The organism is Thermomicrobiales bacterium, from assembly GCA_041390825.1.
Lineage (GTDB): Bacteria > Chloroflexota > Chloroflexia > Thermomicrobiales > UBA6265 > JAMLHN01.
The window spans coordinates 1-57671 of the sequence record JAWKPF010000008.1; the positions used below are offsets into that span (position 1 = coordinate 1).

Here is a 57671-nt window from a genome sequence, read left to right on the forward strand (position 1 = left end):
ACTGGCCTGCGATCCGGTCCAGCCGATTGCCGGTTGGGCGGTGTAGTAGCTGTAGAAGAAAGCGGCGGACGACGATCTGGAAGAGATATCGACCGCCGGAACCGCTGCCGCCTGGACGATGTCGTCGCCCGCTGCGGCGATCACCATCCCATCAGCGAGATAGGGCGCTTCCCCGAGTACAGCGCCGTCTTGCGCAACGGCCTGTTCGACGGGCAACACAAAAAGACTTGCGGCCGCCATCCAGACCGCAAGTCCAAACGCAGTCAACCGACGCATTGGACAGTCCTCCCCGATTGGTCATCAGGAAGTACGCCTGCACCACGCAATTCCTTTTTGACCCATATTCACCATACTTCAATCGGGAAAGCGTTGGCAAACACCGATCGCACAGGACGCAAGAATTGCGATAAACAGTCGTCCCTCTGGTGGTTTTCGTGCGTGCAAAGCTGATTTTGATAGTCGAATACCTCACTGGGGTAAAGGGACCGCTCCGCTCTGCGCTCGACTGGTTTCGCGCGCATGGGTTGGGGGAGCGAGTCATCAAGAGCGCCCTGGCGGCGGTGATCGCGTGGCTGCTGGCGGGGTTGTTGCCAGACAACCCCGCGCCGATTCTGGCTCCGCTGACCGCTATCTTCTCGATCAACCTCACCATTGCCGGGAGCATGCGAGACGCGGTCCAGCGTGTGCTCGGAGTGGTCTTTGGCATCCTGCTGGCGGTCTTGATCAGCGAGTACATCGGCGCCAACTCATGGGCGATTTTTCTCGTCATCCTGATCTCGTTCTATGTAGGGCGGCGTCTTGGGCTCGATCCGAGCGGCATCCAGCAGATTGCCGTTTCTGCCTTGCTCATCGTTCTGGGCGCGGCCAGCAAGGCGATCGACGATGCGGCGGTCCTGCATCTTGCCAATACGTTGATCGGCACCGGGGTTGGGTTGCTGCTCAATGCGTCGGTGGCGCCCCCGAATCACTTGCCCGATGCCCGCCGCCGCCTGCTGGAGGTGGGAGAGGCAATCCAGGATGACCTGCGGATGCTGGCCGAAGCGGCGCGCACCGGTATCAGCAATGACGAAGCGCTCACGACGTTGCATCTGGCGCGTGAAACGAACGCCGAGCTCCTGGAACTGGATACCGCGCTCAATCAGGCACGGGAGAGTCTGCAATTCAACCTGCTTGGGCGGCGACAGCGTGATGTGCTGGGACTCTATCACCAGGCCGATCTTGCACTCGAGCATGCATCGATCCAGACCCGCATGATTGCCCGCGCGCTGGCGGATGCCACCGCGCAAGACGCGCCGCTCGGGTGGCTATTGGGAGATGCTTTGGGCGCTCCGTTAGCCGACTTGCTCGACATGGGGGTGGAAACGCTGGACGCGTATCTGACGCGCATCCGCGAAGGTGACCTGACGGGCGGATTTCCGATCGACACCGATCGGTTGACTGGCTATCAGGCCGCCATCGCTCGTCGTGCGGCGGATTTCGACGGCGAGCTGCGGCCTGGTGGCTGGATCTACCTTGGCGAGGTCGTGGCGTTGGCAACACAGCTCATCACCGATCTTTCCACGCCGACCGATCAATTGGAGCGAGTGCCGAACGTCGAGTCCTTCGAGCTCGCCTGAGTGAGTCGTTGTCGCAAGCCCACATTGCTGACATCTCGCTCCCGGTTCGATGGCTAACCGAGCAAGAGGTCGATGCGGATCGCGGCGGGACGGCCATCGGACTGGATGAATTCGTTGGTGGCGCGCAGTGCGGAGATCCAGCCGTTGGTTCCGTCTGGCAGCTCGACTTTGCACCAAACCTGATACGCGGTGGCGCTGGTTTCGAGGGTGGCCTCCGGTCCGGTATCGATTTCCAGCAGCGGCAAGCGCAACCCCGGTTCGAGCGTAACCGTTCTGTTCGCTTCGCCGGACCTCGAAGCACGCACGGGAAACTCGCTTCCCGATAGCGCCACCATCACCTCGGCGCCGGTGGGGATATCCGGTCCGTAGGCGCGCCCATAGATGACATGCAGTGGATTGAGCCAGCCAATCTCGGTCGGCAGGAGCTCGCTGTCGAAGGGCCAGTATCCGGGGCCGGGCGGACACTGATAGCCGCAGGGGTAGTCGTACCAGGGCGCATCGCCGTTGACGATCGATTCCGTCAGGAACGTGCGCATTTCGAAGTGCAAGTGACTGGGCGAGCGGCCGTCGGTCTTGTTCAGAACGCGGGCGATGAGCTGGCCGCGGGAGACCGTGTCACCCTCACCAACGAGCAATGCGTAGTCGAGATGGCCGTACATGGAGAGGACCCCGCCGTCATGCTGAATGATGACCACGCGGCCGGGATAGTCCGACCCGGCAAAGACCACAATTCCGTCCGCTACGGCGTAGACCGGCGCGCCCGCGGAATTGCCATCGAAATCGAGATACCAGTTCTCGCCGGTGTGCCACCAGCCGGGATAGAGGGAGGTGTTTTCGACATCGAACGCATGGCGAATGATGGTTCCGTCGCAGGGGATGGCCCCCTCCCAACCCAGCGGCAGGGCAAAGGCGGGGCTGTTTTGGGCGGCAGCCGTTCGCTGCTTCGCGCCAAACCCCGCCATTGCCGCAGAGGCGAGCAGTTTTCTTCGATCGATGCGCATCGTGTTCGTGTCGTCCTTTCCGGAGGGCATGCCTCGTCCTGGGGATATACGTCATCGGTCCGCTCGCGGGTTGGGTGCTTCGGTCTCCGAAGCGTGACTGGGCGTTCTTGGTGCTGCGTGCCGTGGTCAGCCCGCTCCCGTTGCTTTGGTACACTCGCGAGCGTCCCCGAGCGCCCTGTCCCGGGTTTCTTTCGACCGTGTTCCGGCCGTTCTGCAAGGGTCCAAGCCGCGTGTCAACTGCCACTGTCACCGCACCGAAATCAAACGTCTCTCGCGCCACGCTGGAAACGAGCCGCGTGCTGCAAGCAGAGCTGAAAGCGCGCATCAACGGCGAGGTCCGGTTCGACCGAACATCGCGGATGCTCTATTCCACCGACGCGTCCAACTATCAGATCGAACCGGTGGGCGTCGTGATTCCGCGGTCGATGGACGATGCGATTGGCGCGATCGAGCTGGCAGCCAGCCATGGGGTGCCGATTCTGCCGCGTGGTGGTGGATCGTCACTGGCCGGGCAGACGGTGGGCGCGGCGCTGGTGATCGACTTTTCCAAGTATCTCTCCCGCATCCACGATCTCAATGTGGAAGAGGGGACCGTGCTGGCCGAGCCGGGTCTCAATCTCGAAAGCCTGAACAACCAGCTGAAGGCCAACAAGCTGATGTTCGGGCCGGATCCTTCGTCGAGCAACCGCGCGACGATTGGCGGGGTGATTGGCAACAACTCGACTGGCGCGCATTCGATTCTCTACGGCATGACCGGGGACAACGTCCTCGCCGTGCGCGCCGCGTTGGCGACCGGCGGCGTGGCCGAACTGAGCCAGGTCTCGGCCGAGACACTGGCGGCGCAGGCAGCGGCAGACGATCCGCGCGGGCGCCTGCTGCGCGACATCCTGGCGTTCCGGGAGGCGAACCGCGATCTGATCGCGCGGGATTTCCCGCCTCACTGGCGGCGTTCGACAGGCTATTCGCTGAACGAGTTGCTCAAACCGGACGGGGAGTTCAACCCGGCCCGCTTGCTGGTTTCGTCCGAAGGCACCCTGGCGACGGTGCTGCAAGCACGCATGAAGCTGGCGCCAACCCCGAAGCAAACCGCGCTGGTGCTGTTGCAGTTTGCCGAACTGGTGCCGGCGATGGAAGCCACCAGTCACATCCTCGAATGCGAGCCCTCGGCGGTCGAGCTGATGGACCGCATGCTCATCGATCTCACCCGTGCCCAGCCGGGATATGCCAGCCGCATCTCGTTCATCGAGGGTAACCCGGCCGGGATCCTGGCGGTCGAGTTCTACGGAGAATCCGAAGCGGAGCTCGTCTCCAGGTGTGCCGCGCTGGAAGCTCATCTGAAGAAACACAAGGTCGCGATGAGCGCCGAGCCATTGCGCGTGCTGGACGCCAAGCGGCAAGCCGACATCTGGAAGGTGCGCAAGGACGGGTTGGGGCTGCTCTACTCGATTCGGGGCGATTACAAACCGATTCCGGTGATCGAGGATGTCTCCGTGCCGGTGGAGCACCTGCCCGAGTTCGTCGGCGCGGTCGAGCGGATGTGCGCCGAGCACGGCACGACCGCCGCCTATTACGCGCATGCGTCTGCCGGTTGTCTGCACATTCGCCCGCTCATCAATCTGAAGAGCGAAGACGGCATCCGGATGATGAAGGAGATGGCCGACGAGGCTGCCCAGATGGCGCACCGGTTTGGCGGGGTAATGTCCGGCGAGCATGGCGATGGGTTGCAGCGCTCAGAGCTGAACGAAGTCATCTTTGGTCCGGAGCTCTATCAGGCGATGCGCCAGTTCAAGGCGATCTTCGACCCAGACGGCATCATGAACCCCGGCAAGAAGGTCGATGCGCCGCCGATGACGGAGAACCTGCGACTGGGCGTCGACTATCACCCGGTCGAGCTGAAAACCCATATCGATTTCTCGCGCGAGGGCGGCTTCATGGCCGCGGTCGAGATGTGCAATGGCGCCGCGGTTTGCCGCAAGACCAAAGCCGGCACGATGTGTCCCTCCTACATGGCGACCAAAGACGAGATGGACACCACGCGGGCACGCGCAAATGCACTGCGCAACGCGCTGGCTGGCAACATCTTCGAACCAGCGGATTTGACCAGGAAAGAGACGTACGAGGTCATGGATCTCTGTCTCTCCTGTAAGGCTTGCAAGACCGAATGCCCGTCCAGTGTGGACATGGCCAAGCTCAAGATCGAGTTTCTGGCTCAGTACTACGAGGCGAACGGCGTGCCGACCAGGGCCAAGATCTTCGGCAATATCCACACACTCTCACGTTTGGGCTCGATGTTCGCGCCGGTCGCCAATTTGGCGTTGACCACTCCGCTGAGCGCGCCGGTGATGCGCGCGGTGGGAGTGCATCCCGAGCGCAAGATGTCGACCTTCAAGCACAACACGTTCGTGAAGCGCTGGAAGAAGCATGTGCGGGGGTTGCCGCCAAACCGTCCGACCAGAGGGGCGGTGGTCTATTTCCACGACACCTTCGCGACCTACAACTATCCGCATATTGGGATGGCGGCGGTCGAGCTTCTTGAAGCAGCCGGGTTCCAGGTCATCATCGAAGAACGGCGCGCGTGTTGCGGCCGTCCGATGCTCTCCAAGGGATTGGTCAACGATGCGCGCAAGAACGCGCGCAGAAACGTGGAATTGCTGGCGCCGCATGCACGCATGGGGATTCCCATCGTTGGCACCGAGCCGAGCTGCATTCTGACATTGCGTGACGAGTACATCGATCTCCTGCCGGGGAACGAAGACGCGCAATTGGTCGCAAAGCATGCCTTCATGATCGATGAGTATCTCGCCAAGCTGGATGCAGATGGCGAGCTGGGCATCAACTGGAAGGCGAGCGACCGTGATGACGTCTTCTTCCATGGGCATTGCCATCAGAAAGCGTTGATCGGGATGGGGCCGTCGATGTCGATCCTGAAGTCGGCAGGTTGCTCGGCGCAGGAGAGTGGCGCCGGATGTTGCGGCATGGCGGGTTCGTTTGGCTACGAGGCCGAGCATTACGACGTCTCGAAGCGGATCGGCGAAGAGCGGCTCTTCCCCGCGATCGACAAGCTGAACACCTCGACCACCGTGGCGGTGGCCGGAGTCTCCTGCCGGCAACAGATCGACCATTTCACTGGCCGGGATACCCGTCATATTGCAGAAGTGCTCGCCGACCGGATCGACAGATCCCGTCCGTGGAGTCCGCCGCCGACGCACACGCCGTTGCCCGAGGTCGAGCCGACTCCGGAAGCGCAGGCACATGCGGATCAAGTGGGAATCGAGGCGCCGTAGGGCAGAGACGGAGTTGGGCGTCTGGGAGCGGTCCTCGACAACTTACCAGGATGCGAACACATGATCTATACTGGTTTCTGCTCGCACCGAGCCGTTCTTTCGCTACAGTCGTTCGACGAGATGCCGCTATGACTACGCTTCCCAATCGTCCCAATACCGCCGTGCTCGTTATCGATGTCCAGAACGGGGTCGTGGCCAACGGGCACAACCGCGAGGCCGTCGTTGCCAACATCAACGAGGTGGTGGCGAAAGCACGTGCGGCGCAGGTGCCAGTGGTCTGGATTCAGCACGATGACGAGGGCCTGCCAAAGGGGAGCGACGATTGGGAGATCGTTCCAGAGCTCGTCCCCGGCGACGGTGAGCCGAGGATCGAAAAGCAGTACGGTGATTCGTTCGAGGCGACGATCCTCGATTCCCTGCTGGCAGGGCTTGGGGTCGGTAGCCTCGTGATTACGGGCGCCCAGACCGATGCTTGCGTGCGCTCGACGCTCCACGGAGCAGTGGCCCGGGGATACGATGCGCTGCTGGTTGGCGATGCGCACACCACCGACGACTTTAGCGCGTACGGGATGCCGCCAGCGGACAAGGTCATTGCGCACACGAATATGTATTGGCAATACCAAACGGCACCGGGCCGCACCATGGGTGTTCTGGCGGCGGCGGAGATTTCCTTCGACAACGTCTGAGCGTTTGCTGTGTCCTGCACCGCCCGCGTGCAATGGACAACGGCTCGGGCGAATTCGCCCGAGCCGTTGTCGTGATGCCCCGTAGGCAGGGAAAGCCCGGTAGCCGCTACTCCTCGGTGCCAGGTTCGTTCTCGTGCGACGGTTCCTGCCGGAGCCGTCGCGCGGTCAGATATGCAGCCAGCGCACCTGCGCCGGCAAGGAGGAACCCGCCTCCTTCGCTCGTGCTCCCGCTTCCGGTACCCGGCAGGGTGGAGACTGGCGGCGTGTAGGTCGTGCAGCATTTGGACGAGCAGCTGCCGTCATGACAGCAGCAGAGGCCGGAGTCGCAATCGCTGTCCTGCGCGCAACCAGGGACGCAGCAATTGGCGGAACAGGTACCGTCATTGCAGCAGCAGGCGTCCCAGGCGCAATCGTCGTTGCTTTGGCAATAGCAATCGCAGCTGCCTTCGACGCAGCCGCAGCCTTCGGGACAGCGGCGATTCGGGTCGAGCCCGATGGCTGCGTCGTCGATACAGCATTCGATGTCGCGGCACTGGCCAGCGCAGCAGATCGATCCCGTGGGGCATTCATGATCGCTGCAGCATGCAGCGCATACCGATCCATTCCCGGTATCGCAGCAGACAAGGCCATCGCAGCAGTCGAGTTGGGCGGGCCAATCGTCGCTGGCCGCGGACACTTCCAACAGACCGCACACCTCGCCAAATCCAACACAGCATTCACCGTCGGAAACGCAGATGTTGTCGCAGCAGACCAGGCTACCGCGTTCACACGGCACGCAGTCGCCCTGATGGCAGAGTTCGCACGATCCGCAATCTGAATCGTCGCAGCACTCCGAGCAGAACAGTTCATTGCCTTCGCAGCACGCCACTTGCCCTTCCGGGCAAAGAATCGAGTCTGGCACGCAGGCGCCATCGAGGCAGGTTGCGCAATCGCCACAGTCAAGTGGCTGGCATGCGCCACCGTCGATACAACGCTCGCATGGTTCACAATCGTCGGTGCTGCAGCATTCCTGGCAGATTCCGGCGCAGCAGAGGAGACCGGCCGCACACTGGGTGGCGCAGGCGCCGCAGTTCGCGGCATCGCTTCCGAGGTCGACGCACATGTCATTGCAGAGAACTTGCCGCTCTGGGCATTGAGCGGTTGCCTGGTCGAGCCTGGTGGCGGCAGCCCCGCCCAGGATGGCTCCCCCGGCGAAGATCTTGAGGACTTTGCGGCGAGTGTGCCCCTCGGCCAACAGACGCGTCCACGCGTCGAATCGCTTATCGTCCATGTGAATACCCTCCTGTTCGAACTGGTCCTCTCCGTCAAGGTCCGTTCGATCGAAGGCCAACTGGACCTTCACGGGGGGCACCCTTGGATACTACGCCTGCGCTCGGGAACAGGAGAATTTGGGTAGGGGTGCGACACCGACACAAGGCACGACCTGTCGATGCGCGGCATGATGCCCGGGGATCACAGGGGTGAGCGTTGTCGGCGCGCCGTCTATTGATAGATAACGATGTCTGGCGGTGGCGCGAGGGCCAGAACCTCTTCCGGCGTCATGAGCGGGACGTCCTGCTGGTACCAGAGCTTGAACCCGTAGAAGTCGAACGGCACTTCGCCGGCGACCACGTTGTAGGTCTCCGTCTTGGCGACCGGATCGCCCCAGCCGTCGACTTCGAGCACGAACTGCACGCCATCCGGGACGACGATCTGGTCCTTGTTCGTGATCGAGTAGAGATTGAACTGATGGACGATCAGGATCTTGGGCGGCAGGCCGTTTTCGGCTGAGATGTTGGCGAGCTCCTGCAGGGCCCAGTTGACATCGGCAGCGTCGATCTGACCAAGCACCTCGCCGGGGACTTCGCCCTCGTTGACACTGAACTCCGGATCGAGCGCCAGATGGACATGGGGATAGAGCAGGTATTCACGCACGGCGTGCAGCTCTTGCTCGGTGGTGTTGTAGCCGTACTGCATGTCGAGAATCAGCAGCAAGTCGTTGGCCGCGGTGAAGTCGACATATTCCTGAATCCAGTCCGGGCTGGTGTATTCGAGGTAGTTGCCATCCGCGCCGGCGTCGCGTTGCGCGACCGAGGCGATCACCTCGTAGGCCAGCTTGACGGGACGGGTGGGATCGGCTGCTTCATAGGCCGCGGCCTGGTCTTGCAGGATCGGGAGCAGATCTTCCTTGGCGTATTCGCCAAGGATTCCCATGAGCTCGTTGGTGGGAAAGCCGTAGTAGGAGAGGATGCGATTCGCCGGGAGCAGGTAGCCGTCGTCCGCGCTGGTTCCATCGCTCTGCGCCACGACGCGAGAAAAACTCGGGGCGAGCGCGGCAGCGGAAAGGGCCGCCGATCCTATCAGGAACGATCGTCGCGAAGGAGTCGATGGCCGCACGATTGCAGGATCCTTTCCATGGGAGCGCTGATCGAAAGGCGAACGCTCCAGCTCCGCTGGTGAGAACGGAGTTGGAGCGTTCAGTATCAGTAACGCACGAAACGCCGAAAATGGTCTCATTTACGAACGAATGCTGGGTCGGAGGCTATCTCCGTTCCGGGTCAGATGCGTTGGACACTCGACCCTGGACCCTGGACAGCAACTAGATCAGCAAGTTGCATGCCAGGAATCCGTCGTTGTACCCGCCCATGATGGCGGAGACGCGTTGTTCTCCGTTGCCGTGCGCTTGTTCGTCGTACTCGCCGATGTATTGCGGATCGCCAAGCATCTGGATGGCAAAGGTGGCCGCTTGCTCGATGTCACCTGGCTCGATCACGCCACGGCCCTCGGCATCGCGCGCCCAGGCGCCGGCCATGCAGTCGGCCATGAGCTCGAGCTCGATGCTGTAGACATCGTTCCAGGTGGTCGGCTGAGACGTGCGGTTGAGGCCGATGCCGGACTGGACATGATGGGCCCATTCATGGGCGATGACGAACGCCGCGGCGAAGTAGTAGCCCTGGTCCTTCAGATCGTCGAGTAGCTTCTCGTCCAGGTACATCTTGGTATCGAGTGGGCAATAGAACCCCCAGAAGCCGGTCGACGCCGGGCCGCACGCGCTCTGCACTGTGTCACCCTCGGCCACGATTACGACACCAGGGGACTGGTAATCGTATTCGGTGTAGCTGATGACATCGCGCCAGAAGGCATCGAGATCGTTGACCGTGTTGACCAGAAAGTCGCCATCCTGCAGCGGCGTGGTCAGCACCGATCCGGATGTGCCGTTGCCGGTGGTGGCGGTGTTGGTGTTGCCATACGTGTCGATCGCGGCCTGGACCATCTCGGCCGAATTGCCGAAGAACCAGCCCCAATTGCCATCGGCGTCAGGCGCCAGATAGATCGCGTCCTGGACGTAGGCTTGTTGGCCGGTCTGATCGACGATCGGCTGCACGAAGGTGACCTTCGCGGCCGGGCTGTACGTCTTGCCGGTGACGGGCCAGGTGTATTCGACGATTTCGATGCTGATGACCTGGGGCACACCGGCCTGGGCCTGGGTATAGGCGGCATCGAAGAGCCCAACCACGGCCGAGCGTGGTGCAACCTCCTTGGAATCAGGATGCATAAGGTCGTACATCGCATTGAAATCGCGCGACCCAGCGAGATTCAGGATGTTGCGCGCTGCTTCGCCTGCGAGCGCCTGGTACTGCAGGGTGGACGAGTCCACCGCCGTGGTTTGCGCACGTGCGGGTGCAGCGATTCCCAGCAGCATGATCCCAATGATCAGGATCGACATCAATCGATTGCGCATTTGGTGTCCTTTTCCGGCCCGATCTGTCCCTGGGGCTTGGGATACTCGTCAATACGGATTCGTTATAGTAATGGTTACCGTAGCACAACACGCCTGCCCAAGTGGGACACGTTGGTAGTTGTTGCCGAAGGAGGACGATTTTCATGGTTCAAGGACTGTTCGGCGGCGGCGCCGCCGGTGAAGAGGAAAAGGCGAAGGCGCAGGATTTCATCAAGCGGTACCAGACGGGCAAGCCTGACGAGGGGTACACCGAGGAAGAAGCAATCCAGCAATTGCAAGCGGTGGCCAAGGTGGCCACTCCAGAGCAGATGCAGGAGGCATTCAAGCAGTCGGTGGCCAACCTGCCCGACGACCAGCGAGCGCAGTTCAACCAGATGCTGCAAGATCGAAAAGCCGGCACCGGCATGATCGACATCGAGCGGTCGGGTGAGCGCAAGGAAGTCAGCTCGCGTGATTCCGGCGGCGGCGGGGGCGACTCTGTCGGCCTCGATGATCTGCTCGGCGGTCTGCTGGGCGGAATGGCTGGTGGCGCGGCAGGCGGTTCCAGCGGCGGCGGGGGCCTTGGCGACATCCTCGGCGGTTTGCTGGGCGGCGCGAGCGGCAATGCTGGCGCGACCAGTGGCGGTGGATCCGGCAGCGGAGGGCTTGGCGACGTCCTCGGACAGGTTCTTGGGGGAGGCACGGCCGCCGCGGCGCCGCAGCCGCAGCCGAAGGACGATTCGGGGGGCGGCCTTGGTGACATGCTCGGCGGCTTGCTCAGCAGCCCGATTGGCAAAGCGGTGCTCGCCGGCACCGCGGCCTATGCCATGAAGGAAGTGCTCGGCCAGAAGTAGGCCGAATTCATCGCTCAATCGATGCGACCAGATGGGCGGGAGCCAAACGGCCCCGCCCATCGTTGCATTCTGTGAGTTTTTCCCGCGTTTGCTGTCCCGGAACGAACCCGAAAGTGCTAGGATTTGGTGTTGACAACTGCGGACCCATGCCATCAGCGCAGCGTCCGCAATCGGGGCATTGCGGCCCCGCATGTAAGCCGGAGCGCGCTTTGCGCACGGTGTTCGCTGACAGGGCGCCAGTTCACCAGCCGCGCTGAACCGGTCGCTTCCTGAAGCTTTGAGGAGCGAGACAACAGATGACTGGATCGACCGCGACCCTTACCGAGGCCCCTCTCCCCAAGCCCGAAGGTCTCGAAGGTGTCGTCGCGGCTTCGACGGCATTGAGCCATGTCTTTGGTGAGGAAGGGCGGCTCGTCTACCGCGGATACGATATCCACGAGTTGGCGAACAATGCCACCTTCGAAGAAGTTGCCTACCTTCTGTGGGTAGGGCATCTTCCGACCCAGAGCGAGTTGGTCAAGTTTCAGGCCAAGCTGGATGCCAGCCGCATGTTGCCCGATGCCGCAATCGAGGTGCTGCGGCAGATGCCGGCCGATGCGCAACCGATGGACGTGTTGCGCACCGGAATCTCGTCGGTTGGGCCTCTGTTGCCGACCGTTTTCGCAGACACCCCCGATCTCGACCAGGCCATGAGCCTCTCGGCCCTGTTCCCCTCTGTGCTGGCGACCTTCTTCCGGCTGCGCCAGGGGCTGGAGCCGGTCAAGCCAGTGGCAGGCATGAACTCCGCCCAGAGCTACCTCTACCAACTCTTCGGCACCGAGCCAGATGAGCGCCATTGGAAGCCATTGCAGACCTATCTCATCCTGCTGGCCGATCACGGCATGAATGCCTCGACCTTCACCGCCCGGGTCATTGCTTCGACACAGTCGGACATCGTTTCGGCGCTGACCGGTGCGATCGGCGCGCTCAAGGGTCCGTTGCACGGCGGCGCCCCCTCCAAAGTACTGGACATGCTGAATGAGATCGGCACGGCGCAGAATGTGGAGCCGTGGCTGACAGCGGCGTTCGATCGTGGGGACCGGCTGATGGGCTTCGGACACCGGGTCTACAAGGCTGAGGATCCGCGCGCCGACATCTTGCGCGAGATGGCCCGCACCGCCAGCGATCCGGACTTCTTCGATCTTTCGCTGGAGACCGAGACCGTGGCTCTGCGCATGTTGAATGAGCGCAAGCCGGGCCGCCGACTCTACACCAACGTCGAGTTCTACTCGGCGGCGGTGCTGGCCGCGGTTGGACTGCCGGGCGACATGTTCACCCCCACCTTCGCGGTGGCGCGGTCGGTCGGTTGGAGCGCGCATGTGCTCGAGCAGGTGTCGAACAATCGCCTGATCCGACCACAGTCCGAGTTCGTCGGCGAGCTTGGCAAGAAGTACGTCCCGGTGAACGAACGGTAACCTCAGCGACGTTGACAACCGCATGAATCACGGCGGCCGGGGCACCTGCCCCGGCCGTTTTCGTTTCGCTGGAGGTGTCGTCGTTGCCAGGACGTTGCTCGCACGCAGCTGGGCGCTTGATCAGAGCTGGTCAGGCGCTCTCGTTCGCGCGGAGCTTTGCGATCACGATCCAGTCGTTCTCGTAGAGCACGTCGTGTTCGGCTCGGAGCAGCCCGCAAAGCTCACCCAGGTTGGTGCCGCTCCAGGTCCGTGGTCCTTGCACCGCCATGTAGTCGATGCCGTTGGCGCTGGTTTCATCGATGAAGGTACGGAAGTCTGTCTCTGTCCGATCTGGGGAGCGAATCGCGTCCGGAGGTCGATAGACCGGCCGGGCGGGACGGAGATCCTCCCGGTCGTACAACGGACCGCCGACCAACGCCAGCGGAGCGTTCTTGGGCAACAGCTTGCCGATGCGGGCTTCGGCGTTCGCAATCTCGTTCAGCCGCTGATAGAAGGTGTTCTTGCGTCGCCAGCGCGCAATCGATACCTGCTCTCCCTGTTCCGTCAGGTATGCGTGCAGATGAGTGGCGCGCAGCTCCCAGTCTTTGCGGCGTCTCCCGGCGCCAAAGTTGGACGAGACATTGCTGCCATGAACGCGGTAACGGGTTAGCGGCTCATCGACCGAGCGGAAGGATCCAAAGAAGGGGGAGAACGCGAAAAGGTACGCATCGACGATGTTCCGGAAATCAGATTCAGGAACGGGCATGACCTGTTCGAGGAATGATTTGCGCCAGAAGTTTCCCGATTGCGCTGGCGTGTAGTGGCTGGCCGGTCCGACTTTGAGCGCATTGGCTCGGAAGTTGCCATCGGGGAGGTGACTGAACCTGATCTCTCCGGTTGGCGCGCCATTCCGGTCGATGATGGTAAACGGCCAGCAGACTTTGATGACATCGGGATCGGAGAACGCGCCGATCGTCTTTTCGATGGCTGTTGGTTCGAGAATGTCGTCTGAATCGAGCAGGATGACGGTTTCACCGGTCAGGAGCGGAAACCCCAGGTTCGTCCCGGACGCCTGACCGCCGTTTTCTTTGAAGACCGGTGTGATCGCATCGCCGTAGGTTTGCATGATCAGCGCCGATTCATCGGTCGAGCCATCGTCCACCACGACGACTTGCACGTTCGGCCAGGTTTGTCCAAGAGCGCTGTCGATCGCTTCGGCCAGGTAACGGCCATAGTTGTAGTTGACGATCAGAATCGAGGCGGTGGTGGGGGCGTGCATGTTTCGACAACCTTGGGCATGACCTCGGTGGCGAGCAACTCGATCGTGTCGTCGTCGGTGCCGAGAATATTGGCGATGAAGTATTGATATCCAAGCGCGGCCTGGGCCTGGTAGAAGGCGACGGCGCGGTCCGGTGTGACGGCCAGCATGGCATCACCCCAGGAAGCGACGGTTTCCGCTGGCCAGGCGGAGAGCTTCTGCTCGATTTCCCGTTCGGAGCGTCCAAGCACCAGCGGCATGGTGAACTGGCTGCGCAGAACCGCCTCAGCGGGACGGCCGAACTGCTCGCAATAGGTCGCCAGCACCGCGAACTTGCGGCGAATGTCCTCGTCCGAGACTGCCATGCCAATCGAGCCGTGCGCGCCCATGTTGGACGCATCCGCGTACTGGGCGACCTGGCGCAGGGTGACTTTCTCGCCACCGCCAGCCAGCAGGATCGGCACCCGTGGTTGCTGCACCGGCGGGAGAAAGGTTCCCGGAGAGTCCACCGACCATTGCTGGCCGTCGAACTTGAACGGCTCGCCGCTGAAGAGTCCGCGCACGATGGCGATCGTCTCGTCCATTCCCTGGAGCCGCTCGGCGACCGGTGGGAATGGAATGCCCATCTCGTGGAACTCGTTCTTGACATGCCCGATACCAAGCCCCAGCACGAGCCGGCCATTGGAGAGCCGGTCGACATCGGCGGCCTGGCGCGCCAGCAGGTAGGGCGAACGGTAATAGATGCAATCGACCGCCAGTCCGAGCCGGATCGTGCTCGTGACCGCGGCGAGTGCGCTGAGGGCGGTCCAGCAATCGGCATTCGCGCCCGGGTGGTCGTAGCTGAAATAGCCATCGAACCCGGCAGACTCCATCTGCTGCACGAGCGAAAGAAAGTGCCGCCAATCGGGCGGTTGTGGGTAGATGCTGACGCCGAAGCGGACGGCGTCGATTCCCTCCGCGACCCAGGGATGGATGTCACGCGGGGTGAGATCGATCATGCATGCTCTCCATTTGATTCCATTCGGCGGGTGACGGAATCCTGGACGGTGAGTTTGTAGTAGACGATGACATCACCGGGCTCCAGCAGTAGATCATCCAGCCCATCGCAGATGAAATCGGGTGGGCGGGAGACGCCCATCACCAGCACATCGCGAAAGCCGGGGAGATCCCTGATTTTTTCGCCAGCTTCTTTCGCGGTGACGTTACGCACCTGCCGATCGGTCCATCCCTTGCCGAGCACATGTTCCACATACCAGGGAACGGATTGTGTCTCAGCAGCCGCGGCCATCAATCGTCCTCCCATCACCGCCGGCGCGATCACACGATCGGCTCCGGCCTGGTAGAGGAGTTTCAGGTTCTCCTCTTCCATGCCGGCGACGACCAGATTGACGTCGGGCTCGATATCGTTGACGGTGAGGCAGATGAGCACCGCGGTGTCGTCTCGCCCCGGGGCAACCAACACCGACTCCGCTTTGTGGACACCGGCGCGGCGCAAGGTCTCCTCCTCGGTGGCATCGCCAAAGAACGCGCTGAAACCGTCCGAAAGCGCGCGGTCCACCGATTCACGCATGCGGTCGATGACCACGATGTCACTCTTCGGTTTGCCCTGTGAGATGAGCGTAGAGGCCGCGGCGCGACCCGTGGTGCCGTAACCGCAGATGATGGTGTGCTTTTCGACCCGCTTGTTCAGTTCGCTCACGTCGCGCTCCTCTGTCCGGCGCATCAGGAAAACAGAAATCTCGTAGGCAAAGCCAAAGAAAAGAACGAGGAAGATGAGACGAACCGGCGTGAGAAAGATGGTGTTGAACAATCGCGCCTGTGCCGAGACCGGCACAATGTCGCCGTAGCCGACGGTCGTGAGCGACGTGGCAGCGTAGTAGACGGAATCGAGCAGCGAGAGCGTCTCGCCCGGATGCGAATTGTCGACGAAGCCATCTCGCTCCACATAGACCGACAACGTGACGATCAAAATGGTGAGTGCCGCCAGGCCCAGTCGGATGCCCAGGCGCCGCTGCAGCGATGTCTGGGGCCGCATGAGCGTGCCACCGTGCCGGAGGGTCGTCCTGGCAGGGAGATGATCTTGTTTCTGGCTGCTACCGGAAATGATGTCTGATGCCTGCACGGAATCTCGCGCTCCACGGTTCGAGTGTCGAGCAGGATAATACCCAACAAGCAAAGGTTTCCCGTGATGCGAAGTTGGTGGCTGTGGTCGAAGGTTGTACGAAACGGATAAAACGATTCCCACAGTGGAGACAGAGCTGCCAATGATGGCCCACGAGTTGCCGGACAAGAGTGAGCTGCTCGTGGTGGGTGCTGGGCCGTATGGTCTTGGCATTGCCGCCTACGCCAGGACGCTTGGGCTCGACCCTTTGCTGGTGGGATCCTCGATGGCGTTCTGGCGGGAGGAGATGCCGCATGGCATGTTCTTGCGCTCGTCCTGGGACTGGCACTACGACCCAAACTGCGTTTTCACCATCGAAGCCTGGATGCGGGAGACCGGGCGAACCAAAGAATCACTCGATCCATTTCCCCTGGCGGACTATCTCGAATTTGCCGTCTGGTTCGAACAGGTGGCCGGTTTGCGGCCGGTCGATTTGGCGATTCAGCGTATCGACACGCGGCCGGACGGAACCTTCGATGCGGTCTTTGCCAATGGCTTCACAGTCAATGCGGCGAGCGTGGTGCTCGCGCTCGGGTTCGCGCATTTTGCCTATGTGCCGGACGAGCTGCGAGTAGTGCTTCCCGCCCACAATGTGCAACACACAGCGCACTACGTCGATTTCTCGGATGCGCCGGGCACGCGCTACGCGATCATCGGGGGGCGGCAGAGCGCCTATGAGTGGACGGCGTTGCTGCATGAGGCGGGAGCGGCCTCGGTCGATGTGATTCATCGGCACCGCACGCCGCGGTTCGCTCCCGCTGACTGGAGCTGGACGGCGCCGGTGGTGGAGCGGATCGCCACCCACCCGCAGTGGTTCCGGGAACTGGACGACGCGCAGAAGCGCAAGGTTGCGTTCCGGCTCTGGCTCGAAGGGCGCAGCAAACTGGAGCCCTGGCTGGCCCCGCGACTGGCGCATCCGACGATACGCAGCCGGCCTGGCCGGACGGTCGCCGGTTCGAGCGATGAGGCAGACGGGGCGATCTCGCTCACACTCGACAATGGCGACACGCTCGAGGTGGACAAGGTGGTGCTTGCCACCGGCTATCGCACCAATATCGCCAACGTGCCGATGCTCGCCGCGGGTAACCTGCTGGAGCAGATCGAAGCCGTGAATGGCGCGCCGGTGCTCGACTCGACCTTTCAGACGTCGGTCCCCGGGCTCTATGCCACCTCGATGATGGCAACGCGTGATTTCGGACCGCTCTTTGCGTTTACAGTGGCGGTCCGCGCCTCGTCGCGCGTCGTGGGTGACGCGATTCTCAGCCGCCGGTGAGCGCGACAGACGACGGGGCGTCGCCCACTGGCGGACGGCTGTCGATCGCGCGCGCCATCAACCCAACGGCCTTCGTCACGGTGTTGATCTGGAGCGCGGTCGCGCCATTCACGAAGTACGCGCTGGCCGACTTTCCCACCCTGGTCTTCATGACGCTGCGCATGGTGATTGCGGTGGTGGCGGTCTTTCTCTATCTGGCGCTCCGGCGACGCGCGGTGACGATCGACCGGGACGACGTATCGAAATTCCTCTTTGCTGGCATTGTGCTCTTCGGGTGCTCGACCCTCCTGTTCACCGAAGGGTTGGCCCGCACCACCGTTGCGCACATGATCATTCTGGCGTCCACCGGGCCATTGATCGCGGCGGTCTGGCGAGGTGTGGTGCATCGGGAGCTCCCGGATCGGCGCTCATTGCTGGCAATGGCAATCGGTTTCTGCGGTGTGCTGATCGTGGTGGGGGACGCCTCGGCGGCGGACGGCGCGTCGGTCGCAGGGGACGTGATGGGCCTGGCCTCGGCTGCGCTCTGGGTCGGGATGACGATCTATCCGCAGCCGCTCGTGCGCAAGTACGGGCCGCTGCGCTCGACCGGCTGGATCATCCTCGCGTCATTGGTGTTGATCGTGCCGTTGAGTCTTCCGTCCTGGGGTGGTGTCATCGACGACACGCCGTCCGGTTTTGCCTGGGGCGCGCTCGTCTATGCCGCCATGGGGACGTTGATCGGCAACACGCTGTGGCAAGCTGCCGTGCAGCAGATCGGTCCGGCGCGCACACTGATCTATCTCTACCTGCAACCGTTTCTGGCGTTGTTGATCGCGGCGATCATTCTTGGCGACCGCCTGACTCCATTGCAGGCGATTGGCGGGCTGCTGGCGATTGGCGGCGTCATGCTCGTGCGGAAACGATAGGCGTCATGACCGTGCACGAAGGGAACGTCGGCGAGCAGATCGACCGGAGAGCGCGGCGCATGGGCGCGGCCATCAGTTTGCCGGCCATGGGGGCGATTCTCTTCTGGAGCGGCATCTCGCCCTTTGGCAAGTACGCCATGGACGAGATGCCGGCGATGATCTACATCGCGTTGCGGCCGGTGCTGGCGGCGGTGCTGGTGTTCGGCGTCATGACCCTGTTGCGCAAACCGATGCGAATCGACCGGCGCGACTTGCCACGCTTCATCGTCGCCGGGGTGTGCCTGATCGGGTTTTCGCAACTTCTTTTCATGGGTGGTCTTTCGCTCACGTCGGTGTCGCATCTCATCATCCTGAGCTCGATGAGTCCCCTGATGGGAGCCATGTACCGCTGGATCCGCACGCGAGAGATGCCCGACTCGCGGTCGGCGCTGGCGCTCGTCATGGGATTCGTGGGCGTCATCCTGGTGGTGGGCGGCGCGGGGTCGAGTGAAGGCACGTCGTTGACCGGCGACCTGCTGGCAATCGCGGCGGGCGCTACATGGGTAGGCGCGACAGTCTACCCGCAACCGTTGGTGCGGAAGTACGGCGCGCCACGGGCGACCGGTTGGTTTCTCCTGTTGTCGTCGCTGGCGTTGCTGCCGATCGGGTTGTTCTGGTTTGGGGAGGTGCGGGCCGATCCGCCAACGATGCTCGCCTGGGCGGCGCTTGCGTACGGCGCGATCGGTATGCTGGCGGGAAACACCCTCTGGCAACGAGCCGTGCAAGAGGTTGGGCCACAGCGGACGCTGATCTATCTCTATCTGGAGCCGTTCATCGTGCTGGTGATCGCCGCGTTGGCCCTCGACGAGCGGCTGACGCTGCTGCAGGCGCTTGGCGGTCTGTTGGCGATGGCCGGGGTGATCCTGGTTCGGAAACGGTAGTTGTCCGGTGTGTCATGACAATGTCGGGCAATTCGGCTACGATTCCCCTGGAAAGGAGGCTTCCAATGGTCGCGACGCCCCGTTCGGAAAAACTGGATCTTCGCCTTACACCGGAAGACAAGCGCAAGCTGATCGCCGCAGCAGAACTCGAGCATCGCTCGGTCAGTGATTTTGTGCTCAGAAGCGCGCTCGATCGCGCGGACGATACCTTGCCCGATCGCCGCTACTTTGGACTAAACGCAGAGCAATGGGAGGCGTTCATGGAGGCGCTCGATGCTCCACCGCGCGTGATTCCCGAAGTAGTTCGTCTCTTTCAGACTCCAAGCGTCTTCGAAGTCGGTGAAACCGAGTGAGTTCGAATCGAATCGAGAAGCTCTCGCGTTACCATGAAGTCGCAGGATTTCGGTGCGGTCAGGAGCTCCTCGATCGATTCTTGACCCAGCATGCGCTGCAGAGCCAATTCGCAAACGCATCTCAAACCTACGTTGGAATCATCGATGGAGCGATTGCTGGGTACTACACGCTCGTCGTAGGCGAAACCCAATTCGATGGTGCTCCCAGGCGTCTTGCCAAGGGAATGGCACATCATCCAATTCCACTAATGATTCTGGCTCGTTTGGCTGTAGATACGAAGTTCCAGGGACGAGGAATTGGAGAAGGATTGATGAAAGATGCGATGCGCCGAACGGCGGCCGCCGCCGAGATCGCCGGAATTCGCGCGCTCGCCGTTCATGCAAAGAACTCCGAAGCGCGCCGGTACTATGAGCGCTTCGGCTTCGAATCTTCGCCAATCGAGCCACTCCATCTCTACATGTTGATGAAGGATGTTCGGCGGAGTATCCAGGAGAGTCTGGCCCCACCCCGAACGGGATCGGAAGAATAGAGACAACACACCGGCTGTCACGACCACTCGGCAGACTGCGATCCACCGCCGACTGGCTGCGGCAATGCAGCGTTCGTCGAGGTACTTTGGCGGCTATACGACCGAGCCAGACCCCAGGCCAATCCGGCCAGCCAGCCGCCAAGGACGCCGATACCGGCCGCGGTCGTAAAGACCAGCGGTTCGTAGTAACGGTTGAAATCGACCCCGAGGGCGAAAAGAATCAGCACGGACTGTGCCGCGATGGCGAGAAGGCCGAGCATCTGCGGGCTGGCGAGCCCGTTCTTCCAGGCAAGATAGACCAGCACCAGCAATCCAGGCGCCGCAAGATAGAGATCGATGCTGTGCCCACTCCAGTCGCGCCCGAACAGATCGCCCAGCCAGACGAAGATGCGTTCGGACGATGAGGTGCGGTCCTGCAGGTTCTGCCAGGTGCGCTCCAGCGCGTCGAGCGGTCCATGAATCGCGGCCTGCGGCCAGAAGCCTGCCTGGTTGTCCATTTCGTAGCGGCGGAAATCGAAAATGATCCTGGTCCTGCCAATTGGGTCGGACCAGAGGAACGGATAGACCAGCACGAAGAAGCTGCCGACCAACCCGGTTTGCACCAACAGTTTCCAGCCAAGCTGCCGCTCGGTGCCGCGTTCGCGGCGTGAAACCAGCCCCCACGCCCTGCCGAGCCGCTGGCGCGACCGGAGCCAGGGGTCGAGAAAGAGCACAACGGCATACGCGGTCCAACCGAGCGCGATGAAGAGCGGGCTGAGCTTGGTTGCCGCGCCCATGCCGAGCGCAACCGCCAGGAGCACCGAACGCCCCCAGGTCGGCTTGCGCGCGAGCCAGATGGCGGAGAGCACGGCAAAGGCAAACATGGTGGTGAACATCGCGTCCGAGACTGCCAGCGTCGAGAGATAGATGTGCAACGGGTGGATCGCCATCATGAGCCCAGCGATCGCGCCGCCGGCCCAGTTCACCATTGTTCCCACGATCAGCACCAGGAGGACGCAGGTGAGCGCTCCGAGCACCATGTTCCATTGGCGGGCGGCGATCAGATTGTCATAGCTGGGCATATTGCCGTGGGTGACGTTCCAGGTGATGGCGTTTTCGAACCCGTACTGGAAATCCCAGGGGCCGTTGGTATGCAGGTCCTTGCCTTGCAGGAGCAACCCGAGGCCAATGATGTACGAGCCCATGGGAGGCTGCGCGCGGATCAGGTAGCGATCCTGCCAGAAGCTGCTGAGGGGATGCCGAAGCTCCTCCAGGTAGGTGGCTCGGTTGATCCAGCGGGATTCGTCCGGATGAAATGGAGACGTGTGAAGTTCGGCAGAGCTTTGCCACAGCGCGAAAAAGAAGACTGCCAGGCAGAGAGCGGAAATCGCGATCCAGCGCGGCCAGGGGCGCGGCGTTTGGTCTGGTGTCCGGTGTCCGGAGTCGAGCGACTCATTCGGAGACGCTGGACTCGGGACACCCGGCACTGAACTCTTTCCTGGCGGTCGTGGCTGCATCGGGCTCGTGGCGCGAAGTGGCGTATCGGATCGTTTCACGGTCCGAAGTGTAGCCAGTCGAGCCGCTATCCGGCGGCAAGCGCGGTGAGACGCTCGAAGAAGTCGGGAAACGTCTTGGCGGTGCAGCCGGGATCGAGAATGCGAATTCCCGGCGCGCGCAAGGTCGCGATCCCGAAACTCATCGCCATGCGATGGTCGTCGTAGGTCTCTATATCGGCGGGCACGATCGGCTGGGGAACGATCGTCAAGCCGTCCGGGCGCTCCTCCACCTGCTGGCCGAGCTTGCGCAGCTCGGTGGCGAGCGCGGCCACGCGGTCGGTCTCCTTGAGCCGTGCATGCTCGACCCCGCGGAAGGTGGTGGGACCTTCTGCAAAGGGCGCGATCGCGGCGAGGGTTTGGGCGGTGTCCGAGATCGCGTTCAGGTCGAGATCGACTCCGCGCAGTTGACCGATGGGCGGCCCGATGACCTCGGTGTAGTCATCGGCGATCGTAACCGAAGCGCCCATTGCTTCCAGCACGCGCACGAAGTTCAAATCGCCTTGCGTCGAGTGTTTTCCGAGACCGTCGACCCGCACCCGGCCGCCGGTGACCGCCGCGGCGGCGAAGAAGTAGCTGGCGTTCGAGGCGTCCGGTTCGATGTGATAATTCCGTGCTTGGTAATGCTGGCCGGGTGCGACGGCAAAGCGTTTCCACCCGATCTCGTCCAGCTCGACCTCGACGCCAAAGGCGCGCATCGTGCTGGCGGTCATCGGCATATAGGGTTTGGAGACGAGATCGCCTTCGACGAGGATTTCGACTCCTGCCCGCGCATACGGCGCGGCGATCAGAAGCGCCGAAAAGTACTGGCTACTCTTGTCGCCGGGGACGGTTACGGCGCCGCCAGGCAGGCCGCTTGCAGCAACAAGAACTGGAGGACAGCCGCTGTCGGCTTCGCTGCGCACGTTGCTGCCGAGATCGTTGAGCGCCGTGATGAGTGGCTGGATCGGGCGCTGGCGCATGCGCGGGATCCCGTCGATGCGGAATTCGCCATGCCCGAGGGTAAGCACCGCGGTCAGAAAGCGGACCGAGGTGCCGGAATTGCCGATGAAAAGATCGGCACTGGCGGCGGGGAAGGTTCCGTTGCCGCCAGTGACTGTGAACGAATTGGCCGCCTCGTCCGATTCCACACGGATGCCGAGCCGGTTCAGCGATTCCGCCATGTAGCGGGTGTCATCGCTGAAGAGCGCCCCGGTGAGCAGACTGGTTCCGCGCGCCAGAGCGGCAATCGGGAGCACCCGATTGGTGATGCTCTTGCTGCCAGGCACGGTGACCGTTCCGTCGACCGGCCGGTCGATCGGAGTGAACGTGAAGGCGTCGTGCGGAACGGTCTCGACCGGCATTACTTCTCCCAGAGCAGGTACTTGCCGTCGACCAGGAAGGGCTCGCCATCGACTTCCACCCGGCCACCTTTGCGAAGATCGCAGATCATGTCCCAGTGGACCGCAGACTCATTGCTGTTTCCAGTCTCCGGGTAACCCGCGCCGACTGCCATATGCACCGTGCCGCCGATCTTTTCGTCGAAGAGGATCTGGCCGGTGAACTGCTGGATGCCGAAATGGGTGCCAAAGGCGAATTCGCCGAGATAGCGCGCGCCTTCGTCGATGTCGAGTTGGTGGATGAGGAATTCCTCGTTCTTGGTGGCGGTGGCGTCGACCACTTTGCCGCCCTTGAATTCGAGGCGAATTCCCTCGACCGCGCGTCCCTGATGCATGGCCGGCATGCTGAAGGTGACGTAGCCCTCGGTGCCCTGCTCGACCGGACCGGTGAAGACTTCGCCGTCAGGGAAATTCTTGGTGCCGTCGGCGTTGATCCACTTGCGGCCGGTCACATCGACCGTCAGATCGGTGCCGGGACCAGTGAGGCGAACCTCTTTCTTGCCCGTCAGCCAGTCGACCAGGATCTGCTGCTTCCTGGCTTGCGCGTTCCAGGCGGCGACGGGATCGTCCTGATCGAGCATGCATGCCGCGAAGACGAAGTTGGCAAAGTCCTCGGTGGACATCTCCGCGTCCTGGGCGAACGCATTGGTCGGATATTGGGTCAGCGTCCAGACGAGTGATCCGTCGGCATCGCGTTGCATATAGGTCTTGAAGAGCTCGCGGCGAGCGCCCTGGAAGACCGCCTGGCGGGCAGGATCGACAGCGCTCAGCGAGCGGGTATTGCTGTCGGCAAGCACGACGATGGTGACGTCGGCCACTTCGCGAGTGAACCGCTCGATCGGGCTGATCCAGGTGAGTTGTTCGTCCGAGCCGTTGTTCAGGAGCGATGCCTGCACGCCGGTGAAGAGCGGAACCATAACGGGGTGTCCACCGACTTCGACGACGTCGGCATAGATTGCGCGCAGCAGTGGCTCGGCTTCGACACCTCCGGTGATCAGTACTGAATCGCCTTTTTTGACCGGCGCGGAAAAGCGCACCAGCGCCTGGGCCCATTTCTTCATCATTGGATTGGTCATCGTATCGCCTTACCTTTCAGATTAGTTGAACAAACGCAGCGCCGGTTATAGCACAACCTCCCAGTCGTTCCGACCGAAGTGGAGGAACCGCTCGCTGCGCCGCGTGCCGGTTGTGTATCTGAACGGGTTGGTGCAGGGAACAAGAGGTTCCTCCACTCCGCCTGCGGGCTCTGGTCGGAACGACGAGAGGCCGTCGTTCCGACCGAAGTGGAGGAACCTCTCGTTACGCCGCGTGCCGGTTGCCAGTATGAACAAGGTGGCGTCGGGAACAAGAGGTTCCTCCACTCCGCCTGCGGGCTCCGGTCGGAACGACGGGCGTGCCTGCGGGTTCTGGTTGGAACGACGGGCGTGCCTGCGGGTTCCGGTCGGAACGATGGACTTCTTCGACTGAAACGACGAGCGCTAGATACCCGCGGCGATACCTTCGCTGCGTGGGTCGCAACCGCCGACGAGAACTCCGGTGTCGGGATCGCGGGCGATGATCATTTCGCTGCCGCTCTGCCCCCAGGGACCGCAGGTGACCACGTCGTGCCCACGGGCGCGCAGGCCGTCGATAGTGTCCTGGCCGATCTGGTCCTCCACGACCAGGCGGAAGGGATGCCCAACATCGACCGGATAGGTCGCCGGCCAGATCGACCAGCGCGGGACTTCCACCGCGGCTTGCACGTCCTGACCTTCATCCAACATGGCGGTAATGCACTGCAGGTTCCACTGCGTCTGGCTGTCGCCGCCGGGGGTGCCCCCGACAACGAGCGGCGTGCCGTCTGCATCGGCAATCAGATAGCAGTTGAGGGTGTGCATCGTTTTCTTGCCCGGAGCGTACAGGTTTGGGTGCGCCGGATCGAGCGAAAAGCAGTGCCCGGCGCGGTTGTTCAGCAGCACACCGGTATCGCCGGCGACGACGCCGCTGCCCCAGATGCCGGAAACCGAGATGATGAGCGAGATCATGAGTCCGTCGCCGTCGATGGCGCAGAGATAAGTGGTGTCACCAGGGTAGAGGTAGGTCGATTTCGTTTCGAACAGTGCCTGGTCCGGATCGATCGTCGCGCGGCGTTCGGCAGCCCATTCGGCTGAGAGGAGCTTGTCCATCGGGACATCGACGAAGTTCGGGTCGGCGGCGTAGAGATGGCGGTCGTGGAACGCGCGTTTGAGCGATTCGACCATGAGATGCACCCCGAGCGCCGAATCGGTGCCAATAGCACCCATGTCGAAGCCGTCGAGGATGTTCTGCGCCTCGAGCTGGACGAAGCCCTGAGTGGGGAGCCCGGTTTGGTAGACGGTCTTGCCACGATAGGTGCTTTGCAGCGGGGCGCCCACCCAGGCGGCATGGTCGTCGAAATCTTCGGCGGTCAAAGCGCCTCCATTGGCGCCGAGCCAGTCGGTCATCCGCTTGGCAAGTGAACCCTGGTAGAACGCCGTCGACGATTCGCGCGCGATCTGGTCGATGGTGGCGGCGAGATCAGGTTGTCTCAACATTTCGCCGGGGCCGAGCGCCTTGCCACCGGGAAGGAAGACGGCGGCCGAGGCCGGGTACCGTTCCAGGAACGCACGCTCGCCCTTGATCATGGCCGAGAGTTTTTGCGTAATCGGGAAGCCGTCTGCGGCGTGCCCGATGGCGGCCTTGCTCAATTCGGTCAGCGGCTTGCTGCCAAATTGTTGCAACAGGGCATCGATACCTGCCGGGAAACCGGGCACCGAGGGCGAAAGCGGCCCGGTCTGCGCGAGCACGCGGCCGTTCAGTTCGCCCCGTTCCTGCATGAACTCGAGCGATGCGCCGCGTGGGCTGATACCCGAGCTGATGACACTGACGAGTTCTGCGTACCCGCCCCCTTGGGCCGGTTTGGAGACGATGGCGAAGAGATCGCCTCCGACACCGCACGAGGCCGGCATGGTCACCGCGTCGACCAATGCCGCCGCAATTGCCGCATCGACCGCATTCCCGCCATTCGCCAGGACTTCGAGCCCCGCGGCGGTGGCAAGGGGTTGCGCCGTAGCGACCATGCCCTTCCGGGCATAGACCGGGGATCCGCGACGCCGGCGGGCCATTGGTTTGGGCAGGTCAGTGGAGGTCGGGAACCCGAGCATGTTGTCCCTTTCGGCGAGTGACGAGCGCGGACAGGCGCACGATAGGGGGCTATTATCGAGGAAACGACCAGCCACGTTCGGTGAAAGGAAGCCAGACGATGTGCCACGAATCGATTACCTGGCCGATCAGCGGCGGAGCTCCAACCGCAGCGCAACGAGAAGACATTGCCCGCGAAGACACGACGCTGCCGGTCTACGTCGCAACACCAGCGGATGGCGGCAAGAGAGCGGCGCTCGTGCTCGTTCATGACATCTACGGTCCGCGGGAGTTCTATCGCGATATGGCCGGACGGCTGGCGGACGAGGGGTATCTGACGGCGTTGCCAGATCTTTTCGTTCGTCAGGGTGAACTGAACGACGATGCGCCGGCCACACGGTTTGCCCGCATGCGCGCCCTCGACAAGGATCTGGCATTGGAAGACGTCCTGGCGACGGTCCGCTTTCTGCGTGACCGCCATGGAGGCAATGGCCCGGTCGGGTTGATCGGTTTCTGCATGGGAGGCACGTTGGCGATGCTTTCGGCCGGCGCGGTTGGCGGTCCGGATGCGGCGATCTCTTTCTACGGGTTCCCTGCCAGGCGAGACGGGTGGCCCATGGCGCCGATGGATCAGGCGGATGCGGTTTGGGCCCCCCTGCTCCTGATCGTGGGCGATCAGGACGAAGCGGTTGGCATGGACAACATGGCGGCCTACGAAGCCAGGCTCGAAGCGGCCAACAAGGACTACGAATCGATCACCTACAGCGGGGTCGGGCATGGATTCATGACCTTCGACGAGCAAGCCGAAACGTTCCCGCAGGCGTCCGACGCCTGGACGGCCACGCTGCAATTCCTCGATGAGCAGTTGGGTGGCAATGGCTAGATATCCGCTTTCGCCGGAGATGATCGAGGCGCTGGGCCAACTGAAAGAGCTGCCACGATCCGGCTGGCTCGACCGGGATATTCCGGCTGCGGAGGTCGAATCGGTCGCGGATCACTCGTTTGGGGTGGCGTTGCTGGCGTGGCTGCTCGCGCCGGACGATCTCGACCGGGCACGGGTGGTGGAACTGGCGTTGTTGCACGATCTGGCGGAATCGGCGGCCGGCGACGCGACTCCCTATGACCGCGGCTTCCTGGGCAGTCTCGACCCTGAAATGCGCCGCGACTGGTTGAACCAGCGGCATATTCGGGGTGATGCACAGCAGGCAGCCAAGCATGCCCGGGAAACCGCCGCCATCGAAACACTGGCCGCTACGCTGTCACTCGACCGCCGAGACCAGCTGCTGGCGGACTGGGCGGAGCTGAGCGCCCGTTCCACGCCGGAAGCGCGCTTCGTCAAAGAGATGGACGTGCTAGAGACCTATCTGCAATCGCGCCGCTACCTGGAGCGGTATCCTGACGCGCCGATGGAATCGTTTGCCCTCGAGGCGCGCGAACTGCTGGGTGACGACACCACCCTCTGAAGGAACCACGAGTGACCTGGACATGCGACGCGGTGCTCATCGACCGCGCGGGACGGAACTATCCGCTGGACGATGCCCGTTGGCGTGGAGATGACGGCTCGCCGCTGCACGTGAGCCCGCTGCCGGGTCTCGATCCGAGCCAGATCGAGCGCGAAGACCGTTCCATCTGGCGCTATCGGGCGGCGATTCCGGTCGATCCAGCACACCGCGTCTCGATGGGCGAAGGGTGCACTCCGCTGGTCGAGAAGCACTGGAGCGGCGTTCCGGTTCGTTTCAAATTGGAGTGGTTCAACCCAACTGGCAGTTTCAAGGATCGGGGCGTGTCGGTGATGCTCTCGCACCTTGCCGGGCAGGGCGCGGCCCGTGTGCTGGAGGACAGTTCTGGCAATGGTGGCGCGGCGGTCGCTGCCTATGCCGCCGCGGCCGGGATCGCTGCCAAGATCATCGTGCCAGCGGCAACCTCGCCAGCGAAGATCCTGCAATCGCGCGCCTACGGGGCTGACATCGAACTGGTGGGAGGCACGCGCGATCAGGTCTCGGACGAGGCGATCCGGCAGTCGGCCGAGATTCCCTATGCCAGTCACAACTGGCATCCGATGTTCTTGCAAGGCATCAAGTCGATCGCGTACGAGCTTTGGGAGGATCTCGCATTCGCCGCGCCGGACAATGTCGTGCTGGTCGCCGGAGCGGGAAGCCTGGTGCTGGGATGCGACATGGGGTTCCAGGAACTGATGACGGCTGGCCAGATCGACCGGTTGCCGCGTTTGCTGGTTGGGCAGCCGGAAGCATGGGCGACGATTGCCGACACGTGTCATGGAATTCCGGTCGACGCATGCCGCGCGCGTATCCCGACGATCGCCGAAGGCGCCTCGATTGCGCGTCCAGTTCGCTTGCCGGAAGCGGTGGCGGCGATCCGCCGGTCGAACGGCGCCGCTATTGGTGTCTCAGACGATGAGATTCGCGTTGCGACGCGGCAGCTTGCCGCGCTTGGGCTCTATGCGGAGCCGACCAGCGCGGTCGCCGCGGCGGCGCTGACCCGCTACCTCGCCGACGGTACGATCCGCGCGGGTGAATCGACCGCGGTGGTGCTCACTGGTTCGGGACTGAAATCGGCGGAGAAGATGGCCAGTGTCTTCGCCTGAGCTTCTGCCGGGTTGTACTGGCGGCAAGACCTCAGGTCGATGCGTTTGGTGTTTTCGCACCTGGTCCAGAGTCAAGGGTCCAGGGTCCAGAGTCCAGAGTCAAGGGTCCAGAGCCCAGAGAGAGGATGTCTCGCCTGACTCTGGGCCCCGGACTCAGGACTTCACGATCAGCCTGCCGGTGTCGCGCTGGCGTCGGCGTCGTCCTCGAAGACAAAATCGATCAACTGCAGATTGCCCGATTGCACGGTCGACTGGACGAGATAGAACGGATCGGTGACTTCGGCTTCGCCGTCGTTGCCAACTGCAAGCTGGAACGAGTCGGAGCCGGTGCCAATAGGACCGCCATCGACGAGCGTGACATCGAAGGGGTGGACACCTTTGTTGTTGACCGAGCAGGTGCCGGTCATCTGGCGGGTGGTCGCTTCCGCGCCTTCCAGCGGACCGTAGGCGGTGATCGAGATGCTTTCGATCGTCATGGAGGCGGTGACATCGAGATAGCTGAGCGATCCGAAGAAGATCGGTGTGTCGCTTCCCTCGACGGAGAATTGCGAACCGAACACCGAGAACTCTCCCGGCCCTTCGCTGTCCGTCGTGACCGAGCCTCCTCCGGCGATTCCGCCGCCAGACTGAATCACGCGCGCGGCCACGCCGTTACGCGGCATCAATCCAACGGCCGCCAAGGCAGCAGCCCCGGAGAGAACCAGCGTTCGGCGATTGGTCGAAATCGTAGACATCGAGCTTCCTTTCAATTACGCAGCACACGATTAGTCGCCAGGAACAATCCCACTTCCCACTGCCTACGCTATCACGGGGATGTGACGGTGTATATCGGTAAGATGCACTACTTCGACACGATGCCTTGTCCGACGGCCCAAACCGAAAGCTCGGTCCGGTTGGCCGATCCGGTCTTGGCGAACATGTTGCGCATGTGAGCATTGACCGTGCGCGGCGAGATGAACAGCAGGTCGCTGATCTCTTTGTCTGAGTGACCCTGCACCGCCAGTTTGAGCACTTCCATCTCGCGCTCGGTGATACCGGCGGGGTAGGTCGCCGGCCCCAATCTCTGCTGAATCGCTGCTTGCAAGCTCGCGGCGCGCTCCTGCCAGTAGGGCATTGCCAGCCGTTCGAACTCCGCATGCGCGGCGCTAACAAGCGCAAGCGCGCGCTCGAGGTCGTGCCGGTCGCGCTCGGACAGCCAGGCGCCCTGATCGTAGCTGGCGATGGCGGCAAGCGGGACTTGCCCCGAGGCTTCCAACTGCGCGCGGGCGAGCGCAAACGCGGCCTCGGCTTCTTCGGATCGATCGAGGAGCGCGTTCATGCGCGCCTGGCTCAGCGCCAGGGAGGTCTGCGGGTAGTCCTGAATGCCATTCTCGACCATGCGGCTCAAGAGCCGCCGGTAGCGCGGGGCCGATTCACGGTCTCTCAGGTTCCAGATCGCCAACGCTGCAAACGCGACCGATCCGTTGTGGTTGGGCGCGTCGAGCGGCATCCGCTCCAGCAACGGTGTCAGCGCGGTCATCGTTGCCCGGGCGCGATCGGGTAGTCCGGCTTCCGTAGCTGCAAATGCTCCCACCGCGGCGAAAAAGGGGCCAAGCAGCGACGCTGCTTCACCCGGTCCGAGCGCGGGATCGTCGGCGAATGCGATCCAGAACGCGCTCAGCCGATCGAAATCGCCTCCGAGATAGCAGGCGCGCGCGGTCGCCATCTCCATCGAGAAGAGCTCCGGACGTCGTCCAGGCCCCAGACGTGTGAGGAGGTCGTTGGCTCTCCGCTCGGTCGCACGGGACCGGCGCAGCTCGCCGAGCGCGATCTCGATGAGGGCGCGCTGATTGAGCGCTTGCGCTTGCCAGGCGACGGCTCCGTGCCGCTCAGCCAAGGCTTCGATCTCGTTCCAGACGCGTAACGCATCCCGAAACGCTCCATGACGATATTGCAGGTCGTTGCCGACCACGGTGAGCGCGTGCATGCGGGCATAGGGATTGCGGAATCCGCGCCCAAGGGAAAGAAGCGCGTCGGTCTCGGAACGTGTGCGGCTGTCGAACGATTCGAAAGAGCGGGCCTTGTCTTCTTCGGAACCCTTGGCGCGCGCAATGGCGATGGCTTCCGGGTCGTATCCCGTCCAGCTTCCCGCACGAATACCACTGCGGGAGATCGGTTCGACTGGCTCGAGCACGAACGAGAGGCGCGCCCAGCCGAGACCGCGCTGGGTTCGCACGCGTTCGAGGCCAAGTTGCACCAGCGGGGTCCATTGGTCCGGGGTTGCCCCGGCGCGGTGCTTGAGCGCGACGGCGATCGAGGCCGAGAAGTCGGCGATTTCGTCAGGGTCGACATTTGCGCGTTCCATGGCCGCAATCGCCTGCCAGGCCGTTGCGAGCGCGGGTTCGATCTGCAGCGATTCGGCTTGCGCGAGCGCCAATCCGCGGAGAAGCTCGTCCCGGCGGATGTCGTCGAGGTCGCTGAGATCGAGCGCGAATTGCAGGAACGTGGCCGCTTGCCCGTGCGAGCCGGCATCGCGCGCGTCGTCGGCCGCTTCGAGCGCGAACGGCACACCGGCAGCCGCGCCGGGAAGCGATCTGGAGCGGTGGTAGAGCGAAGCGATCTCGCCTGGCTGGTTGCCGCGCGGGTCTTCGGCGAGGAATTCGGCGATGCGCCGCCGCTCGCGCACCAGGCGCGCTGGTTGCCAATTGGCCAGTACCGCTTGCCGCACGATGGCATGGGCGAACACGATCTCGTCGAGCCCTCGCCCCGGCTGCAGGAAGCCCTGCACGGTGGCCTCGTCGCACGCTTCGATGATCTCGTCGTCCGGAAGATCGATCAGAGCGGCCAGCGTTGCGACATCGAATCCATCCTCAAAGATCGCGCCGGTGGCCAGCACGCGTTGGGTTGGTTCGGTCAGAGCATCGATTCGCTGGCCGATTGCCTGCCGCAGTGCAAGCGGGACACCGGAGTCGTCTGATCCTGGGTGCTGCGCCGATGGCGGTTCGCTGGCCAGCATTTCCCCGGCGGCGAGCGCGAACAGCGGATTGCCATTGGTTTCGGCCAACACACGGTCGATTTGACCGGACGTTGCGTCCGGAAGGAGCCGTTCGAGCTGATCACGGTCGAGACCGCCCAAGGTAATGTCGAGCACGTCTGCTTCGCGGCGCAACTGGCCGAGCATCTTGCCAAGGGGCAGGTGAGGCGCAGCCGCACCGGATCGATAGGTGCCGGTGATGAGCAGGCCACTGTGTGTGGCGCCGAACGCGACATGCCGCAGGAGATCCAGACTGGCTGGTTGGGCCCAGTGGAGGTCTTCGAGCACCAGCAGCGCGGGCGCTCGGCGGATCGCGGCGAGAAGATGCCGCAGCACGCGGTCGTGGACGTGTGCCTGACGGTCGTCCGGAGACAAGTCGTCGGGTGACTGGAAGAGCGCCGCGCTTCCGCCGTCGAACCCATCCAGGGCCTCGATCCAGGGGGCATAGGGTCCGGCCCATGCGGCTTCCGGGGTGCGTCCCCACAGCACGGCAATGCCGCGGGATTCGGCCGCGGAACGCAGCTCGCCAGCCAGGGTGGTCTTGCCGATCCCGGCTTCTCCTCCGATGAGCGCAACGGAGCCACGACCGGACTGGGTGCGTTCGAGCGCGCGAATGAGCGCGTCGAGTTCGTCAATGCGTCCGATCATGAGCGGCACCAATCAATTCCACTGGTCCTGAACAAAGCGACGGATCTCTCCCGGTTGGCATCTCTCCCGATTCAGGGAGTGATGGGGAACGGTTCAGCGCGCCAGAAGCCCCCTTCCTTCTCCCAGGTTTGGGAGAAGGAACGGGGTTGGGGGATGGTTGAGGGTCGAATTGCCGCCCACGACGAATCCGCCAGGCACGCGAGGCGACATAACGCCATCGCGCGATAGCGTAGTGGACCCTAGAAAGCTCCCAACATGCCGTTGTCATCGAATGCAAGCGGGACCGGGTCGGTGAGTTGCTCGACACGGCCCGAGGCGAGCATCTGCGGCAGCAGCGGTTCGCTGATCCAGAACTCTTCCACATCCTTGGTGTTCTTGATCCTGGCGATCTTGGCGGTTTCGGCCTCGGTGCGCAACGCGCTCCCGATGGCGAAGTAGATCGCCTGGCGGTCGTTATCGACGACCATCGGCAACTGGCCACCCGCGGGATATTTCGAGGTGATGACGTTCATATAGGTGGAGACCGGGTCGAGCTTGTCCGCCAACTGGCGCAGCACGAAATCGCCCAGACCGACACCCGTGGCGTTGCCTTCGGTGTCCGCAGTCAAATCGCGGAAGATCACGCGGTGGATCTCGGGCTTGGGATTGATCTCGTTCTTGAGAATCTCGCCCGAAACATCGCGATTGATGACGTTCGGGTCCGCCCCGTCGCCGCTGATGTTCTTGCCGATCTCGTCGACCAGCAGGATGTCGATCTTCTCGCCGGGGAGACGCCCCAGCCATTCACGCGCCAGCTTGAGCAGCTCTTTTTCCCGTTCGAGCATTCCCTTGGCCGGCACCGCTTCGATGATGGCCGAATGACCGTAGCCGTTTTCGACGATGGCGATGCCGAAGGGGATGTTGACGTGACTGAGCGTCGAGAGCCCGACAGCCGGAATGAGCGTGTGGAACTCCGGGAACCCGCGGGAATGGAAGGTGTCGGCTCCCTTCTGCTTGCCCATGCCGATGGCGATCATCTTCATGAGGCCGGATTCGATCGGGCCGTAGAAGTCGGTATGCGGTTTGACGCGGCAGACCGGGATGACAGCGTCGGCTTCCTCATAGGCAATGCGGTCGAAGTAGACCGGCACGTCGTCTTCCACGATGCCGAGGCGCACGGTGTCCATGGTGGCCTTGACCGGGCAGCCCATCGATTCGGGGTTGATGCCGTAGTGATCGAGGAGGTTCTTCTGGCCCTCGGGTGTGGCGCCTCCATGCGACCCCATGGCGGGGAAGACGAACGGTTCGCCGCCACGCAGCTTCACCTGGTCGACCGTGGCCTTTACCGTCTCGGCGATGCGGTCGATGCCTCGGCTGCCGGCGCCGATCGCCACGCGCATACCGGGCTTGATGGTCTCGCCGATGCCCGGTCGCTGGAACTGCGCGGCCACAGCGGCGTCGACATCAGCGATTTCTTCGGCATAGAGTTTCTGCCGAACCTTGAGCCAGTTGGGCAGGGTGCCTCGTTCGAATACCGATAGTCCTTCGAGCGCCATTGCCGGGTTCCTCATATGGTGGCATCGTCTGGGAAGTCGCGACGGGCTCCCGACGACTGGGCAAATCCCGCGATCTGTCCATACTGGCCGCAGGGCGAGCGATTGTCAACGTTCTTATGAAAGAGAAAGTGGAAGCGATGCGACTGCGAACCGTCGACCCCGGCCCGGACCGGGAGGCCAACCTGCCAATGCTCTTGTTGGCCGACGAGTCGGAGCAGCAAGTGCGCAGCTATCTGCAGAAGGGCATTCTCTATGTCGCGTCGCAGGACGGCGAAGATGTGGGCGTGGTGCAGGCGATCCCGTTTCTGCTCTCATCGGTCGAGTTGCGCGCGGTGGCGGTGATACCGGAGAAGCGGCAACGGGGACTCGGCCGAGAGATGCTGCGGCGGGTGCTTTCCGACCTCAACGGGCGAGGGTATAGCCGGGTAACGGTGGGTACGGGGAATTCGAGCATCGCCCAGATCGCTTTCTATCAGAAGTCCGGTTTCCGCATGTGGCGGATCGAACAGGACTACTTTTCTCCTGAGAAGGGCTACCCGGAGGGATTGGAGGAAAACGGCATCCCTCTACGCGACATGCTCTGGTTCGAGCGTACAAGCTGAATTCGCGTTCCTCGAGGTTCCAAAAAGAATGTCTCATTGTGAGTGGCGAACATGCTGCGCTACCATGCCGCCATTCCATGGGACACAGGGCGTGTCCCGGAGAGTTCGCGTGAAGCAGGCCTGTATGTTGGCCGTTTCGCTGAACCGGGTGCAGTCACCTTGATGTGCCTGTGTCCGAATTCCAACTGCAGCGAGAAGGAGTCGATCTCGATGTCGTTCGAACCACCGATCAAGACGCGGATCCAACCTCGGGATGCGCGTTTGGCCGAGCGCCAATGGGCAGAGTGGCAGACTAGCCGTCGATCGCTGATCAAGATGGGAGCATTGGGCGGCGCGGGGCTCGCCGCCGCGGGACTCATGCCGCGAGTCGTGCCTGTCAGCCATGCGGGTGCGCAAGAATCAGAACCAATGATGGGCGGTACGCTCTCGATGAGTCTCGCTGATTCTGATGCGACGACGTTCGATCCGCCTCTTCCAGTCGACAACATGGCGATCTGGACGATGCTGCTCTTCTACGACCAGCTCGTGCGCGCCAACGCTGATGGCAGCGCAGTCGAGCCGGGACTCGCAGAATCCTGGTCGGCAGACGAGGCTGGCACGCAGTACACCTTCAATCTACGTGATGCGACCTTCCACGATGGTTCGCCGGTCAAAGCATCCGATGTCGTGTTTAGCCTGATGCGCCTGAAGAGCCTGGAAGACGGGCCGTGGGCGTTCATCTACGTCGCAATCGACTCAGTCGAAGCTCCAGACGACAAGACGGTGCTGATCAATCTGTCGCAACCGTGGGCGCCGCTCGAGGCAGACCTGGCAATGTTCTGCGCTTCGATCATTCCCCAGGCTCTGGTGGAAGCGCAAGGAGACGAGTTCTTTCAGCACCCGATCGGGAGTGGTGCGTTCAAGTTCGTGTCCTGGGAAAAAGACCAGGAGATCGTTCTCGAGCGGAATCCAGATTGGTGGGACACGGGTAAACCGTATCTCGATGGGGTCACCTTCAAAGTGCTGCCGGATTCGAATGCCCGCATGCTTCAGTTCCAGGGAGGCGAGCTCGATATCGCCACCAGCGTGCCGTTCAATCAACTCGAATCGTTGGAAGCAAATCCCGATGCCCTGGTTGTGCGCGATGCAGTAGCCCGGTTCGACCAGATCCTGCTGAATACGCGGGTTGCTCCGCTCGATGATGTCAAGGTTCGCCAAGCGATTAACTACGCGATCGACAAGCAGTCCATCATCGACAATGTGTTGTTCGGCAATGGCGAAGTCGCCAACAGCTTCCTACCGAAGATGAACGGGCACGACGATGCCCTGCCGCCGTATCCATATGATGTTGAAAAGGCGAAGGAATTGCTGGCCGGCACGGCGGCGGAGAACGGCTTCGAGCTGGATCTCATCGTTGGCGCTGGAGATTCGGTCGAAGCGCAGGTCGTCCAACTCGTGGCCGCAGCGCTGGCCGAGATTGGCGGAAAGATCACTATCTCGCAACTCGATGGGGCGAGCATGCTGGACGCTGTCTACGGCCCGGATCACGCGTTCCAGATGTCGAAGGCGTACTACACGACCGATATCATCGATCCGGATGAGATCACGGCATTCGTGGCTGGCAGCGAAGGGGCTATTGCCGCGGCCGCCAATTTCGCCGATCCGAAAGTCGACGAATTGGTCAAGTCGTCGCAAACCGAGTTCGATCCTGAAAAGCGACAGGAGATCTACAACGAGATCCAGAAGCTCGTGCAGGAAGCGGCGTATATGGTCTATCTCTACTATCCATCGGGTGCAACGGCCGTCCGGTCGGCAATCGAGAATTTCAGCATTTCGCCGACGGGCAATTACCGCCTCTACGAGGTTTGGCGCACTGACGTCTAGCGTGCGAATCGCAGCTGGTGGAGTGTCGAACCCGGCACTCCACCAGTCGCTACCTGGTCTCTTGTCGCCTGATCGTCCCGGATTCGCTCCATGATTGCGTTCATCGTCCGGCGGGTGGTCATTATGATCCCCGTGCTGTTTGCGCTGACTCTGTTCACCTTCTTGCTGGTGCGGCTCGTTCCGGGGAATCCCGCATCGACAATGCTCGGTCCGCGCGCGACACCGGAGGCGATTGCCGCGATCGAAGAATCACTTGGGCTGGATGAGCCGCTGCTGGTGCAGTACGGCTTCTTCATGCGGCAACTGGTGTTGCATGGAGACATGGGGGAATCGATCCGGAAGCATGAGCCAGTCTCTACCGTGATCGCCGACCGCATTGGCGCTACGCTGTTTCTGTCTGTCTATTCGATGGTGTTGGCGGTGCTCATCACGGTGCCCCTTGCCACGGTAGCGGCGCTCAATAAGGAGCGCTGGCCCGATCAGCTCGTGCGCATCTTCACTCTTTGCGCGCTTGCAATGCCGGCCTATTGGGTCGGCATGATGCTGTTGCAGCTGCTTTCGGTGAAGTACCAAATTTTTCCCGTGGCTGGATATGGAGACGGCTTCTTCGGCCATCTCTACCATCTCTTTCTTCCGGCCCTCTCCTTGGCGCTGGCGATCGCCGCGCTGACGATCCGAAGCTTGCGGTCGAGCATTCTGGACACGCTTGGAAGTGACTACGTGCGTACGGCCCGCGCAAAGGGGCTTTCCAGCCGGAGCGTGTTCACCTGGCATGTCATGCGCAACTCGTCGCTCTCCTCGATCACGCTGCTCGGCCTGATCTTCGTTTTCGTGATTGGGGGCACCACCATCATGGAAACGATTTTTTCCATTCCGGGCATCGGGCAACTGATCGTGCGCGGCATCTTCGACCGTGACTATCCAGTTATTCAGGGCGTCACGCTGGTGATTGGCGTCATCGTGCTGGTCACAAGTCTGGTGGTGGACATTCTCTATGCGGCGCTCGATCCCCGTGTGAAGCTCTCATGAGCAGTAGCGCCATTGCCACTGGAGAACTGGGAACGGTACCCGTCCCAGCTAAGAATTCTCGTACTTGGATTTCACGGCGATGGTTCAACCCGGTACTGGTTTCCGGGCTAGTCGTGCTTGGAGCGATGCTGACTTTCGTCATTGTCGGTCCGCTCGTAAGCCCGTACAGCCCTACGGATCCCGCGTTCGATCAACCGACGTTCGCCAGTCCGAGCCTGGCGCACCCGCTGGGAACGGACAATTTTGGGCGGGACAATGCGACGCGATTGGCATACGGCGGGCGGACAGACTTTGTGATCGCCACAATGGGAACGCTGGTTACGGTAGTCGTTGGATTACTGGTGGGACTGATCGCAGGTTTTAGTGGCGGCAAGATCGACTCGCTGCTGATGCGGCTGGTCGATTTCACGTTAGCGTTGCCATATTTGGTGTTGGTCATCGGTATTATTGCGGTCCTGGGGACAACGCCAACCGATGTGCCTGGCCTGGGACCGCTGCCCGTAAATGTCATTTTCGCGATCTGGTTGATCGGTTGGGTGACCTATGCACGGCTGGTGCGTGGCGAAGTGCTGGTAGCCAAGAATATGGAGTACGTTGACGCTGCACGGGTCTGCGGCGCCAGCACCACGCGATTGATTCTGCGGCACATCACCCCGAACGTTATGGCCATCGTCATCATCTATGCCATGGCCGACATCGTGCTGAACATCCTGCTGCTTTCGTCGCTTTCATTCCTCGGCCTTGGGCAGCAGCCACCCTATCCGGAATGGGGTCTCATGGTTTCCGAAGCTCGTGACTTTTTCCTGCGCGACTGGCGGCTCATGACCTATCCGGGAATTGCGGTGCTCATCACTGGCGCCGCCTTTGGCTTGATTGGCGACGGGTTGACCCAGGCGTTGCGGCCGAAGGGATAGCAACTCGTCGAGTCGACGGACTCCACGTCTCTACCGTCATTCCGGCCGGCGCGGAGGAATCTCTCGTTTCCCAACCGCATGGCTCCATGTCGGCGGCCGGGTCTCGGCTCGTGAGAGATCCCTCGGCAAGCTCGGGATGACGGTGAGAAGCGTATGGCGGTCTACTCTACTGGCAGGACGATCCGGCTGCCCGGCAGGATCGTGTTCGTGGCGATCTTCGGTTCACTCTGATAGCGAATGTGACCGAATTGATTCAGGTTGCGCGCGAACCAGGGGAAGTCGCTACTGGTGACGGTGACGCGGATCTGGTGGCCTGGCAGAAATGCGTGGTGCGTTGGCCAGAGCTCGATATCGATCTCGAACGGTTCGTTCGGGACGATCGCGGTTGGCTCGGAAAGCGAATTGCGATACGACGCGCGCTTGCATCCCTGGGTCACTTTCATCGAACGGCCATCTGGGCGGACGTCAGTGATCTTCACATGAAAGTCGGTATCGTCGCAGTCACTGGCAGCATTCAGCTTCAGATGCGCCCAACCAGAAATTGTGATCGGTTCGGTTAGCACTTCGGACGTGTAGCTGATGACATCGGAACGGGCTTCGTTGCCGGTTTGATCGAGCGGGACATGCTCGACCGGGTACTTCCGAATATCGATCTGCGTCGGCACGGGATCGAGTGGGTCGTAACGATAGGACTGGGCAGGAGAATCGTCCGGCGGTTCTTCCGATGCAAGAGAGCCAGCCGCGCCGTCGAAACTGAGATAGAAGGTCTCCTCCTTCGTCGAGAGCGGCCACGATTGCTCCTCTCGCCAGCGGTTCGATCCTGGTTCGTAGATCCGCACCGGAGCTGTGTCGAGCGCGCCGTTCTGTTCATCCTTTAGCCAATAGTCCATCCAACGGACATGTTCGGCGTCCATGTCGAGCGCGGCGTCGTCGGAGAGGAAGTCGCCGGCGTAGCTGTGATGCGGCATCCGGGAGTTGACATGACTCCACGGGCCGACGATCAGTCGCTGGCTTGCCTTGGCAGGCGAGGCAGCCATCATGTGCTCGTAATGGTGGAAGGCCCCCAGGAGGTCCTCCAGGTCGTACCACCCGGTGACGTGGAGCACAGGGATATCGAAGGTGTCGTACTGGTCGTCATAACGCACTGCGCGCCAGAAGTCGTCAAGCCTGTCGCGTCCGACCATGTTCTCCCAGAGCGGACCGGCGGGATTGATGAATTCGCCGATCTTCTCGATGGGCAGCCAACGCAGAATCTCTTCCCAGTCGTTTGTTTCCAGCCCATGAAACTCCGTGATGCGCCGCCGAACCATGTATGCCCACCAACCGAAATAAAGCTGCAGGCAGCCATCGGTGTAGGGAATCTCCTGTTGCCAGCGTCCCGCGGCGGACGTGGAAATCATGGCCGCCAGATGAGGCGGATGTTCCGATGCAGCGGCCCACTGCACCCAGCCCATATACGAGAGTCCCGTCATGCCGACTTTGCCGGTGCTCCAGGGTTGCACCGCAGCCCACTCGACCGCATCGTGGCTGTCTGGCGCATCGAAGAGCGGGGGGCTCCATTCGCCTTCGGATTTGCCGCGGCCGCGCAGATCGACGACCACGATGGCATATCCGTTGCGGGTGAAAAGCCCGACATCATCGATCATGAACGCGCCAGACTTGTCATACGGCGTGAGTTCCACGATTGTCGGGAACGGTCCGGACTGCCCCTTGGGAAGGTAAACGTCGGCAGCGAGCTCGATTCCATCCCGCATGGGGATGCCAGTTTCGAACTTCGTCCAGGGATCGGTTGTTTCGCGAGTCAGATTTGCGACAAATCGCTCGTGCAGGGTTTGCCTGGGTTCAGCGCTCATGGCGGCCTTTCCGGAAAATGCGTCGAATCCCAATTGTTCTCGTGAATTTATCACCGATTCCCGAGCGGCTCAGGCGAGCATCTTCGACACGGGTAGAATGTGCCGCGTTTGCATTCGTCGAAGCAGGAAGGGTACGCGGGCGTGGGATCGATGGGGCGGTTGGAGCCGTTGGTGCTCGAACAAATGGAAAAGTGGAATGTGCCCGGTGTGGCTGTCGGAATCTTCGATGGCGATGATGTCGAATTTTCTGGATTCGGCATCACCAATATCGAGACCGGCCAACCGGTGGCCCCGGAGACGCTTTTTCAGATCGGCTCCATCAGCAAGATCTTCACCGCTACGCTCGCAATGACCCTGGTGGACGACGGTCTGCTCGATCTCGACATCCCGATCGTTACCTATGTGCCCGAGCTCGTTCTGGCGGACAGCGCGGCGCGGGAATCGATCACGGCACGGCAGCTGTTGACGCATACTGCCGGGTTCTATGGCGACCGGTTCGACGATCAGGGAACCGGTGACGATGCGCTGCAGAAAGCGGTTTGCGCCTTCGGCGACCTCCCGCAGCAGACCGCGCCGGGTGAGCTTTACACCTATTGCAATGCCGGGATCGACCTCGTCGGCCGCGCGATCGAAAACATCCTTGGGCAGCCGTTCGAATCCGCCATGAAGGAGCGTGTCTTCGAGCGGCTGGGACTGGAGCGCTCGACCTATTTCGCGGCGGAGGCGATTCGCCATTCGGTGGCCGTGGGACATGAGGTCGGGGGAGAGGATGGTCTCATCGTCAGCGACCCCTGGCCGATTCCGCGCCGCTCGAATGCCGCTGGCGGGGTGACCTCTAACGTGCCCGAACTCATTCGGTTTGCCGTCATGCATCTGCGAAATGGCGCGGTGGGCGACAAGCGGGTGATTTCCGAAGAAAGCGCCATGGCCATGCGCACGGTGCAAGCCAAAGCGGACTACACCCACGACCGGGGTTTGGCCTGGGTGATTCATGACATTGGCAATCTGCAGGTCGTCGAGCATGCCGGGGCCACCAACGGGTTCCTGTCGCGGATGGTGCTGGTTCCCGACCAGAACTACGCCATTGCTGTGCTGACCAATGGGGAATACGGAGCATCGGTGCACGGAGCGATCATCGCGAAGGCGCTGGAAACCCGCTTCGGAACCCACGAGGCCGGGCGGGCGCGGGTGTCACTTTCCCCGGAGCAATTGGATCTCTTTGCCGGAACCTTCACGCACCAGTTGGCCGATTCGGTGATCACCCGCGACGAAACCGGATTGGTCATGAAGCGCATCGGGCACAACCCGTTCTCCGGTGAGTCGAAAGACCTCGGCGACTATCGCCTCAGCCCGCTTTCCGAGACCGTTTTCATCGTCGACGACGGCGCATTGGAGGGCAGCATCGGCGAGCTGTTCTTCAACGGCGATGGCACCGTCCGTTTCCTGCGCCTCGGCGGCCGCCTGGGGTATCCGGTATAGCACGCGGCAGGCAGCACGCAGCGCGCAGATCGGGGGATTGGGGCTCGATCCTTGTTGACGCGCGTGACTGCATGCTGCCAGCCGCGTGCTGCGTGCTCACCTCGGGGTAGAATCGTGTCCGTACAAAATCGGTAGGGTTGGGGACTCGGTCGATCAATGCCGTTCGCAGGCACGCTGGAACCGCTGGTATACGAACAGATCGACCGCTGGAAAGTGCCTGGTGTCGCGATCGGCATCCTTCATGAGGGTGAGCGCGAGTACCTTGGGTACGGCATCACCAGCATGGAAACGCTCGAGCCGGTCGCGCCCGAAACGCTGTTTCAAATCGGCTCGGTCAGCAAAGTCTTCACCGCCACACTGGTGCTTCAGCTTTGCGACCAGGGGCTGCTCGATCTCGATGCCCCGGTGCTGCGGTATGTGCCGGAACTGGGGCTTTCCGATCCGGCCGCACGCGCCACGTTGACGTTGCGCCACCTGCTCACCCATCGGGGTGGGTTCTACGGCGATCGGTTCGACGACCATGGCGACGGCGACGATGCGCTGGAGCTGGCGGTACGGGCGTTTCACGATCTGCCGCAACATGCCGCGCCGGGCGAGCTTTGGGCGTATAGCAATGCCGGGTTCGACCTGGCTGGCCGCGCGGTCGAGAACGTGTTGGGCATGAGCTTCGAAGCGGCCATGAAGGAGCGCATCTTTCTGCCGCTGGGAATGGAACGCGCGACATTCTTTGCCAACGAAGCGGTGTTGCATTCGGTGTCGGTCGGGCATCTCGATGCGGGACCGAATCAACTGCGCATTGCCGTGCCATTTCAGATTCCGCGGCGCGCGAATCCTGCCGGCGGCATCATCGCCACCGTGGCGGAGCTGATTCGATTCGCGGAAATGCACATCGGCGACGGTCGCTATGGCGATGTCCAGATCCTGAAACCCGAAACCGCCCGCATGATGCGCGAGCTCCATACGGAAGCCGATTTCACCCGACGATGGGGGTTGGGCTGGTCGCTGCGGGAGATCGATTGCGTGCGCGCGGTCGAGCACACTGGCGCCACCAACGGGTTCATGGGGCGCTTGTGCGTGATTCCGGAACGGAAGTTCGCGCTGGCGATCGTGACCAATGGGGAAACCGGCGGGTCGCTGCACTCCGCCATTTACGCCCATATCTTGCAGCAGGTGGTTGGGTTCCGGCGCAATCCCCCCGCGCCGGTGCGCTTGACGTCCGAGCAGATGGCTCGGTTCGAAGGACACTACTTCACTGGTCTGGCGGACATCCTGATCGAGCTGGACGGGGGCGAGCTGGTCATGCATCGCATGAACATCGACCCGTTCACCCGGGAGATCACCGAGCGGCCGCCCGCGCGGCTCTCTCCGGTCTCCGAAACCATCTTCGCCATCGAGGAGGGACCGCTTTCGGGCGGATTCGGGGAGTTGATCCTGAATCCGGACGGATCGGTGCGCTTCCTTCGCGCCGGCGGCCGGTTGGGCATCGTGGTTCCAGACGCCTTCGAGATTCCTGACTACTGATACGGGGCGAGATCGGACGATGCTGGGCGTATCGGCAAGAGCGCCCAGCTCCCGTCCGTGACGTGCTTGGCAACGACGCCGCTGGACATCGTATTGGTCACTCGCGTATGCTTCGATTGGTCTGACAACCTGATGAGCAGAACAACCGGTCGATATCGAGTGCAACGATGAGCTTTTCCGCAGTCACGGTCGTCCGCCCCTACGAGCAGATCGTCCGTCAGATACAAGACGCGATCCGGGACCGCAGCCTTTCGGAAGGGGATCGCCTTCCGACTGAGCGTGAGCTGGCTGAAACCTTTGGCGTCAGCCGCAGCGTGGTGCGGGAGGCGATCAAGGTGCTGTCTGCGCAGGGGTTGGTCGAGGCGCGTCAGGGGAGCGGGCTCTATGTCCGCAACCGCCCGGTCGATTCGGTGTCGCGCGCGATCGTGCTCTCGGTCTCACCCGATCTCGGCTCAGTCGATCGCCTCTTCGAGTTCCGGAGCTTGTTGGAGGTCGACGCTGCGCGATTGGCAGCGGCAAGAGCGTCGGATGAACAGATCGTTGCCTTCCGCCAGATCGTCGCCGGTTATCGCCCCGGGCCGGAAGGTGAGCCGAATTGGGAGAGCTTTTCCTTCGTCGACAACACCCTGCATGAGGCGATCGCGGAAGCAGCTGGCAATCCCTATCTCTCCGTCATGGTCGAGAGTGTGCGCCAGCTCATGCAGGACATCGTGGTGCTGATCGCGGATCACCCCGGCTCGATCGACGAAGCCATGCGCCATCACCGCCGCATCGTCGAGGCAATCGCCCAGCGCGATTCCGACCTTGCTGCCCGCGCGATGGACGAACATGTTGCCTATTCGGCCAACGTAGTGCAAACCCAGGTAGCCAAGCGAAACCTGCTGCTCGAAGGATCGAAGGAGGAGCCAACTATCGAATAAGGCCATCCCGCCTCGAACGAACGATCGGGGTCGTGACAACCCGGTCCAGCGTTGGACCGGCCAACTCCTCACACAGCGACGAATGTCGAAGGAGAGCTCTCGATGAAGAACGCGAAACTCACCCGCCGCGGCCTGATGGGCGCAGGCGCCGGACTGGGCGCCGCCGCCCTGGTCGGCAAGAGCGCGATGGCCGCCCCGGCGTCGGGACGAAAGGTCACCCGGACCAGCAACCAGGAAGAGATCACGCTGAACGTTTTCGTTCACGCGAATCATCCGTTCGATCTGGTCAAGCCGATCTACGAAGCCAAGTATCCGAACGTCAAGCTCAACATGATGGAGCAGAACGACGTTGCGATTCTGCGCGCCGCGATCACCGCGAAAGAAGGGGTGCCGGACATCTTCTGGCCAGAGATCGACATGGTGCAGGAGCTCGGCAAGACCGGCGTGCTCCTCGACACCACCGATATCGTGACCGCCGACAAGGACAATCTCTCGCCCGGCAAGACCGCCGAATGCTTCATTCCGTCCACTGAGAAGTACGCCGCGTTCCCGGGCGACATCGCCACCGTCGGCATCTACTTTCGGCAGGACAAGCTCGACGAAGCCGGTGTGACGCTGCCGGATTCGTGGACCTGGGATGAGTTCCTCGAAATCGGCAAGACGATCAAGGACGCGACTGGCGCGGCGTCGTTGGTGATTCCGACCACAGGCACCCAATCCTCGGCCTATCTCTGGTCGTTCATTCTCTGCCAGCTCGGCGGAGGCATCACCAATGCCGATGGCACCGAAGTGACCTTCGACAACGATCTGGGCATCCAGGCAATGACGATTGCCCAGAAGCTGTATCAGGCCGACATTGCCATCGACGAAGAACCGTTCGAGGAGAACTACTTCGCCGAGATTGCGGCTGGCAATGTCGCGGCGACTCCGCAGGCCGTCTGGTATCGGGGTTTCGGCATCGAGCCGAATGCCACCGACGAGCAGGGCGGTCTCGGACAGTGGCGCGTGGCGCTCCTGCCATCGGCCGGAGAAGGATCGTTGCTCACCGCCAACCTGGGTGGCGCGGCCATCGCTTCGACCATCTACACCGAGCATCCGGAAGAGGTGAAGAACTTCATGGTGACCGCGCTTGGCACCATGGAGGGGGCAGAGGCGTGTGGGCAATGGGGCATTCTGCCGCCATATCTGCCCTATTTGCAGAGCGAGTCGTGGAACGCGGTGCGCAGCGAAGCGTTTGGCGAGTTCAACTTCAACGCTGTTTGGACGCAGGCGGTCGATCAATATCCGGCCACCTGGTACAAGCAGCCGGTCTTTGGCGAGGCCATGACCACGATCGGCGCGGGAATCATTCCGATCCTGGCCGGCGACACCGATATCACCGAAGGGCTGAAGGCCCTTGGAGATCAGGTGCGCGAACTGAACAGCCGCTATCAGTAGCGCGATTGCGCCGCGGGGTGCCGGTACCGGCACCCCGCGGGTTTTCCCCTATTGGTTTCCGCCGGAACTCGAAAGCAAACGAGCACGCCGATGAGCTCGACGAGCGCAACTCAGAACCTACCTGTCCAACAACCGAAACAGCGTGGCGCGCTGGCTCGCACGCTACGGGAGCATTGGCAGGACTATCTGTTCATCTCTCCGTTTTTCATTCTGTTCGCGATCTTCTTCGCGTATCCGATCTTCTGGGCGTTCGAGCTCAGCTTTCAGAAATGGAATGGGGTGGGCGAGCCCGAATGGGTCGGACTCGACAACTACCGTTTCGTGCTGAACGACCCGGTCACGCACCAGATGTTCTACAACACCTTCCGCTTCCTGGTGCTCATCGTGCCGCTGGGTATCATCTTGCCGTTGGTCTTTGGGGTGCTGCTGAACTTCGCGTTCTTGCGCCTGCGCGGCATCTTCCGCACCTTGATCTTTATCCCGACGGTCAGCTCGCTCGTGGGGATCGGCATCGTCTGGAAGCTGCTGTTCGGCGCGGCCAACGGCTGGCTCAATGCGATCCTGGCGCATGTCGGACTTGGACCCTACAAGTGGCTCAAGGATCCGCAGCTCGCGCAGGTGCCGATCGTGACGCTGGCGCTTTGGGGATCGCTTGGCTTCACGACCCTGATCGTTCTGGGTGGCTTGCAGGCGATCGACGAGGAAATCTATGACGCCGCCAAGATCGACGGCGCATCGGGGTTCAACCAGTTCCGGAACATCACACTTCCCCTCCTGCGACCGGTGATCGTCTTCCTGTTGATCACGACCACCATCATGGTGATGACCCTTTTCAGTCAGCCATACATCGTGACCAAAGGCGGTCCGTCGAACCAAACACTGACACCGCTGCTCCACATCTACAACATCGGCATTGGCAGCCAGGGCGCCGCCCGGGTGGGCGACGCGTCGGCGCTGACCTTCATTCTCAGCCTGATCATGATCACGGTCGTAGTCATGCAATTCCTCATCACACGCCGCCGGGAGAGCATCTGATGACATCCCGTGTGAACGATGCCGAGACCCTGCCGGTGCATGTCGAACACGCCTCGGGAGTTTCGATGCTATTGGGACGTTTCTGGCGGTTCGTGCAGCGGGCGCTCGTGTATGTCGTGCTCATCGTCGTCTCGATCGTCATGGTCGCGCCGTTCTACTTTCTGGTGGCCGGCTCGCTGATGGATCGAGGCGAGATGTTCCAGATCCCGCCCCGACTCTGGCCGAGCGAACCGATTTGGGACAACTATCGGACCATCTTTACGGACTATGCGTTCGCCACCTATCTGCGCAATAGCGTGATCGTTTCGCTGGCGCAAACCGCCGGCGTGCTCTTCTTCGCATCGTTGGCGGGGTTCATCTTCGCCAAGCGGCATTTCCCCGGGCGGGACTGGCTGTTCATCTTCGTGCTGATCACCGCGGCCATGCCGAGCGGGCAGACCACCATCATCCCGTTCTATCTGCTCATGGTGAAACTGCACTGGATCGATACGTTCTGGCCGCTGATCATCCCCTGGTGGGCGCCGCCGCTGAGTATTTTCCTGATGCGGCAGTACATCGCCAATGGCATCCCGGACGATCTGATCGATGCCAGCCGGCTCGACGGGTCGGGGTTGTTCGGCACCTATCTGCGGGTCGTCTTGCCGCTATCCGTGCCGGGGCTGGTGGTGATCGGCATCATGCAGTTCGTGGCGATTTGGAACGACTTCCTCTACAGCTTGCTGGTGCTCAAGTCGGAGAACATGCGCACCGCCACCCTGGCCATCGCGGAGCTCTCTACCCGCACCCAGGCAGCAACGCTCTACGGTCCGCTCTTCGCCGGCATCGTCGTAGTGACCGTGCCACCGGTGCTGCTCTATTTCATCTTCCAGCGCCGGTTGACATCGGGGCTGTTGTCGGGATCGATTCGAGGGTAGTTGGGAGGTCCAGTGTCCAGTGTCCAGGGTCCAGTGAAGATGCTCTGGACTCTGGACCACACAAGAGGGGAGTCACATGAAGATCACCAAGATCACAGTCGAGACCGAGATCGTGCCGGTCAAGCACCAGTTCGTCTGGCGGAAGGGTCTGCGCGGGTCCGGGAAAGAACAGGACGTTGCCAAGATCACGGTCGAGACCGACGAGGGCGTGACCGGCGTGTCCTATTCCTCGCACGGCGCGATGGTGAAGGACATGATCGATCGCAGCATCGGGCCAGACCTGATCGGGTTCGACCCGCTGATGAAGGAATATCTCTGGCACCGGGTCTGGGAGATGGACCGCCTGGAAGGAATGCCGCTCTATGGTCTCGGCCTGGTCGATATCGCCCTTTGGGACCTCAGCGCCAAGGTGGCCAATATGCCGCTCTGGAAGATGCTGGGAGGGTTCCGCGACCGCATCCCGTTCTATGCCAGCACGGTGACCTATTCCACCATCGAAGAGTTTCTCGAGATCTTGATCAGTGCATCGACTATGGGTTCCGCGCCATCAAACTGCATGCCTGGGGCGATCCGAAACAGGACGCCAGGTTGAACCGGCGCTGCGCGCGCGTATCGAGCCTGATATCGAGCTGATGTACGACGGTTCGGCGGGTTCGGTCTGGTCGATGCCATCTATGTCGGGCGGGCGTTGGCGGAAACGGTTTCTTCTGGTACGAGGGCGATGCGCGAGTTCAATATCGACGCCTATCGCCGCTTGCGGGACAAGGTCGATATTCCCGCCTTTCGGGCGAGACGTCGGACGGCGCGCATTTCAACATTGCCGATTTCATCGCCTTCGACGCCGCTGAAATGGTGCGCACCAGCACGCACTACGAAAGGCGGTGTCACTGGCGCGTGCGCATCGCGCATCTGGCGCAGGCGTTCAGCATACGCCGAGGTGCACGGGGCGGCATGGCGAACCTGTGCATCGCTTGCGCGATCCCGAATACACGCCTGGTACGAATCGCTTGTCAAAACCAACCCGATCATGGTCGAGCCGGGGATCGGGCGGGACAGCTGCATCTCCCCGCCAGACGTGCCGGGGATCGGCTGGGGTTTCTACGAGGAGACGGATTGTTGGGAGTCAGGCCTGGGTCGGAGGCCTGAGACGAGTCGGTGAAGGCGTCCGTTGCGTCTATGCCGACCTCTGTCATGATGACTCGAAACTGGTCATAGTTCTTGAAACGGTCTCGAACTAGACACTCGTTGCGGCGAGGAGAGTCTTCGTTCCTCGAAATGACGAAGGGGTGGCGTATGACCAATCATATCCACCGGAACTCGTAACAAAAGCACGGTGCCAGCGTGTGATACTTCCACCGTCGTTGTGGAATCGCCTGACGGGCGATCGATCAGAAGGAGGATTACGGGCAGACATCCGGGCCTGTAGCCTGGGGATTCATTGAGTCGTCGTGAAACGGCATTCTGCAAAGGAGCAATCTCATGCGAAAGTTGATCGCGGAAGTTCTCGTGCCACTTTCTGCTCATCAGTCCCACTGCCCTGGCGCAGACACCTTGAAGTCCGGTGGAGAGATTCCGGCGCCAAATCTGCCCAATTTCGCCTGCACCGACACGTCCTATGCGGACGCAGTCGAGGAACGGAATCACGCTGGCGTGAGCCCAGACTATCCCTACGTATCTCACGCCTGACGATGAGTTCGCGGGGATCGACATCGACATCAACAATGCGGTGCTCGATCTGATCGGCATCGGATGTGACGTACGAGATCATGCCCTGGGGTTCGCTGATCCCCATGCTCGAGTCCGGCGATCGACATCATCGCGGACAACATCCATGAAACCCCGGACCGACTGAAGGTCATCGGTTTCACCGGCCCGGCCTGGTGGTATGGCCCGGCGCTCATCGTCAGGATGGCAATCCGGACAACATTCAGTCCTATGACGATCTCACCCGGGATGGCATCACCGTGGGCGCGGTCGCAGGTTCGGCTGCTGCGGAATACCTTGCCTATATCAGCGCGGATGCGGTGACGTTCCAGGACAACACCGCCGAGTTCGCCGCCGGTGAGCAGGGACGCGTCAACGTCATTCTCGAGGACGACACCAAGTTCGCGGCCTATCTCCTGAATGACAGCAGCAATCTGGTGGCGCTCGATGTCGAGACTCCCGAGATTCTCGTCACCGAGTATGGCTACAGCTACGCTCGCTACGGTCTGCGGCAGGATGACTGCACGCTGAACTTCGCCTATTCACGGGCGCTGGCGGAAATGCGGGCGAACGGGATGATCGGCAGATTCTCGCCGAGTATGGCTTGCCGGTGGACAACGTCTATCTGCCCGGCGTCTCCTAGTCATTGAGCAGACCGCGGTCCCGGCGCAATGCTGGGACCGCGGTCTGCGGTGCTCTCGAGCGTTTCTCCCGGAAAGGCATTGTTGTTCGTCGGGAGCGGTTTTCGATTAGAGACTTGCGCCGGGAATCGTGGCCTGCATTGCTCGAAGGGCTCAAGCTCACCGTCGATGACGTTTATCGTGATTGCGATCTCGCTGGTCATGGGCATTTTCGTTGCCCTGGCGCGCATCGAAACATCGAACGCTCCGGATCGTGACCGGCGCGTACGTCGATTTCATGCGGGCGACCCGCTGTTGTTGCAACTGATCTATCTCTTTTTCGTTCTGCCGGCATTTGGCATTCGGCTGGAGCCGTTCGTAGCCTCGATCATCGGATTAGGAGTCTCAACTATTCGGCCTATCTCTCGAGGTCTACCGGTCTGGCATCCAGGCGATTCCGCGAGGTCAACTTGACGCCGCGGCGGCACAGGGATGAGTCCGGCGCAGACGATGCGACGCATTGTGTTGCCGCAGGCGGTCGGATCGTGATCCCGACATTGGGCAACTACTTCGTGGCGCTGTTCAAGGACACGTCGCTTGCATCGGCATTGACGCTGCAAGAGTTGTTGTTCCGGCGGGCAAGTCATCATTACTCGCACCTGACTACTTCACCATCTACTCGATGGTGCTCTTCTTACTTCCTGGTTGGCTACCCGGCATTGCTCGTCCGGTATCTCGAGCGGCGAACGCGAAGCGGCTACCGACGGCGGCCAGTTGGCGGCGCTCCTTCGGTGCAACTCACACCGAGCGACCGTCGCATGCCGATGATCAGCTCGATGGAATTCACAAGAGTTTCAGCGAGACCCATGTGCTTCGCGGGGTCTCGCTGTCGATCGATCGCGGCGAGGTGGTTTGCATCATCGGTCACGTCGGGGAGTGGCAAATCGACCTTGCGATGCATCAACCTCGTCTGGAGCAGCCGGAACAAGGGCGCATTCTGCTGGACGGTCAGAACGTCTATCGCGACGTGGTCGATGGCAGGATCAAGAACTATCCCATGCGGCAGATCACGGCGGCCCGGCAGAAGATCGGAATGGTCTTCCAACGGTTCAATCTCTTTCCCCACTACACCGCCTTGCAGAACATCATGGAAAGCTCCGGTGCAGGTGAAAAGATGAAAAAGGCCGACGCCGAGCAGATCGCGCGGCGATTGCTGGCGCAGTCGGCTTGGCGGAGAAAGCCGATCAGTATCCCGGAGGAGCTTTCCGGTGGGCAGCAACGATGTGTAATCGCGCGCGCGGGTGGCGATGGACCCGGAGGTCATGCTCTTCGACGGGCGACAAGCGCGCTCGATCCCGAACTGGTTGGAGAAGTGCTGGAGATCATGCGCCAGCTCGCCGAGCAGGGCATGATGGCAGTCGTCACGCACGAAGATGGGATTTGCGCGGCAGGTGGCCGATCAGGTTGTCTTCATGGATCATGGTGTCATCGTGGAAGAAGGTACGCCCCAGGCCATTTCGGCGCCCCGCGGAAGGCGGACCCGAGGAGTTCTTGCGCCTGGTACAGGGAAGCTGCCGAAAGCGAGGCAGCGTTGCCAATTGGCGCTCCGCAAACATCCAATGCATCCACATTGGCGGCGGTTCGGCAAGAAGCGCCGGGCGCGCTGGAAGAGCGGCGCGTCGCCTGGGAGTGGAACGCCGACAGAAGCTCATTAGATTGGCATTGGGTTAGCTGCCAGTATCGAAGTACCGGTCGCAGGGGATGCCATTACCGTCCGGGTCGAAGTCGGAATCGAGCTCTGGGAACTCGAGCCAGAAGTCATACGCTTCGACCCAGGTGTCGAAGAAGGAGCAGATTTCCTCGCTGTGCTAGGCGGGTGTTTTGGTGCGATCGGGGCGGTGTCGGGAACGTTGTCGTCTTCCAGGTTCGGGTCAGGAGCTGACCGAGGCGTCGCAGGCAGGGAATCCACATGCCGCGACCCTCGCGGATGGCGTTGTCTTGCCGCGTCGAGCCGATCCTGGTGGCGAGACGTTGGGGCGTAGTAGCGCGCGGTGGCATATCCTCGGCGACCGGCTGCTCGTTCAGCAGGTGAACCTTGCCATCGATCTCCGAGATGTACCAGACATATCGCAAGAGGCGGTCGTTGTTGTCGACCGGGTCTTCGTCCCCGCTCGACCCAGATCTCGGATGACGCCACCAGGAGGCTGTCGGTCTTCTTGCTGGCTTCCTCGCCATACTCGGGTTCGTTGCCGTAGAGGTAGTTTGTTTCCGGCGTCGATGCCGATCATGCGGATACAGTCCCGATCCTCGCCTGGGCCGAGATCGAAATCGACATCGATCGTGTCGCCGTCGATGGCCGCGGATGAGCTCGACCTGCCGGCATCGGACGGGATGACATCGTTGGCAGCCCGGCTGACCGGCGCAAACAGGTGCACCCCAGATAGGAACAGCGCGACTACCGCAACGAGTCGAGGTGAGAAGCGCATCGATTCACCTTCATGAGATTGTGGGCGCGTCAGACGTTATCCGCGCGCCCATCCCCAGCGGGCCATGGTGGATTGGCCCCAGCTTCCAGTTTCAGGACAATGGTACTCGATCTCGATTGGCGACGTCGCCAGCACACGGGATTCGCATTGTGAGCGATCGGCAGGCAGACGCAGCAGTTGCCGGCGACGGTGGAGCGGCTGCCTCGCCGGGTTCGCTCGTGCTCCGAGATGGTGAACATTTCGAAGCGCTTCGGAGCCACCGCAAGCGCTCTCTGGCGTCTCGCTGCAGTTGCGGCGCGGCGAGGTGCACGCGCTGCTGGGTGAAAACAGGGCCGGCAAGTCGACACTCATCAAGATCATGACCGGGGTGCAGCGGCAAGACACCGGGGAGATTCTGCTCGACGGGCAGGAGATCCGTCTTGCCTCCGCGCAGGATGCGCAACGGTTCAGCATCGCCGCGATGTACCAGGAGCCGATGATCTTTCCCGATCTTTCGGTCGCGAACATCTTCATCGGGCACCGCAATGAGGAAGATCGTCGACCGGCGCCGTATGGAGCGCGAAGCGCGCGAGTGCTCGATCGGCAAGGTGCAGATCGAAGTCGACGAGCCAGCACGCGGATTGACCCTGGCAGAGCAACAGACAGTCGAAATTGCCAAGGCGATCTCGCTCGACGTGCGCGTGCTCATCATGGACGAACCGACCGCCTCGCTCTCCGCGCATGAAGTCCGGCGGCTCTTCCGCATCATCAGCAACCTGCGGGCGCAGGTTGCGATTCTCTTCATCTCGCACCGCCGCATGGACGAAGGTTTTCGAGATTTCCGATACGGTCACGATCTTGCGCGACGGTCGGTGGTCAGCGCGCCCACGGTCCGAGCTGACTCGCGCATGGCGATTCGGGACATGGTCGGACGGCAGGTTGTGGAGTCTTTCACCGGGAACACCGTGCGCCCGGTGGTGCGGCTCGCCGTCGAGGGTTGACAAGACTGGCGCATTCGAAGACATCTCGTTCGAGATTCGCGCCGGGGAAGTGCTCGGATTCGCGGGTTTGGTCGGCGCGCGGCGCACCGATGTCGGGTTGGCGCTCTTTGGCATCGCCCCGACCAGATTCGGGGCACGGTCACTCTCGATGGGCAACTTCGCGGCCAATGTCACGAGTCCACGCCAGGCGCTCGATCTGGGAATCGCATACAGCACGAAGAAGACCGGCACTTCCAGCTCACGGGCGATCATGGGGCAATCGATTTCCAACAACATCGTCTTGCCGTCGCTGCAGCGGTTCCTGGACCGGTTCGGGTTGGTCAAGAAGGACGAACAGACCAGGTCGCTGAAACTACCACTTCTGCTGCTCAAGATCACGCAGCCTGGTCGGAACGCCAACGGGCGCACTTTGTCGGGCGGCAACCACAGCAGAAGGTCGTCATCAGCAAGTGGCTGAGAGCCGCATCCGAAGGTGCTGATCCTGGACGAGCCGACGCGCGGTGCTCGACGTCGGAGCGAAAGTGGAGGTACATCAACTGATCGACGAGCTGGCGGGGCAGGGGATGGCGATCATGCTCATCAGTTCCGATCTGCCCGAAGTGCTGGCCATGAGCGACCGGATCCTGATCATGCGCGAGGCGCCAGATGGCGATTCTGGATCAGTCGAGGCGACGCAAGAAGGTCCTGGCGCACGCTATGGGACAGGCTCCGGAATTGGACGACACTGGCGCGCGGCGGCAATGGAGGCAGTCGATGCCCTGATCGATGCCGGGAGCAGCACGGGTGACTGATCGCATCCTGCGACATATCCGGCAAGGCAGTTTCGCGAATTGATCCTGCTGCTCGTTACGCTCGGCGCGCTGCTCTTTTTCTGGAGCCAGATTCCAACTACTTCGATCCGCGCTCGATCAACCGTCCTGCAGGTCGGACTGGCGATCCCGCTGGTCGTCGCGGTCAGGCGGAAATGATGGTGGTGCTGACGCTGCGTGATCTGTCGGTGTCGTCGACCGTTGGGCTGACGGCCTATGTGGTCGGCACATTCCTGACGGGAACGATGTTTCTCCCTGGATCACGGCCGCGCTGGCAGTGCGCTCCGGATGTGGGTTAAGCGGGGCGCGATCAACGACGCTGGTGGCCTATGGCGGCGTGCCGGCCATCATCACAACGTTGGGCACGTTGGCGATCTATCGCGTCGTGCTCGTGGAGATTTCAGCGCCAGAGACCGTCACCACGGACGATTTGCCGGGCTGGGTCGGCTCCTTTCCGAGCAACACGGTTGTTTCGGTGGCGGATTACGACCTGCGGGCCATGGTTGCGATCGCGCTGGTCGTGCTGATTGCCGTTATTTGGTCCTGCGGTTCTTGCCGTTCGGGCGCCGGCTCTACGCTATCGGCTCGGCGAATCGGACGGCGCGCGCATCGCAGGAGTCTCCCAGCGCAGCGAGATGTCTTTTCCGCGTTCGTCATCTGCTTGGCCGGACTGGCTGGTCTCAGCAGGATTCCTTTATCTGGTCCGTTTTGGGAACGTCACGGTCACTGCCGCTCGGGGACTCGAACTGCAGGTGGTGGCCGCGGTGGTGGTTGGCGGGGTCAGTATTCTCGGCGGTCAGGGCACGCTCTTTGGCGTCCTGCTCGGGGTCGATGCTGATCGAGGTGATGCAGCAGAGCTTGTTGCGCTGGTCGGGCCTCCAGCGAGTTCGTGCGCGATGCGATTCTCGGGTTGCTCATCTGATCGCCATCACGGTCGATGCCGTCGTGCTGGCCAAGTTGCGGGAAGCCTGGGTGAACACCTGCCGGCGCGACAGAGCGGCGCCTCGGCTCGGCGCTCTCGCCAGAAGGAAGGCTGATGGAGCGGACTGACACTTCACCGCTATCTGCGCCGGTGGGAAGCGTTGCTGCTTGGCTGCCTGATCGTGGTGCTGATCTACAACATCACGCAGGTTTCGAACTTCCTGACGGTTCAGAATCAGATCAACTTGCTCAGCTCCTCAGCAGTCGAGAGTAGCGATCGTCGCGCTGATCATGACGTTCGTGATCAAAGTGCGATCGATCTTTCGGTTGCGTCGATGATGGGGGCTGGGTTCGCGGCCATTGCCACGATGCATGATTCGGGCTGGAACATGCCTTGGCGATTGCGATCGCGCTGCTGGTCGGCCTTGCGCCGGCACGATGAACGGATTCTTCGTCGCGAAAGTGGGAATCAACTCCTTGCGGTGACGTTGGCTGGGTATATCGGGTTTCGTGGGCTGGCGCTGGCCTTGATCGAAGACAAGTCGCTGAGATTTCCCGCATTGGTTCGAGCGGATGGGACAGGCGGTATCGTTGGCCCGATCACGTTCTCCATCATGGTCTTCTTTGTCATGGCGGCGATTGCCACGGTGATACTGCATTTCAGCGGTTTCGGACGGCGGGTCTACACCATTGGATCCAACGCGCGGGTTGCCGTCTTTTCCGGGTTCCGGTGGTGCGCACCCGCATCATCTTTGCCATGAGTGGATTGATTTCGTCGATGGCCGGCATTCTCTACGCTGCCCGGCTGAGTGCGTCCGCTCCAGCACCGCGCAGGGAATGGAGCTGGACATCATCACCATCGTCTTGTTGGGCGGTGTCAGCATCTTCGGCGGCATCGGTTCGATGGTGGGTGTCTTTTCTCTCTATCCTGCTCGTGCTCAACTTGCGCAACGGTACGACGATTGGCGGCATCACCGGCAATACCCAGACCGGCGTGATCGGCTTGCTGCTCATTCTCTGTGCTGATTCCGAACCTGGCGTCGCGGGCGCGCGGTCATGTTCGCCGGATAACCGACCCGCAGGTGCAGGCCCTCGCGCGGAAGTGACCGCGCAAGGCGCCGACTGAGAGGAGGTGCCCCGCAAACTCGTGGATACGCGAAGGAACGTCTGTTTCGATGAAGAACATGGAGGTACGCAGATGAAACGTCGCACACTTCTCTTGTCAGCCGCAGTTGGCCCATTCATGCCGACAATCGCGGCCACCGTATCGGCGCAGAGCCCGGTAGCCAGTCCCAGCGGCGGGGTTGCGGTAGCTACGCCAGGGCAGGAAGTCAACATGATGCTCCGCCCAAGTTCCTTGGCATCTCGGTCTTCGATCAGGCAAACCAGGGCGCGCAGGAAGCGCATGCCGAGCTGCAGAATCCCGGCAAGCTCGACTTCGCTGGCCCAACCGCGGACAACAGCGCCGCGGGGCAGATCGAGTTCGTGACCAACGCGCCAGCGGAGGGTATGACGTGGTCATGCTTTCGAACAACGCCGGCGACCAGATCGACCCGGCTGTGGCTGCAGCGGTGGCTGGCGGCGGACGTCGTCACCTGGGATTCGCCGATCCCCAGCGGCGTGGCGAATCGCTCTTCGTCGCACAGGTCGACTTCGCTGAAACCGGTCAGTGATGGCGGATGGCACTCGATCCTCGGCGAGGATGGCGGCAAGTTCGCGGTGCTTTCGGCCACACCGGATGCCGCCAACCAGAATGCCTGGATTGCTTCGCTCGAAGAGGTGCTCGCCACGGACGCCTATGCGAATCTCGAACTGCTCGACATTGTCTATGGCAATGACGAGTCCGAGGAGAGCTACAACCAGGCGCTGGCGCTGGTCGACAAGTACTCGGGACATGGAGCTGATCATGGCTCCGACGTCGGTCGGTATCGTCGCGGCTGCCAAGGCGATGCAGGACGAAGGTCTTTGCGACCAGGTCAAGGTTTCCGGTCTCGGACCGCCTGAAGAGATGAAGGCGTACCTGGACAACGGTTGCGCCCCGAGTTCGCGCTCTGGAGCTTCGTCGATCTTGGCTACGTGACGTATTACGCCGCGTACTTGCTGGAAACCGGCGCCATTCAGGGGGTCGAGGGCGAGAGCTTTCACCGCCGGTCGCATGGGCGACTACACGATCGAGGCTGATCCCACTCCGGCCCGACACGGGCGCGCTGCGCATCGGATGGGTCCGTTCTCGGTCTACAACGCGGAGAATCCGGGGGTCTAGCCCGACGAGCGTCTCAACAGATCACTGAACGGCGGGAGCGGCGGCGACGCCTCCCGCTCTTTTCATGTCACTCATCCCGGTGTCCCAGCCGCGTGTCATCCTCTCGACGTTCCCGAGGCGCTGCCAGGTGTCGCAGCAATCGAAAGGTGCTCCTCGTCCACATGCGCTCCATTGTCGATGTCGCCGCCGAGGTTGGGTTGACCCAAACGACCTCGATCCTACGGTCACTACGCGCAAAGATCCATCCGATGTCCGCGAACGCTACCGATTAAACGCGTCGGTATCTGGTGGTGACGTCGATCACGCTGACGCTGTTTGGCGAAGGCGGCACGACGAGTGGCAATGGCTGGCGTGTGGATGCCGGCGTATCTGCTGCTGAAAGCGATCGTCGCGTTGCGGCAGTCGCTTCGATGGGCCATCGCTGGCAGGTCGGCGTTACGCGGGCGAGGCCGATCAACTTGCTTCGATGGTCGACATGGAATTTGCATTTAGCGACG

53 protein-coding genes (1 of these 53 running past the window's edge) are annotated in these 57671 nt (G+C 62.0%); 37 read left to right on the top strand and 16 right to left on the bottom strand.

Going from position 1 to position 57671, the window contains the following annotated elements; genetic code table 11:
* On the bottom strand, positions 1 to 276 hold a 276-nt coding region (locus R2855_04385; protein MEZ4530249.1), incomplete at its 3' end, for a hypothetical protein.
* A gap of 158 nt (positions 277 to 434) precedes the next feature.
* Here R2855_04385 and R2855_04390 point away from each other — a divergent pair.
* A complete protein-coding gene (locus tag R2855_04390; protein MEZ4530250.1) occupies positions 435 to 1616 on the top strand; it encodes an aromatic acid exporter family protein in 1182 nt (393 codons plus the stop codon).
* A 53-nt stretch (positions 1617 to 1669) separates the two neighbouring features.
* Here R2855_04390 and R2855_04395 read toward each other — a convergent pair whose 3' ends face one another.
* Positions 1670 to 2647, bottom strand: coding sequence for a M23 family metallopeptidase (locus tag R2855_04395; protein ID MEZ4530251.1), 978 nt, complete (start codon positions 2645 to 2647; stop codon positions 1670 to 1672).
* A 200-nt stretch (positions 2648 to 2847) separates the two neighbouring features.
* Here R2855_04395 and R2855_04400 point away from each other — a divergent pair, with 200 nt between their 5' ends.
* The 4 genes from R2855_04400 to R2855_04415 all read left to right on the top strand — a co-directional run bounded on the left by R2855_04400 (position 2848) and on the right by R2855_04415 (position 7983).
* Positions 2848 to 5901, top strand: coding sequence for an FAD-linked oxidase C-terminal domain-containing protein (locus tag R2855_04400; GenBank protein MEZ4530252.1), 3054 nt, complete (start codon positions 2848 to 2850; stop codon positions 5899 to 5901).
* Positions 5902 to 6029: 128 nt separating this feature from the next.
* A complete protein-coding gene (locus tag R2855_04405; protein MEZ4530253.1) occupies positions 6030 to 6587 on the top strand; it encodes an isochorismatase family protein in 558 nt (185 codons plus the stop codon).
* A gap of 301 nt (positions 6588 to 6888) precedes the next feature.
* Positions 6889 to 7404, top strand: a complete 516-nt coding sequence (locus R2855_04410) for a hypothetical protein (protein MEZ4530254.1) — start codon at positions 6889 to 6891, stop codon at positions 7402 to 7404.
* Positions 7405 to 7455: 51 nt separating this feature from the next.
* Positions 7456 to 7983: a hypothetical protein gene (locus R2855_04415; protein ID MEZ4530255.1), complete on the top strand. Its 528-nt coding sequence runs from the start codon at positions 7456 to 7458 to the stop codon at positions 7981 to 7983.
* Positions 7984 to 8069: 86 nt separating this feature from the next.
* Here R2855_04415 and R2855_04420 read toward each other — a convergent pair whose 3' ends face one another.
* A complete protein-coding gene (locus R2855_04420) occupies positions 8070 to 8963 on the bottom strand; it encodes a hypothetical protein (GenBank protein MEZ4530256.1) in 894 nt (297 codons plus the stop codon).
* 202 nt (positions 8964 to 9165) lie between these two features.
* Positions 9166 to 10308 (bottom strand): neutral zinc metallopeptidase, encoded by a 1143-nt coding sequence (locus R2855_04425; GenBank protein MEZ4530257.1) that lies wholly within the window; start codon positions 10306 to 10308, stop codon positions 9166 to 9168.
* Positions 10309 to 10451: 143 nt separating this feature from the next.
* Here R2855_04425 and R2855_04430 point away from each other — a divergent pair, with 143 nt between their 5' ends.
* Positions 10452 to 11141, top strand: coding sequence for a hypothetical protein (locus R2855_04430; protein MEZ4530258.1), 690 nt, complete (start codon positions 10452 to 10454; stop codon positions 11139 to 11141).
* Positions 11142 to 11437: 296 nt separating this feature from the next.
* Positions 11438 to 12595 carry a citrate synthase/methylcitrate synthase gene (locus R2855_04435; protein ID MEZ4530259.1) on the top strand — a complete coding sequence of 386 codons (1158 nt, stop codon included), beginning with the start codon at positions 11438 to 11440 and terminating at the stop codon, positions 12593 to 12595.
* Between the two features lie 130 nt (positions 12596 to 12725).
* On the opposite strand, the gene R2855_04440 is transcribed toward R2855_04435, so the two are convergent.
* The 3 genes from R2855_04440 to R2855_04450 are packed head-to-tail and all read right to left on the bottom strand — an operon-like array spanning position 12726 to position 15954.
* Positions 12726 to 13853, bottom strand: a complete 1128-nt coding sequence (locus tag R2855_04440) for a glycosyltransferase (protein MEZ4530260.1) — start codon at positions 13851 to 13853, stop codon at positions 12726 to 12728.
* Positions 13823 to 14830, bottom strand: a complete 1008-nt coding sequence (locus R2855_04445; GenBank protein MEZ4530261.1) for an LLM class flavin-dependent oxidoreductase — start codon at positions 14828 to 14830, stop codon at positions 13823 to 13825. Before R2855_04445 ends, R2855_04440 begins: the two co-directional genes overlap by 31 nt.
* A complete protein-coding gene (locus tag R2855_04450; protein ID MEZ4530262.1) occupies positions 14827 to 15954 on the bottom strand; it encodes an NAD-binding protein in 1128 nt (375 codons plus the stop codon). The genes R2855_04445 and R2855_04450 overlap by 4 nt, the downstream gene beginning before the upstream one ends.
* A 124-nt stretch (positions 15955 to 16078) precedes the next feature.
* Between R2855_04450 and R2855_04455 the strand changes: the two genes are divergently transcribed.
* From R2855_04455 to R2855_04475, 5 genes are all read left to right on the top strand, one after another.
* Positions 16079 to 17266 (top strand): NAD(P)-binding domain-containing protein, encoded by a 1188-nt coding sequence (locus R2855_04455; GenBank protein MEZ4530263.1) that lies wholly within the window; start codon positions 16079 to 16081, stop codon positions 17264 to 17266.
* The gene (locus R2855_04460; GenBank protein ID MEZ4530264.1) at positions 17263 to 18171 is read left to right on the top strand and encodes a DMT family transporter; all 909 of its coding nucleotides are present in this window, start codon (positions 17263 to 17265) and stop codon (positions 18169 to 18171) included. Before R2855_04455 ends, R2855_04460 begins: the two co-directional genes overlap by 4 nt.
* Before the next feature lie 5 nt (positions 18172 to 18176).
* On the top strand, positions 18177 to 19091 hold the full coding sequence (locus R2855_04465; protein ID MEZ4530265.1) for a DMT family transporter: 915 nt from the start codon (positions 18177 to 18179) through the stop codon (positions 19089 to 19091).
* A 65-nt stretch (positions 19092 to 19156) separates the two neighbouring features.
* The gene (locus R2855_04470) at positions 19157 to 19444 is read left to right on the top strand and encodes a DUF1778 domain-containing protein (protein ID MEZ4530266.1); all 288 of its coding nucleotides are present in this window, start codon (positions 19157 to 19159) and stop codon (positions 19442 to 19444) included.
* On the top strand, positions 19441 to 19974 hold the full coding sequence (locus tag R2855_04475) for a GNAT family N-acetyltransferase (GenBank protein MEZ4530267.1): 534 nt from the start codon (positions 19441 to 19443) through the stop codon (positions 19972 to 19974). The genes R2855_04470 and R2855_04475 overlap by 4 nt, the downstream gene beginning before the upstream one ends.
* 17 nt (positions 19975 to 19991) lie before the next feature.
* Here the strand turns inward: R2855_04475 and R2855_04480 are convergent, their stop codons facing one another.
* The 4 genes from R2855_04480 to R2855_04495 all read right to left on the bottom strand — a co-directional run bounded on the left by R2855_04480 (position 19992) and on the right by R2855_04495 (position 25962).
* On the bottom strand, positions 19992 to 21440 hold the full coding sequence (locus tag R2855_04480) for a phospholipid carrier-dependent glycosyltransferase (GenBank protein ID MEZ4530268.1): 1449 nt from the start codon (positions 21438 to 21440) through the stop codon (positions 19992 to 19994).
* Between the two features lie 95 nt (positions 21441 to 21535).
* Complete coding sequence (aroA, locus tag R2855_04485; protein MEZ4530269.1) at positions 21536 to 22849, bottom strand: 3-phosphoshikimate 1-carboxyvinyltransferase; 1314 nt, start codon at positions 22847 to 22849, stop codon at positions 21536 to 21538.
* Complete coding sequence (locus tag R2855_04490; protein MEZ4530270.1) at positions 22849 to 23961, bottom strand: aminopeptidase; 1113 nt, start codon at positions 23959 to 23961, stop codon at positions 22849 to 22851. The genes aroA and R2855_04490 overlap by 1 nt, the downstream gene beginning before the upstream one ends.
* 402 nt (positions 23962 to 24363) lie before the next feature.
* A complete protein-coding gene (locus R2855_04495; protein ID MEZ4530271.1) occupies positions 24364 to 25962 on the bottom strand; it encodes a gamma-glutamyltransferase family protein in 1599 nt (532 codons plus the stop codon).
* Positions 25963 to 26144: 182 nt separating this feature from the next.
* On the opposite strand from R2855_04495, the gene R2855_04500 reads away from it, so the two are divergent.
* From R2855_04500 to R2855_04510, 3 genes are read left to right on the top strand one after another with little or no spacing between them, the layout of a single operon-like run.
* Complete coding sequence (locus tag R2855_04500; GenBank protein MEZ4530272.1) at positions 26145 to 26906, top strand: dienelactone hydrolase family protein; 762 nt, start codon at positions 26145 to 26147, stop codon at positions 26904 to 26906.
* Positions 26899 to 27486, top strand: a complete 588-nt coding sequence (locus R2855_04505; GenBank protein ID MEZ4530273.1) for an HD domain-containing protein — start codon at positions 26899 to 26901, stop codon at positions 27484 to 27486. The genes R2855_04500 and R2855_04505 overlap by 8 nt, the downstream gene beginning before the upstream one ends.
* Before the next feature lie 11 nt (positions 27487 to 27497).
* Complete coding sequence (locus tag R2855_04510; GenBank protein ID MEZ4530274.1) at positions 27498 to 28628, top strand: pyridoxal-phosphate dependent enzyme; 1131 nt, start codon at positions 27498 to 27500, stop codon at positions 28626 to 28628.
* A 167-nt stretch (positions 28629 to 28795) separates the two neighbouring features.
* Here the strand turns inward: R2855_04510 and R2855_04515 are convergent, their stop codons facing one another.
* The 3 genes from R2855_04515 to R2855_04525 all read right to left on the bottom strand — a co-directional run bounded on the left by R2855_04515 (position 28796) and on the right by R2855_04525 (position 33824).
* A complete protein-coding gene (locus R2855_04515) occupies positions 28796 to 29362 on the bottom strand; it encodes a post-COAP-1 domain-containing protein (GenBank protein MEZ4530275.1) in 567 nt (188 codons plus the stop codon).
* Positions 29363 to 29469: 107 nt separating this feature from the next.
* Positions 29470 to 32289: an AAA family ATPase gene (locus R2855_04520; GenBank protein MEZ4530276.1), complete on the bottom strand. Its 2820-nt coding sequence runs from the start codon at positions 32287 to 32289 to the stop codon at positions 29470 to 29472.
* A gap of 239 nt (positions 32290 to 32528) precedes the next feature.
* Entirely contained in the window at positions 32529 to 33824 is a 1296-nt protein-coding gene (locus tag R2855_04525; protein MEZ4530277.1) for a DUF362 domain-containing protein, read from the bottom strand.
* Between the two features lie 137 nt (positions 33825 to 33961).
* Here R2855_04525 and R2855_04530 point away from each other — a divergent pair, with 137 nt between their 5' ends.
* The 4 genes from R2855_04530 to R2855_04545 all read left to right on the top strand — a co-directional run bounded on the left by R2855_04530 (position 33962) and on the right by R2855_04545 (position 38232).
* Positions 33962 to 34426, top strand: a complete 465-nt coding sequence (locus R2855_04530) for a GNAT family N-acetyltransferase (GenBank protein MEZ4530278.1) — start codon at positions 33962 to 33964, stop codon at positions 34424 to 34426.
* A gap of 210 nt (positions 34427 to 34636) precedes the next feature.
* Entirely contained in the window at positions 34637 to 36289 is a 1653-nt protein-coding gene (locus tag R2855_04535) for an ABC transporter substrate-binding protein (GenBank protein ID MEZ4530279.1), read from the top strand.
* Positions 36290 to 36379: 90 nt separating this feature from the next.
* Complete coding sequence (locus R2855_04540; GenBank protein MEZ4530280.1) at positions 36380 to 37318, top strand: ABC transporter permease; 939 nt, start codon at positions 36380 to 36382, stop codon at positions 37316 to 37318.
* Positions 37319 to 37443: 125 nt separating this feature from the next.
* Complete coding sequence (locus R2855_04545; GenBank protein MEZ4530281.1) at positions 37444 to 38232, top strand: ABC transporter permease; 789 nt, start codon at positions 37444 to 37446, stop codon at positions 38230 to 38232.
* Positions 38233 to 38393: 161 nt separating this feature from the next.
* On the opposite strand, the gene R2855_04550 is transcribed toward R2855_04545, so the two are convergent.
* Complete coding sequence (locus R2855_04550; GenBank protein MEZ4530282.1) at positions 38394 to 40085, bottom strand: CocE/NonD family hydrolase; 1692 nt, start codon at positions 40083 to 40085, stop codon at positions 38394 to 38396.
* Between the two features lie 171 nt (positions 40086 to 40256).
* Here R2855_04550 and R2855_04555 point away from each other — a divergent pair, with 171 nt between their 5' ends.
* From R2855_04555 to R2855_04595, 9 genes are all read left to right on the top strand, one after another.
* Positions 40257 to 41564 carry a serine hydrolase domain-containing protein gene (locus R2855_04555; GenBank protein MEZ4530283.1) on the top strand — a complete coding sequence of 436 codons (1308 nt, stop codon included), beginning with the start codon at positions 40257 to 40259 and terminating at the stop codon, positions 41562 to 41564.
* Positions 41565 to 41720: 156 nt separating this feature from the next.
* Positions 41721 to 43085 carry a serine hydrolase domain-containing protein gene (locus R2855_04560; protein ID MEZ4530284.1) on the top strand — a complete coding sequence of 455 codons (1365 nt, stop codon included), beginning with the start codon at positions 41721 to 41723 and terminating at the stop codon, positions 43083 to 43085.
* Positions 43086 to 43252: 167 nt separating this feature from the next.
* A complete protein-coding gene (locus tag R2855_04565; GenBank protein MEZ4530285.1) occupies positions 43253 to 44005 on the top strand; it encodes a FadR/GntR family transcriptional regulator in 753 nt (250 codons plus the stop codon).
* 102 nt (positions 44006 to 44107) lie between these two features.
* Positions 44108 to 45442, top strand: a complete 1335-nt coding sequence (locus R2855_04570; GenBank protein MEZ4530286.1) for an extracellular solute-binding protein — start codon at positions 44108 to 44110, stop codon at positions 45440 to 45442.
* Positions 45443 to 45532: 90 nt separating this feature from the next.
* Positions 45533 to 46477, top strand: coding sequence for a sugar ABC transporter permease (locus R2855_04575; GenBank protein ID MEZ4530287.1), 945 nt, complete (start codon positions 45533 to 45535; stop codon positions 46475 to 46477).
* A complete protein-coding gene (locus tag R2855_04580) occupies positions 46477 to 47391 on the top strand; it encodes a carbohydrate ABC transporter permease (GenBank protein ID MEZ4530288.1) in 915 nt (304 codons plus the stop codon). The genes R2855_04575 and R2855_04580 overlap by 1 nt, the downstream gene beginning before the upstream one ends.
* Positions 47392 to 47467: 76 nt before the next feature.
* Positions 47468 to 47983: a hypothetical protein gene (locus R2855_04585; GenBank protein MEZ4530289.1), complete on the top strand. Its 516-nt coding sequence runs from the start codon at positions 47468 to 47470 to the stop codon at positions 47981 to 47983.
* An 887-nt stretch (positions 47984 to 48870) separates the two neighbouring features.
* Entirely contained in the window at positions 48871 to 49077 is a 207-nt protein-coding gene (locus tag R2855_04590; protein ID MEZ4530290.1) for a hypothetical protein, read from the top strand.
* 194 nt (positions 49078 to 49271) lie between these two features.
* The gene (locus R2855_04595) at positions 49272 to 49745 is read left to right on the top strand and encodes a transporter substrate-binding domain-containing protein (GenBank protein ID MEZ4530291.1); all 474 of its coding nucleotides are present in this window, start codon (positions 49272 to 49274) and stop codon (positions 49743 to 49745) included.
* A 727-nt stretch (positions 49746 to 50472) separates the two neighbouring features.
* Here the strand turns inward: R2855_04595 and R2855_04600 are convergent.
* Positions 50473 to 50994, bottom strand: a complete 522-nt coding sequence (locus R2855_04600; protein ID MEZ4530292.1) for a hypothetical protein — start codon at positions 50992 to 50994, stop codon at positions 50473 to 50475.
* A gap of 1731 nt (positions 50995 to 52725) precedes the next feature.
* Here R2855_04600 and R2855_04605 point away from each other — a divergent pair.
* The 9 genes from R2855_04605 to R2855_04645 form a co-directional block, all read left to right on the top strand.
* Entirely contained in the window at positions 52726 to 53181 is a 456-nt protein-coding gene (locus R2855_04605; GenBank protein MEZ4530293.1) for a hypothetical protein, read from the top strand.
* Between the two features lie 49 nt (positions 53182 to 53230).
* On the top strand, positions 53231 to 53638 hold the full coding sequence (locus R2855_04610; GenBank protein MEZ4530294.1) for a hypothetical protein: 408 nt from the start codon (positions 53231 to 53233) through the stop codon (positions 53636 to 53638).
* Between the two features lie 43 nt (positions 53639 to 53681).
* Entirely contained in the window at positions 53682 to 53972 is a 291-nt protein-coding gene (locus tag R2855_04615; GenBank protein ID MEZ4530295.1) for a hypothetical protein, read from the top strand.
* A 39-nt stretch (positions 53973 to 54011) separates the two neighbouring features.
* Positions 54012 to 54149, top strand: a complete 138-nt coding sequence (locus tag R2855_04620; protein MEZ4530296.1) for a hypothetical protein — start codon at positions 54012 to 54014, stop codon at positions 54147 to 54149.
* 923 nt (positions 54150 to 55072) lie between these two features.
* Positions 55073 to 55672: a hypothetical protein gene (locus R2855_04625; protein MEZ4530297.1), complete on the top strand. Its 600-nt coding sequence runs from the start codon at positions 55073 to 55075 to the stop codon at positions 55670 to 55672.
* A 76-nt stretch (positions 55673 to 55748) separates the two neighbouring features.
* Positions 55749 to 55937: a hypothetical protein gene (locus R2855_04630; GenBank protein ID MEZ4530298.1), complete on the top strand. Its 189-nt coding sequence runs from the start codon at positions 55749 to 55751 to the stop codon at positions 55935 to 55937.
* A 459-nt stretch (positions 55938 to 56396) separates the two neighbouring features.
* The gene (locus R2855_04635) at positions 56397 to 56915 is read left to right on the top strand and encodes a hypothetical protein (GenBank protein MEZ4530299.1); all 519 of its coding nucleotides are present in this window, start codon (positions 56397 to 56399) and stop codon (positions 56913 to 56915) included.
* 27 nt (positions 56916 to 56942) lie between these two features.
* Entirely contained in the window at positions 56943 to 57092 is a 150-nt protein-coding gene (locus R2855_04640; GenBank protein ID MEZ4530300.1) for a hypothetical protein, read from the top strand.
* A 369-nt stretch (positions 57093 to 57461) separates the two neighbouring features.
* Positions 57462 to 57671: the 5' portion of a hypothetical protein gene (locus R2855_04645; protein MEZ4530301.1), read on the top strand. 12 nt of this gene lie beyond the right edge of the window; 210 of the gene's 222 nt are visible here — the first part of the coding sequence; the start codon lies at positions 57462 to 57464; the stop codon falls past the right edge of the window.

Coding starts and splice junctions, on each gene's coding strand:
- R2855_04630 (MEZ4530298.1), top strand. CDS start 55,749: ATGGAGCTGGACATCATCACCATCGTCTTGTTGGGCGGTGTCAGCATC.
- R2855_04545 (MEZ4530281.1), top strand. CDS start 37,444: ATGCTGACTTTCGTCATTGTCGGTCCGCTCGTAAGCCCGTACAGCCCT.
- R2855_04580 (MEZ4530288.1), top strand. CDS start 46,477: ATGACATCCCGTGTGAACGATGCCGAGACCCTGCCGGTGCATGTCGAA.
- R2855_04465 (MEZ4530265.1), top strand. CDS start 18,177: ATGACCGTGCACGAAGGGAACGTCGGCGAGCAGATCGACCGGAGAGCG.
- R2855_04540 (MEZ4530280.1), top strand. CDS start 36,380: ATGATTGCGTTCATCGTCCGGCGGGTGGTCATTATGATCCCCGTGCTG.
- R2855_04425 (MEZ4530257.1), bottom strand. CDS start 10,308: ATGCGCAATCGATTGATGTCGATCCTGATCATTGGGATCATGCTGCTG.
- R2855_04515 (MEZ4530275.1), bottom strand. CDS start 29,362: ATGTCTACGATTTCGACCAATCGCCGAACGCTGGTTCTCTCCGGGGCT.
- R2855_04535 (MEZ4530279.1), top strand. CDS start 34,637: ATGTCGTTCGAACCACCGATCAAGACGCGGATCCAACCTCGGGATGCG.
- R2855_04590 (MEZ4530290.1), top strand. CDS start 48,871: ATGCGAAAGTTGATCGCGGAAGTTCTCGTGCCACTTTCTGCTCATCAG.
- R2855_04575 (MEZ4530287.1), top strand. CDS start 45,533: ATGAGCTCGACGAGCGCAACTCAGAACCTACCTGTCCAACAACCGAAA.
- R2855_04405 (MEZ4530253.1), top strand. CDS start 6,030: ATGACTACGCTTCCCAATCGTCCCAATACCGCCGTGCTCGTTATCGAT.
- R2855_04430 (MEZ4530258.1), top strand. CDS start 10,452: ATGGTTCAAGGACTGTTCGGCGGCGGCGCCGCCGGTGAAGAGGAAAAG.
- R2855_04520 (MEZ4530276.1), bottom strand. CDS start 32,289: ATGATCGGACGCATTGACGAACTCGACGCGCTCATTCGCGCGCTCGAA.
- R2855_04470 (MEZ4530266.1), top strand. CDS start 19,157: ATGGTCGCGACGCCCCGTTCGGAAAAACTGGATCTTCGCCTTACACCG.
- R2855_04550 (MEZ4530282.1), bottom strand. CDS start 40,085: ATGAGCGCTGAACCCAGGCAAACCCTGCACGAGCGATTTGTCGCAAAT.
- R2855_04570 (MEZ4530286.1), top strand. CDS start 44,108: ATGAAGAACGCGAAACTCACCCGCCGCGGCCTGATGGGCGCAGGCGCC.
- R2855_04440 (MEZ4530260.1), bottom strand. CDS start 13,853: ATGCACGCCCCCACCACCGCCTCGATTCTGATCGTCAACTACAACTAT.
- R2855_04525 (MEZ4530277.1), bottom strand. CDS start 33,824: ATGGCGCTCGAAGGACTATCGGTATTCGAACGAGGCACCCTGCCCAAC.
- R2855_04505 (MEZ4530273.1), top strand. CDS start 26,899: ATGGCTAGATATCCGCTTTCGCCGGAGATGATCGAGGCGCTGGGCCAA.
- R2855_04605 (MEZ4530293.1), top strand. CDS start 52,726: ATGAGGAAGATCGTCGACCGGCGCCGTATGGAGCGCGAAGCGCGCGAG.
- aroA (MEZ4530269.1), bottom strand. CDS start 22,849: ATGCCGGTCGAGACCGTTCCGCACGACGCCTTCACGTTCACTCCGATC.
- R2855_04585 (MEZ4530289.1), top strand. CDS start 47,468: ATGAAGATCACCAAGATCACAGTCGAGACCGAGATCGTGCCGGTCAAG.
- R2855_04565 (MEZ4530285.1), top strand. CDS start 43,253: ATGAGCTTTTCCGCAGTCACGGTCGTCCGCCCCTACGAGCAGATCGTC.
- R2855_04495 (MEZ4530271.1), bottom strand. CDS start 25,962: ATGGTCGCTACGGCGCAACCCCTTGCCACCGCCGCGGGGCTCGAAGTC.
- R2855_04395 (MEZ4530251.1), bottom strand. CDS start 2,647: ATGCCCTCCGGAAAGGACGACACGAACACGATGCGCATCGATCGAAGA.
- R2855_04530 (MEZ4530278.1), top strand. CDS start 33,962: ATGCGACTGCGAACCGTCGACCCCGGCCCGGACCGGGAGGCCAACCTG.
- R2855_04500 (MEZ4530272.1), top strand. CDS start 26,145: ATGTGCCACGAATCGATTACCTGGCCGATCAGCGGCGGAGCTCCAACC.
- R2855_04445 (MEZ4530261.1), bottom strand. CDS start 14,830: ATGATCGATCTCACCCCGCGTGACATCCATCCCTGGGTCGCGGAGGGA.
- R2855_04410 (MEZ4530254.1), top strand. CDS start 6,889: ATGACAGCAGCAGAGGCCGGAGTCGCAATCGCTGTCCTGCGCGCAACC.
- R2855_04435 (MEZ4530259.1), top strand. CDS start 11,438: ATGACTGGATCGACCGCGACCCTTACCGAGGCCCCTCTCCCCAAGCCC.
- R2855_04490 (MEZ4530270.1), bottom strand. CDS start 23,961: ATGACCAATCCAATGATGAAGAAATGGGCCCAGGCGCTGGTGCGCTTT.
- R2855_04560 (MEZ4530284.1), top strand. CDS start 41,721: ATGCCGTTCGCAGGCACGCTGGAACCGCTGGTATACGAACAGATCGAC.